Origin of the sequence: Kribbella rubisoli (genome assembly GCF_004217145.1) — a bacterium.
Lineage (GTDB): Bacteria > Actinomycetota > Actinomycetes > Propionibacteriales > Kribbellaceae > Kribbella > Kribbella rubisoli.
This window is the reverse complement of sequence record NZ_SHKR01000015.1, coordinates 171881-228861: the sequence shown is the minus strand read 5'-3', so window position 1 is coordinate 228861 and position 56981 is coordinate 171881. Positions and strand designations below refer to the sequence as shown.

Here is a 56981-nt window from a genome sequence, read left to right as displayed (position 1 = left end):
AGCTCCTGCACGCGATGAAGCGCTGACTGTCGCTCTGATGAGGTACTTCGGTTCGGGTCGCACGGTCGGTGGACCGTGGATGTGCGTCACACCGAGAGGTGACTGACCCGCCGGCCGGATTCGGGCTGCCATGGAAGCGCAAGCTGTCCCGGCCGAGCGAGGAGGGCCACCATGGCGCGTCAGACCACGGATTTCGAGGACGAGTACGAATCCGAGTGGGAGGACGAGTACGAGTCCGAGGACGAAGCCGAGTGGGAGGACGAGCTCGAGGGCGAGTCCGAGCTCGAGGAAGAGTACGAGGACGAGGACTTCTTCCCCGGCCTCGGCGGAGTGGTCAACGCCATCGGCGGACTGCTCGGCGAGGAGGAGTACGAGTGGGAAGAGGAGGGCGAGGAAGAGTACGAGGACGAGGCCTTCCTCGGTCTGCTCGGCCCGATCGCCAAGATCGCCGGCGGACTGCTCGGCGGCGGTGGCGGGGGCGGCGACGGTGAGTACGAGGACGAAGGCGAGGAGGAGCTCGAGGCCGAGGAAGAGGCCGAGGAGTTCTTCAAGCGGCTGAAGGGCGTGTTCCGCAAGGCCGCGCCGTTCCTCAAGACACTGGCCAAGACCGCCGGTCCTCTCGTCGCCACCGCCATCGGCGGGCCGGCCGCGGGTGCCGTCGCGCGAGCCGTCACCTCGCAGCTCGAAGGTGAGTACGAGGAAGAGTTCGAGGCCGAGTTCGAAGAGATGGCCGCCGCGCCTCTCGCGCCCTCGCAGGCCTTCGCCGAGTACCTCGCCGCGCAGGCCGCGGCCACCGAGTCCGAGTCCGAGGCGGAGGCGCTCGGCGGCGCTGCGGCGTACTCCGCGATCGACCCGCAGGACCGGCGTGACCTTGAGCGCCTGCTGCCGCACCTGTTGCGCGGCGCGGCCACGATCACGCGGATGCTGCACGGCAACCGCAGCACGCGTCCCGCCGTACGGATGGTTCCCGGTATCGCCGATGGCGCCGCCCGGACGATCGCCCGGCGGATCGCCGCCGGTGAGCCGGTCGGTCCGGTCGAGCTCGGTCAGGTGATGGGCGCCGCGACCACGAAGGCCTTGATGCCCGGTCGCGTCCGCCAGGCAGTCATGCGGCGTCACGCCCGCGGGCTCAGTCGCAGCCGCCGGCGCTACCACGGTCGCCGTGGCTCGATGCGTCGTACCGGGTCTCGTCGCGGGCGTACCGGCTACCGCAGCGGGCGGGGCCGAGGCCTGACCGTACGTCGTCAGCCGGTGCGCAGCAGGGCCGTCGGCTCCGGACGGGTTCCGCGGCCGCGTCCCGGCATGGTGCGGATCACCACACCGGTGCGCATCCCGCCGAAGGGCGGACGTCCCGCACGGGTGGTCCGGGTCGTCAGCGACGTCCGCGTGCCGCGCGGCGCCGTACCCGCTGGACGGCCGACCAGCACCGCCGGGCGCCGGCCGCGCCGCTGATCGCACACCCGACTTGGAGGGGCAAGGACCATGGCATCCGCGTTGAACCGTAGCTATCCCGAGATCCAGGGCGAGTTCGAGCTGGAGGACGAGTTCGAACAAGAGGTTGAAGTCGAGGCCGAGGGCGAGGACGAACTCGAGTTCGAGGCCGAGGATGAGGACGAGGACTTCCTCGGGGCGATCGGCGGGATCGGCAAGGCCCTCGGCGGGCTGCTGAGCGGCGGCGGCGACGGCGAGTACGAAGCCGAGTTCGAGTTCGAAGCCGAGGCGGAGACGGAGGACGAAGCCGAGGAGGAGTACGAGGACGAGGACTTCGTGAACCCGATCCGCCGGATCTACCCGGACGCCGAGCTGATGGCACACCTGTCGGCGAAGGCAGCGCAGACCTCCAGCGAGTCCGAGGCGGAGGCGTTCCTCGGGGCGCTCGTCCCGATCGCGTCCAAGCTGATCCCACGCGCCGCGGGCGTCCTCGCCCGCAACGCGCCGGCCCTGATCCGCGGTACGTCGGCACTCGGTCGACGGCTGCGCCGGAACCCGGCCACACGCAAGTACGTGATGGCGATGCCGGTGATCCTGCAACGCACCGCGCAGAGTCTCGCGGACCAGGCCGCGGCCGGGCGCAGCGTCTCTCCGGAGACCGCGATCTCGACGATGACGCGGATCGCCGGGCGGATGTTCCGCCAGGCGCCCGAACGCAATCGCGCGATGCGTGCCGTCAGCACGTTCGACCGCCGCTACCGCCGCCGCAGCCGCACGCAGGCGACCTCTGGCGTACGTCGGACGCGCCGGCCGCAGCCCACCCGGCGCCGCCGGGGCCGACGCTGACCTGTGGTGGGGAGGGACGATGCCGTACCTGACGGACCTCGCGGGCGTCGCCCGTAAGACCAGCCTCGAGGTCATCGAGGTGCCCGGCTGGCAGACCCGCGGCCGGGACGAGATGAGCGACGTCCGCGCGGTCGTGTGTCATCACACCGCGACGCTGAACAAGACGGCCGATATGCCGTCGCTCGACACGTTGATCAACGGACGACCGGACTTGAGCGGTCCGTTGTCGCACTTCGGGTTGTCTCGCTCCGGCAAGGTGTACGTGATCGCGGCCGGGCGCTGCAACCACGCGGGAACGGTGCGGGATCCGTCGTGGGGCAACAGCCACTCGATCGGGATCGAGGCCGAGGCGACAGGTACGGACGCGACCTGGCCCGAGGTGCAGATGGCGGCGTTCGCGCAGCTGTGTCGAGTGTTGATCGACCACTTCGGGCTGAGCGTCAACGTGGTGCTCGGGCACAAGGAGGTCGCTGATCCGCCCGGACGGAAGATCGACCCGAACTTCGACATGAACGCCTTCCGCGGCCGGATCAGCGCGCTCAGCGGCATCACTCCCCCGGCCGTCCCAGCCACGCCGACTGCACCGGCGGCGCCTGCCGCCCCGCCCGCTGCCACCAGTTCCTGGTTGTCGTGGCTGCCTTCCCTGCCTTGGTTCGAGGGCGAGGCGGCGGCCGCCACGCCCATCGCTTCAGCGCGGCCGGGGCGCGACGTGCTTCCGGCGTACCTGTCCGGTCAGGCGCTGAACGTCCGCCGGCACCTGACCGCTCTCCGTGACTTCCGCCGCGACGAGTTCGGTGGCCAGCCCGCTCGTCCCAGCGAGGGACATGTGCAGGCGGTCAACGCTCTGCTGGCGACGTTGCGCGGACCGCTGAACACGATCGTCGAGCGATTGGATCGCGCGACCGACGCCGCGCAGACCAACCCGTCGCCGCACCGGGTCAGCCTGGCGCTGGATCTGAAGACGCAGGCGCACGACCTGGTCCGGGCCACGGAACGAGTCTGGGACTTCTATTTCGAATTGTTCGGCCAACGGCAAGGCGCATTCGGGGAATGGCTGGACGCATGCGACCGGATCACACTCGATTGCTATCAGCACGTATTCATGCATCTGGGAAATGATCGAAGCATTCCGGCACCGCCTCCATTCTGTTATATGCGGACGGGCTTTTCTCCCGCGACATTTAGGCGGGGAATTCCGTTGCGTCGGCTCGGGCGGCAACTGAACCCGTTCCCCCTTGTACAGTTGCCGTATCACCGACTCGTGAATCCGTGGACCATCGGCGCGATCCTGCACGAGGTGTCACACAATCTGCAGAACGAATTGCAGCTCGAGCAGGCCGTTCCGTCGTCGATCGAACGCCGTTTGCGCGAGGCCGGCATACCTGTTGCCATCGGCAATATTTGGGTTCGCTGGAATCGCGAGATATTCGGCGATATGGTTGGCGGTCTTCTGGGCGGCGAGGCATTCGTCTCGTCGTTGATGGACGTGATCGGGCGCGGCCCGGCGCAGAGCTTCGGCTATACGCCGCGGTCGGTGCATCCCACGCCGTACCTGCGGACATTCCTGTCCTGCGAGCTGTTGCGGCGGATGGGGTTCCCGGAGCGGGCCGGCGAGTTCCGGCGCGCGTGGTCGCAGCTGTACCCGGCGCCGCGCGAGTCGACGATGCCGCCGAAGCTGCTGGCAACCGCTCGTACGGCGATCCCGGCCGTCGTCGAGGCTGTCTGCTACACGCCGTTCCAGGGGCTCGGCGGGAAGTCGTTGCGGGACGTCATCTTCTTCGAGCCGCGGCATCAGGCGATGATCGACGAGGCCGGCGTACGGCTCGCCAAGGGTGTCGATCCCGGCGTCGTCCCGGAGCGATTCCTGATCGGCGCCGTACGCTCTGCGCTCGACCACCATCGCGCCGAGCCGGATCGCCTGATGCGCAACTTCTACGCGCAGCTGGCGAGGCGGTGACCGCGATGACGATCGAAGACCGCCGTACGGCGTTGCACCAAGCGCTCCGCGCCCTCTGGCTCGCCGTCGCCGAACTGGTCCTGACCGCGAACGACGACCAGCCGGACGAGAGCGACCTGGCCTCGGCCGAACACGTCGCCCAGCTGACCGTCGAGATCCAGGCCCGGCTGGCCGAGGCGATCGCCGCTCAGAAGGAGTCGGCCGCGGTCGAACTGGGTCAGGTCGAGCGGCTTGTGCGGGAAGCAAGTCTCATCTACTGGCGCGATCTGCGCGCCCACGAGGCGGTCTCGCGACTGCGCGGCTCCACGCGACGCCGGGGTGGTCCCTGGCCGTCGTGGTGGTCGGGCGTCGAGCAGAGCCTCGAACGCTGTGAAGAACCGCTCGTCGCCGCCGGTCTCGCGATCGGCGACGCGTGGCATGAGCTCGTCACCGGATCGTCCCTCACGGGGACCGGGACGAATACCTCCAGGAGGTCGTCGTGACCAATGACAAGTTGCAGCCAGGACTCCCGGTCGTCGAGGTCGACCAGGCTTTCCCGCTGATGACCACGGACTCGGTCGCCCGCCCGACGACCAGCTCCGGCACCGGCGACCAGAGCCCGGTGGTGAGCGCAGCCATCCGCGACGTCCTGGGCTGGCGCCCCCGCGTCCAGGACCCGAAAGCCTTCACCGCGGCTTTGTCGGCCTCCTTCGAGCTGTCCACCTTCGAGGACCACGTAGTCACCAAGTACGTCCCCCGCGGCGTAGCGGTCCAAGCCGACCTGGGCGGCGTAACCGGCGGCCAGGCGTCCTTGTACCTACGCGCCAAAGCCGCCCACGAACAAATCACCCGGATGCTCGACAGCCTGCAACCCCTCCGAACCGACGCGGACCCCCAGGACTGCGAGGCCTACCGAACCCTCGTCCGAGACTCGGTCCGCCGAATCGTCCTGGAATTCGGCCGCGAAGGCGGCCCCCGCGTCGCCCTCGTGGACTCGGCGTTCGGAGTGCTGACCGGGTTCAGTCCGACCACGATCGCGGGATCCGTCGGCGCTGTACCAAGCTCGGGCGCCAGAGGTGTCGTGGTGCAGCCTCGGGCCGCCGCCTTCGGCGGCTTGCCGCCCGCCCCGCCGCCGGTTGTGCCGGCCGCTGTGGCCGAGATCGATCCGGACAGCGTGCCTGGTCAGCTCGGTGCACTGCGCGACCGGTTCGGTCTCGACGACGATCACGTCAACACGGTCGACGAGGAGAAGCAGCGGACGAGCTTCTGGACCCTGGTCGAGCTGGTCACCGATCTCCAGCGCTCCTGGGCGTTGCGTCGTACGGACTTCACGCTCGGCCAGGGCAGCGGGTTCCTCGGTACGGATCTCGTACAGATCAGCAGGTTGCTCGCAGCGGCCTCCGAACAGGTCGACGAGTTCGAGGCGGTGCTCGACTCGGTGCTCGTGTCGGGCGCCGAGCGGCAGACCGTGATCCTGGACCGCGGCACCGGCCTCACGCTCGACGACCTCACCCAGTGGCTGCGGGTGTTCGTCACCGAGGACGGTCCGAACATCATCCGCGACACCGGCCGCGACGGCCTGGTCTCGAGCTTCACCCCGACGGTCATCGACCTGCTCACCACCCTCCGCGACAAGCTCGTCCGCCGGCTCATCCCCTGCGGCGGCTCGGGATGCGCGGGCGGTTGCCACTGCGGCTCCCGCGGCAAGGTCACCTGCATCCCGCTCGGTTGCTGCACGCCGTTGCCGCCCGGGATGTACTCCGGACGCGTCAAGATCGCGGTGTCGACACTGTGCGGCCTGATCGAACGCCTGACCGCGAAGGCGATCCGCATCGGCCGCTTCTCCGGCGTCGTACTGCTCGACCTCGCGGTGATGCCGTTCGAGGACGACACCCAGGCGCTGGGCCAGGACTTCGTCCGGGTCGAGGTCAGAGGCCTGCATCTGCGTGCCACGTACGTCCCGGCATTCGTTACCGGCGGCGACCAACCGGTCGATCTCTCGACACTCGTTCTTCCCTTGCAAGGCAGCGCAAGCGGCGACGACGACCACCTCGGCGGAATCTTCCAGCGCGGCGCGTTGCCGGCCTCTCTGCAGACACTGCTCACCGCTGCCGGCGGCCGAGGCCTTCTGCTGGCTGCCAGCGAGGTGCCGCTGGCAATCGTCGACGGCGAACTCGGCCGGCTCGTCCAGGGCCCCAGCGTCACCACCTGGCCACGACTGCGCCCGGCGTACGACGTGGATCCCGACGGCGCACCGGACGCCTGGAGCGACATCCCGCCGAACCAGCGGTTCGTCCCGCAATCCCCCGTCGATCCGATCGAGCCCGAGCCGGCCGACGACGATTGCTTGGACGACTGCAGCGACGACTGTGAGGAGTGCGGTTGCGGCTGCCACTACCTCAAGGTCGCCCACTCGGCGCTGGCCCGCTTCCGCGCAATCGTCGCCGACGAGGACGTTCAGAACCGGGCCGGGAAACTCGCGGACGGATGGCCGGAACTCAAAGGCCTCATGCAGACCAAGCTCGTGAAAACGCTCAGGAGTGACGAGCTCTCCGATCTTCTGACAGCGGTCGACGCCGCGAACGAGCGGCGTACCGCGGACGAGGCTGTCGAGGAGCGCGCGGAACGTGCCGAGGAACGTGCCGAGGCCAAGGTCGAGCAGCGGATCAAGGACCTGGAGACCCGCGCCGAGGCCGCCCGCGGCGCCGCAATTCAGGCGTTCAGGGAGCTCGAACGCGCGAAGGAGCTGGCGAAACCCCGCGAACCTGAACCCGAACCGCTGTCCGGCGCGCAGCCGGTCCCGCAGCAGCCGGCGCCGTTCCTCGCCGTCTCCAACCAACTGAAGGCGCCGCCGGCACAGAAGACCGCTGCCAAGAAGACAGTCGCCAGGAAGGCAGTCGCCAAGAAGGCGGTCGCGAAGAAGACAGCAGCCACGAAGACAGTTGCCAAGAAGACTGCAGGTTCGCGCGGGAGGAGGAGCTGACATGCTTTCCGAGCGGGATTATCAGGACTTGCTGGATCGGATGCAGGCGCTGCGGAGTCAGGTGGCGGAGCGGTTGTCGGGGAGTTTGGTTTCCAATCCGGCATTGGCGGAGGAGATCAACAAGCAGCTCGATGATCTGGTCACGGCGGCTCGGGAGGCGGATGCGGCGGGGCCGCGGCCGCCGGACCGCGGGTTGGCCGAACTGGTCGGCGTCGGGCCGGACGCGGCGCAGGACTTCGGCGACGTCAAGATTCCGCAGGGCGTCGCGGAGTACGACGAGAACGTCAACTCCGAACGCGTCGTCGCGGTCGGCGATCTGTACTACATCTATCAGCACGAGAAGATCGGCGTCTTCAAGGTTGTGCAGCGCCTGAAGCAGCTGTTCGAGGGCGGCGCGATCCGCCTGTCGGGCGGCGAGGGCGCGTACCGGCTCTACCAGTTCGACCGTCGCGACGTACTGCGCTACACGGCGAAGGACCGGCTGGCGGCGTACCGGCGGGTGCTCGGCTACGGCCGCGGACTCGGCGCCGGGCAGAGCCGGCCGAACACCGACTTCCACATGTTGTTCTCGCACTTCATCAACCAGGTCACGCTGTTCTGGCGCGACAAGCGGATCAGCGACGTGATCCGGGAGCGGGCGCTGGACCCGAGCTTCGGGTCGATCGCGGTCGTCCGCCGGGCCGGGCTCGATCTGCGCAACAACCTGAAGTTCACGTCGTACGGTCACCTCAACGTACTGCGCGTCGAAGTCATGCAGCTGCTCGAGGAATGCTTCGCGATCCTCGGCTCCGAGGACGTCAAGGACCTGTTCGGTGCGGCCAACGCGTGGGACGTTGTCGACGAGGTGCTGATCAGGTACTTCGACGTACGCCTGCAGAGCAGTCCGCGGCAACGGATGGCGGTCAACGGCCGCGACGTACTGCGGTGGCTGTCCGGCAACCACGTGATGGAGACCGGGCGCGGTCAGTTCGAGGCGCTGCTGATGGAGATCGCCGAGCCGTCCGAGGAATGGCTGACGTCCGCGCAGGCGATGAGCCTCGCCAAGCGTTCCGGGACCGACCGGGTCATGCCGTGGGAGCAGATGGGACAGTCCGGCATCGCCGCGCGGTACAGCGAACGTACGCCGGCGCAGATGCCACCGAGCGCCCGCGGTCCCATGTACCCGCGACGCGGCGGCACCGGCACCTATCGCGGCGGCCAGGGCGGCGTACCCGTCCGGACGCGCCAGTGATGACAGTGATTGAACGATGATCCCGCCGCAAGTGCTTGCCGCTGCCAAGCAGCGGCAAGCACGACGCCTGACCGAGCTCCTGGACTGGCTTGCCATCCCCTCGGTCAGTGCGGACCCGCGCCACGCCGACGACGTACGCCGGGCCGCCCGCTGGCTCGCGTCCTGGCAGCGTGCGCGCGGCGCGACGGTGGACCTTCGGCCGACGCGCAACGGACGCGATGTCGTCGTCGCGCGCTGGCCGGCGGCGCCGGGCGCGAGGCAGGTGGTGATCTACGGGCATTACGACGTACAGCCGGCCGGGCCTGGCTGGTCGTCGCATCCGTTCCGTCCGGTGATTCGTGATGGCGTGATCTATGCCCGCGGCGCGAACGACGACAAAGGCCAACTGTTCGCGCATTTGTGCGCCCTGGACGCGTGGCCCGGCCTGCTGCCCGCCGAGATCGTCGTGATCGCGGAGGGGGCCGAAGAGGTCGGCAGTCCCGGATTCGCGCAGGTCCTCGGCGAACTGCGGGGACTCCGACCGGCGGCCGTGATCGTGTCCGACACCGAGCGGTACGACGACCGCACGCCGACCGTGACGATCAGCCAGCGCGGCCGCCTCGCCGCTTCGCTGACCGTCGACACCGGCGGTACGGCGGTGCACGCCGGGCGACTCGGCGGCGCCGTCGTCGACCCGAGCCTTGTCCTCGCCGATGCGCTCCGTCTGCTGCGGGCCGAGCTCTTCGCTGATGCCACCGCCGTCCGATCGACCGCGACTTCGAGGACCGACGACTCGATCAAACGAGCCGCACCGGGACGGGCCATGATCGATCGCGGCCTCGACAAGCGCGTGACGCTGCGCGGATCGGTCGGGGTGACGCGGCTCGTCGCCGGCACCGGCGGTGCGTCGCTGCCGTCGCGCGCGGCCGCGACGCTCGACGTCCGGCTGCCGCCGCGATCCGATCCGGCGGACGTCGTACGGCGGGCTCGTCATCTGCTCAAGCGCTTCGCGCCGCATGTCCGGCTGCACTTCACCGGCGGCGTGCCGGCCATCGAGACGGTGCCGGACGATTTTGTCCGGCACGCAGTAGATCAAGCGTGTGTTGCGATCGTCGGCCGGCCGCCGGTCGACGTACGGTCCGGTGGCACGATCCCGGCCGTCGGCATCCTGGCGCGAGCGTTGCGGGTTCGCCCGCTATTGCTGGGTTTCGGGCCACCGGCAGGGAATGCGCACGGGCCTGATGAGGCGATGGACATCGCCGGATGGGCGACCGGAGTACAGCTGTCCGCGGCACTGCTGTGGGCATTGACCCGGCCGATTAGAGCCCAGTCGGTACCGGTATTGCGGCGAAAGGATCACCATGGTGTGATCCGGCAGTTTCGTTGCGGCGAATTGCCGGTGCAGCTCGAGGGGGAGGGACGATGACCGCTACCGCTACGCCTGCGTCGATCCGGGGGTCCGCGACCTTGGCACACTCGCCTCCCCCACCCCGTACCGGTTCGGGGGAGACAGCGGACGCGGCGCTGCAGCAGTGCATCGTGGCCGCGCTACGAGCGATGATCGATCACGTCGAGCTGTACGTCGTGGAGACCACGACCAGCGACAGCGGCGTATCGGTGATGCTCGAGCACGACAACGTACGCTGCGTCCTGGTCGTCTCGGCCCAGGTTCCGCGTCACACCCTCAGCCCCCGAGAACTCCAGATCGCCCGCCTGGTAGCCGACGGCGCCACCAACCGCGCCATCGCCAGCTCCCTGGACATCAGCCCCTGGACCGTCTCCACCCACATGCGCCGAATCTTCGCCAAACTAGACGTCTCCAGCCGAGCCGAAATGGTCGCCCAATTCTTCGGCGCCTGACCCGGGGTCAGCGCAGCAGGTTGAGGACGAGGGACAGTGGGGACCAGTTGGTGCGGCCTCGGCGGGTTAGGGCGTAGGCGCGCATTTGGGGTTGGGGGGTGCGGAGGGGGCGGAGGGAGATGCCGGTGGTTTTGGGGTAGGCGGCGGGCATGAGGGCTACGCCCAGGCCGGCGGTGATCATTTCCTGGACGAGTTGGAGGGTGTCGGCTCGCTGGGTGATGTGGGGTTCGAAGCCGGAGAGGGCGGCCAGGGTGCGGATGACTTGTTCGTCGGCGGTGTGGCGGGAGTTGACGATCCAGTCGCTGTCGGCGAAGGCGGCTATTACCTCTGCCGCCGGACCGGTCGTCCGCCGCGAGTGCGACGGGACGGCGAGGCCCCAGGCGGACTCCCAGAGGGGGATGGATTCGAGCGCCGGGTCGACCGCGGCGGGTGCGAGGTTGTAGTCGTAGCTCAGTGCGAGGTCGACCTGGTCGCGCTCCAACAGGGCGAGCGCCTCGGGTGGCTCCTGCTCCTGGATCTCCAGTCGCACGGCCGGAGGCAGTTGGGCTACGACGGGCAGCAAGGTGTCCCGGATGACGGTATGAAAGGCCGCCACGCGCACCGTCCCCGCGGGCTCGGCCGACGGATCGAGGTCGGCGCGCGCGGCCTCGTGTGCGGCGAGGATGTCGACCGCATGAGCGGCCAGCCGCCGGCCCGCCGGAGTGAGCCGCACGCGGCGACCGTCGGGCTCGACGAGCGGCGTACCGACTTCCTTGGCCAGCGCCGCGATCTGCTGCGAGACCGTCGACGTGGTGACGCCGAGCGCCGCCGAGACCGCATGCATCGACCCCTGCCGGGACAGGGCGAGAAGCAGCTCGAGGCGTCGTACATCCATTCATAAATCATGAACGGTCTGTCCAGGATTATCACGTGGACGCGAAGAAATTCGCGAGCTTCACTGGACATATGCGCACACGAGACAGGCAGACCGGCGTAGCGTTCGCCGTCCTGTCGATGACGTTGGTCCAGCTCGGACTGGCCGCCTCCGTCGGACTCTTCGACCGGGTCGGCCCGGAGGGCGCGGCCTGGCTGCGGCTGGTCTGTGCCGGCTTGATCGTGCTCGTGCTGTTCCGCCCGCGCCCCAGCTCGTTCGACCGCAACTCGTTCCTGGCCGCGGTCGGTCTCGGCATCGCCACCGCCGGTGTGACGCTCCTGTTCATGGCCGCTGCGGCCCGGCTCCCACTCGGGACGGCGAGCGCGCTCGAGTTCCTCGGTCCGCTCTCGGTCGCCGTACTGCGAAGTCGCGGCCGGCTGATCTGGCCGGCGCTGGCGTTCGTCGGGGTAATGCTCCTGACCCAGCCATGGCACGGTTCGGTCGACGGGCTGGGCGTTTTGTTCGCGCTGGGCGCGGCCGCCTGCTGGGCGGCGTACATCATCCTCACGCAGCGGGTCGGCGGGAGCGTGACCGGTCTCCAGGGCATGGGCGTCTCGCTCCCGGTGGCCGCCGTCGTCGCCACCGCGGTCGCCGGGCCGAGCACGATCCCGGTCATGACGTGGCAGCTGGTCATCATCGGTTTCGGGCTAGCGCTGCTCCTCCCGGTGATCCCGTTCAGCCTCGAGTATCTGGCTCTCCGCAGGCTCGACGCGGGCGTGTTCGGCACCCTGATGAGCCTCGAGCCGGCGCTGGCCCTACTGGTCGGCTGGATCTTCCTGAGCCAGTCCCCCGGCCTCCTCCAGGCCGTCGGCATCGCGAGCGTGATCGCCGCCGGCATCGGCGCCGAGCGAGCCGCGCGCCCGCAGGTGAAGGAGCTCGCTGGCGTAGTCGCCGGTCAATGACAGGTGTACGCCGCTCGACATCAACGCCGCGCCGGACAGGTCGCCGTACACAGCCTGAGGATCAAGGCCGCGAAACCTGACCGGCCGAGCCGGGCTGTCGAACTGCTGAGCCTCCTGATAAACGATCACGACCGACTCCTGCCGATCGTCGGTCACGTACTGAACAGCCGACACCCCGCGCCCCGGTTCACCCAGGCGGTACTGCGCGCCGTGCTGGATCACGTGCCGGACCGACTTGTACTCCGCGATCAGATCCCGCGCCGACGACAGCTCCTCAGCCGACCACTCGGTCAGATCACCGCCGATCCCCAGGACCCCCGCCATCGCGACGTGGAAGCGATACCGCAACGGCACGGTCCGCTTGTTGATGAACGTCGGTACGTCGGTCACCCAGCACGACATCGTCCGCGCCGGATAGACCTGACTGAACCCGTGCTGGATGTACCGCCGATCCAGAGCATCGGTGTTGTCCGACGTCCAGAACTGATCCGTCCGCGCCATCATCCCGAGATCGACCCGCCCGCCCCCGCCCGAGCACGCCTCGACCGCAACCCCGGGATGCTTCGACCGCAGCGTATCGATGATCTCGTACACCGCGGTCACATGATCGAACCAGATCCGCCCCTGCCGCGACGGCTCGGCCGGCCAACCGGTGTCCGCGAACGGCCGGTTCATGTCCCATTTCACGAACTGCAGATCGTTTGCTGACAGCAACGAATCCAGCTGCTCGAACGCCCAGGCGGCGACATCCGGCCGGGCAAGATTCAGCACCAGCTGGTTACGTCGCAAGGACGGCGACCGGCCCTCGAAGTGGTAGACCCAGTCCGGATGCGCCCGGTAGAGCTCGGAGTCCGGGTTCACCATCTCCGGCTCGACCCACAGCCCGAACCCCATCCCGAGCGCCTGCACCTTCGCGATCAACGGCTGCAACCCGTTCGGGAACCGCTCCCGGTTCACCCACCAGTCGCCCAGCCCGGTCCGATCGTCGACGCGACCGCCGAACCACCCGTCGTCGAGCACGAACAACTCGCACCCGAGGTCCGCGGCCCGCGTCGCCAACTCGACCTGCCCGGCCTCGTCGACGTCGAAGCCCGTCGCCTCCCATGAGTTGAACAAGACCGGCCGTACGTCGCCAGCACCCGGCAGCACGTGCTTCAACGCGTACGCGTGCCACGCACGACTCGTCGTACCGAAGCCGCCCGCACTGAACAGCCCGGACGACACCGGCGTCTCGAGCTCCTCCCCCGGCTCCAACGCCCGCGGCCCGAAGTCCTCGTGGCCCCAACCGAACAACGCCTGCACCGGCTCGTCGATCTCGTACTGCGCGAGCATCCGCCACGACCCGCTCCAATGCAGCGCCGCGCTGTAAACCTCGCCGTACTCCTCCGTCGCCGCCCGGTCATCGATCGCGAACCACGGATTCACGTGATGACTCGTGATCCCGCGCCGACTCTCGAGCACGAACCGCCCTTCGCCGAGCGTGTGCCGACTCAGTCGCGATTCCGCCGCCCATCGTCCGGTCAACGTCGATATCCGGTACGCCGCCTGCTCGGGCAGCACCCACGCCGCCGAGTCCAACCGATGTACGTCGACGGTCGAAGCGGAGTCGTTCCGCAAGGTCACCCACCGATCGATTACATCGCTGTCGTCGTACACCCGGTAATGCAGGCCGATCCGCACCTCTCCCGCCGCGAACTGCAGCTCCACCTGACGATCGCCGTGCACAGCCCCCACGAAGGACCACGCAACGCCACGATCCCCGAGCGACAACGCGGCCCGTCCGAACTGCAGTCCCCCGTCGAGCGGATACTCCTCGTGCCCGTTCGCGGCGGACCGGAAGCTCGTCCACTCGGCTTCCAGCCGCGCTGCCGTCGACCGCGCGAGGTACTCCGCATCGGGCACCGTGATCCGCGCGCCCCAATGCGTGTGGATCGGGATGTCGTCATCACCGAGGTACGCCGAGTACGACGTCCCCGGCGTGCTGATCAGCAGGACCCGATGGGCGAAAGAGATGCTCATTTGACCGCCCCCGCGGTGAGACCGGCGACGAACTGCTTCTGCAGCGCGACGAAGAACAACAGGACAGGCAGCGACGCGAGGAACGAGAACGCGTACAACGTGCCGAAGTTGGTCGAGTACTCCCCGACCGAGCGATAGACGCCGACCGTCACGGTGGTCCCCGACTCGGGACCGAGAACGATCAGCGGGGTCAGGAAGTCGTTCCAGACCCAGACCCCGAGGAAGATCATCACGCTCGCCGCCGCCGGCCGCAGCGTCGGGAAGACCACCTGCCAGAACAGCCGGAACCGGCTCGCACCGTCGATGCTCGCCGCCTCCTCCATCTCGACCGGTACGCCGCCGATGAACCCGGCGAACACGAACACGCCGAACGGCAGGTAGTACGCGACGTTCGCGCAGACCACGCCGACCACCGAGTTCATCAGCCCGACCGCGCCGAGCACCTGCGTGATCGGCTGCAGGATCACCGCCGGCGGAATCATCAGCCCGGACAGCAACATCAGCAGCGCCGGCCGCGTCCAGCGCGCGGTCGACCGGACCAGGTAGTGCGCCAACATTGCCGAAAGCAACGTCAATGCGACCACCGAGAGCACGGTGATCTGGACGCTGTTCAGCAAGGCCGACCAGTACAGCCCGTCCTCGCGGCCGAGGACCGCACCCAGGTTGGCGGTGGTCGGCGGCATCGGCAGCCCGAGCGGCGACGACTGGATGTCCTTGACCGGCTTCAGCATGCCGGTCACGACGACGTACACCGGGAAGAAGAACAGGGCGGCCAACGCGACAGCGCCGATCGGTCGCAGTGCCTTCACAGGTGCACCTCCCGACGACGGAGCACCCGCAGTACGACGCCGCTCAGCGCGACGATGATCGCGAGCATCACGGTCGCCTCCGCCGCGGCGAACCCGATCCGGTCACCGCGGACCCCCTTCTCGATGACGTCGAACGCGATCGACGCCGTGGTGTTGCGGCCCGGTCCGCCGTTGGTCAGCACGAGGATGTGCTCGTACACCTTGAAGCCGCTGATCAGCAGCATCACCGTGTTGATCGTCACCGCCGACGCGATCATCGGCCAGGTGATCGACCCGAACCGCCGCCACCAGCCGGCCCCGTCGACGATCGCCGCCTCGTACAGCTCCCGCGGTACGCCGTTCAGCCCCGCGAGGTAGACGACGACGCAGAAGCCGAGCATCTGCCAGCAGATGATCCCGGAGATCGAGTACAACGCGATGCTCGGATCCGACAGCCAACCGACCTGGTCGAGCACGCCACCCGGCCTGAGCATGCTCTGCCAGATGACGCTGACCACGATCCCGCTGAGGATCACCGGCGTGAAGAACACCGAGCGCAGCAACCGGTACAGCAGCGTGTTGCTGTTCAGCAGCAGTGCGATCGCGAGCCCGAGGGCATTCGGTACGACGACAACGATTGCCGTCACCACGAACGTGTTCTTCAGCACCAGCCAGAACTGGTCATCGGCGAACAACCGCTGGAACTGGTCGAACCCGACCCAGTGCGTGGCGGCGGCGAACCGGTTCCGATCGGTGAACCCCAGCACCACGGTCCAGCCGATCGGAACCAGCACCAGCAATCCGTACAGGAACAGCCCGGGCAGGGCGAAGCCGGCGAACTCACGGACCGACCGGCTACTTGAGCGACGCATATTCCTTGTTCAGTTTCGTCACCGCTGCCTTGGCGTCGGACTTCCCGTTCAGCACCTCGACCGCGATCTGCTGCACCGGCACCGTCATGTCCGCGGGCAGCCCGTTGTCGCCCTGCTCGATCGACAGCGCGGGCGTCACCGTCTGGTCCTTCACAGCCTGGTTGTAGATCGCGAGCGTCTCCTTGAACAGCGGCCCCATGTCGGCCGGCGGCTGGTAGCCCTTGATCGTGTTGAACGTCCCGTCCGCCTTGGTGAACGCGTCGGACGTCTCCTTGTCCTTCGTCCACTCCAGCGCGAACTTCTTCGCCAGGTCGACGTTCTCGGCCTTGGCGCTCACGCTCAGCCCGCCACCGGTCAGATTCGGTACGACGGCCTTCCCGTCGTCGGACGGCCACGCGAACACGCCGACCCCGAACTTCGGCTTGTCGTTGTCGGCCGACGTCGCGAACCACGAGCCCATCGGGTACATCGCCGCGGACCCGGCGCGGAACGCCTTCTCGTGATCGGCGTACGAGCGGCTCGTGCCCTGCTTGTCGAGGTACCCGAGCTTGGCCAGCTGCGCGACCTTGTCGGTGGCCTTCACGAACGCCGGGTCGTCGAACGTCTTCGAGCCGTCGGTGATCTGCTTGGAGAAGTCCGGGTCGCTCAGGTAGACGTCGGTGCCGACCGTGCCGACCCAGGTGTACATGCTGGCGAACGTGTCCTGGCCGCCACCACCGACCGCAATCGGCGTGATGCCGGCAGCCTTCAGCTTCCCGCAGTCGGCGAGGAACTCGGCCCAGGTCTTCGGCGGGGCGGTGATCTTCGCCTTCGCGAAGTCGTCCTTGTTGTAGTAGAGCAGCGACTGCGGCTGAGCGTTCGTCGGCAGCTGGTAGATCTTGCCTTTGATCGCGCCCGAGGTCGGGTCGGCGAAGTCCTTCAGATCGTCCTGGGTGAACTCGGCCAACTGACCGCCCTCGGCGAAGCCCTGCGGGTTCACCGCGATCATGATGTCCGGCAGCTGTCCCGAACTCGCCAACTGCTTGGCGTACGTCGTGCGGTCGACGTTCGGCGTGACCAGCTTCTTGATCTTCACGCCCGGGACCTTCTGTTCGACCCGGGCGATCGCCGAGTCCCACAGCGAGGCCGGCAGGTTCGGCGTCTCGAACGTGAGCATCGTCAGCTCGACGGTGCCGCCTCCGCTCTTCGCGCTGTCGGCGGGTTTGCCGCCTTGCGTACAGCCGGCAAGCGCTACCGTCAGAAGGGCCGCCAGGGTGACCGTCAACCGCGATCTCATCAGTGTTCCTCTCGACGGCGCATAATATGCAATCTAGTTAGCAATATCGGCGCGAGCATAAGGACGATTCATCCGATGAGTCAAGATCGAGCCCACGACGGGCGCACCGGCGATTCGTCGCTGCTGCGCAGGCTCAACCTGTCCGCGGCGCTCGGCGCTTTCCTCGCGGCCGAGTCGCTGACGTTGCGCGAGCTGCGCGCGGTCGTCGGCGTCTCCAGACCGACCGCCGAGGACCTGCTCTCCGAGCTGCTCACCGAGGGCCGTGTCGAGGAGACCTCCGCCCCGCGGACGCCGTCTTCCACCCGCGCGGCCGGTCGGCCGGCCCGGCACTTCCGGTTCCGCGCCGAGTCGGGGTACGTCGCCGGCCTGGACATCGGCGCGCACAAGGCGCTCGCCGTGATCACCGACCTTCGCGGCAACCTCCTCGCGACCGAGCGGGTCGAGCTCGATCCGGACCTCGATGCACGCGGACGGATCCGGGCCGGGATCGAGGTCGTCCGGAGCAGCTGGGCGCGAGCGAAGGTCGACGCCGCCGACATCAGTGGGATCGCGTGCGGGGTGACCGGTGCGCTGCGCGCCGCCGAGGGCGTGCACGACGTTCGCGAGGGCCCGGTCGGGTCGGCACTCGCGCCGTACTCGCTGCCCGGGTTCACCGAGATCGACGTGGCCGGCGACCTGTCGGCGGGACTGGGCAAGCCGGTCGCGGTGGCGAATGACGTGAAGCTCGCCGCGCTTGCCGAGCACTGGAAGGGTGCGGCGCGGGAGCACCGCGACATCGTCTACATGTTCGCCGGCCACCGAGCGGGTGCCGGCGTCCTGATCGACGGCCAGGTCCACCAAGGCCGGCACGGCGCGGCGGGCGAGATCGGCGTCTTCCCAGCGCTGGGCTGGGCCCCGGCGATGGAGCGACTGCACGCCCGAGGCGCCGAGCTGGCAGCGGCCGACGCCGCGAGCCAAGGCGGCGCGGCCGGCCGGCCCCACGCGGGGCCACCCGGCGCGGGGCGCGAGGGCGAGCTGGTGATCGCGTCTGCGGCGCGGCAGGACCCGGAGAGCCTCGAGGTACTGATCGAGTTCGCCGAGGTGCTGGCCCGCGGCGCGGCGGTGCTCGCGCTGGCGGTCGACCCCGAGGTGATCGTCCTCGGCGGCGGTATGTCCCGCGGCGGGGCGATCATCGCCGAGCCGTTCCGGCGCGAGCTGGCCAAGCTCACGCTGGTCCCGATCGAGGTGATCAGCTCGGCGATGGGCGCCGACTCGGTCGCTCTCGGCGCGGCCCGGATGGCGCTCGACACCGTGGTCGCGGAGCTGTTGGCGGTGCCGGGGTCTTGACCGGGCCGGGTCGGGCGATGAAAGATCGGATCTCTGAATAGGCAATCTGGTTTCCCTAATCCTTCAGCAATTCTTCCGCCCAGCTGGAAGTGAGAGATCACCGATGGCCCTGCGACTCCCTCGCATCATCCTGCTCGTCCTCGCCCTCCTCGCCACCCTTCTGTCCGTGACGCCCACCGCCCGGGCCGAAGTGGAGAACCCGCGCCAGCAGTGGCTGCGCGACTCCACCGCCGGCCTGTTCCTGCACTGGGGCATGTTCACCGCGCCCCGCCACACCGACTGCGCCGCGTGGGAGCGCGACGTCACCGCCGGTGGCTGGAGCGCGGACTACTGGGTGGACGAGGCGCTCAAGCTGCACGCGTCGTACATCGTGCTCGCGACCTTCCACAGCCGGCTCGGGTATGCCCGGCCGTGGCCGTCGAAGATCCCCGGTAGTTGCTCCACGCAACGGGACTTCCTCGGTGAACTGGTTGCCGCGGGCAAGGCCAAGGGCGTGCACGTGCTGCTCTACATGACCGACGACCCGCAGTGGCACAACGAGGTGCCCGGTGTCGAGACGCTCGACTCGGCCGCGTACTCGGCGTACAAGGGTCAGCAGGTCGACCTGACCACGCGGCAAGGGTTCGGGATGTACAGCTACGACCTGTTCCACGAGGTCATGGACGACTACCCCGACCTGTCCGGGTTCTGGATCGACAACGACAACGAATACTGGGAACAGCACGGACTGTACGAACAGATCCGGCAGCAACGACCCTCGTGGTTGCTCAGCAACAACAACGAGGACACGCCGATCATGGACACGGTCAGCAACGAGCAGAAGACCGGCATGACCCCGGCGTACGACTATCCGCAGGCGACGTTCACGCCGATGCCACGGCTGACCGAGGCCGACTACAAGCTGCCGACCAGCGGCCAGTGGTGGTACGACGGTAGTGACAGCAAGGTCGACTACGGGCTGAGCGTCGGCCGGTACGTCGCGAACGCCGGCTCGTCGATCAAGTCGCTGATGGCCGAGACCGCGATGGTCAACGGGAAGTTCCCGCCGCAACAGGTCGCCTTCAACAACTTCATGGCGGACTGGCTGCCGCCGATCGCGTCCTCGCTCGAGAAGACCCAGGGCGGCGGCTACATGTACGGCGGGATGCAGCCCGGCTTCTGGAACGACGGGTCCCACGGCGTGATCACGCTCGCCGGTAACACACAGTACGTCCACGTGCTGACGAAGCCGGTGTCACAGGATCTGATCAGGCTGCGTGACAACGGCTATCGAGTCACGTCAGTCACCGATGAGCGCACCGGGAAGCAGTTCCGGTTCAACCAGTCCGGCGGGTATCTGAGCATCCTCGGTGTCACGTCGTGGGACACGTACGACACCGTCTTCAAGGTGACCACCGCGGGCCAGACCGGTGTTTATCCGAACAGCATGCTCGAGGCAACTGCTTCGTCCTCGGCCGCAGGGCATCCCGCCTCTGCGTTGGTGGACGGCAGCTACCCGTCGTACTGGGATGCCGACGGCAAGTTCCCGGTCTCGATGACCCTCGATCTGAAGCACCCGCGGCCTGCGACCTACCTGGCCGTCAACCAGACCGAGTGGTCCCCGACGCACGCCCGAGAGTCCTTCGGTCGCCCCGAGGACTCGGCCCGGATCAAGGATTACAAGGTCTCGGTCAGCATCGACGGCCGGCACTGGAAACAGGTCAGCGCCGCCACCATGCCCAGCCGGCGTGGCGTCCAGTTCATTGACATCGGCAACCAGCTCGCGCGTTACATCAAGATCGACGTGCTCAACACGTGGGCGGGAGCGCAGTCCCCGACGTACTTCGGGAAGCTGAAGATCGACGAGATCCGCGTCGGCTACACGTACCCGCAGGCGCTCCACAATCCGGTCCCGTTGGAGGCCGAGTCGGAGCGCGGCACGCACGTACTGAAGTGCGCGGCCTGCTCGGGATCCGCCGCAGTGGTCGGCGGGGTCACCTACCGGAACGTCCAAGCGTCATCCGCCGGATCCTACAAACTAGAGCTCACTGCCCTACCAACCCACGACCGGACCCTGAGCGTGCGCACCAACGGCGGTGCTCCCGTGCAAGTCACGCTCGACCCGGGAAACGCCGACGTACCGACGACCATTGCTCTTCCTGTGCAACTCCAGGCCGGCGCCAACGTCGTTCAAATCAAGAGTGATTCGCCCGTTGACCGCATCACGGTCGGCCCGCTCCCACCCGCGTCATACGTGCCGAAGACGACCATGACAGTCCAACCCTCCGGCATCGTCTGGGTCGGACCAGGCCAGCAGTCGGTAACCGTCTCCGCAAACCTCCGCTTGGACGAGGACGCGGTCGACAACGTGACGCTGGCACCCACCGCCCCGGCCGGCTGGACCGTCACCGGCGCACCGGTCACGGCATCCCGCCTCCGCCTCGGTCAAGTCATCTCCGGCACCTGGACCCTCACGGGCTCCACGGCAGCGCAGGTCCCGATCGACGTCACCTTCGATACCGTTGGTCTGCCCCACAAGATCTCGAAGACCGTCCCGATCCAGATCCGCCCGGCTGACCGCATCTTCATGCGCGAAGCCGAAAGCTCCCTCAACCAGATCGGCTCGGCCGGCATCACCAGCTGCGGCCCCTGCTCAGGAGCCCAGAAGGTCCGCAATCTCGGCGGCTCCGACGACGCCCACGTCGTCTTCCCCGACGTAACGGCCCCCACCGAAGGCGACTACACCCTCTACCTCGACTACACAGTCAACGGAACTAAGTCGTACTTCGTCTCCGTCAACAACGGCTCCCCCACCGAGGTCTCCGTCACCGACGTAGGCAACACCACTGTCCGCACAACCCAGCTCCCCATCCACCTAGCCGCGGGCGCAAACACGATCCGCATCTACAACACCACCGACTCCGCCCCCGACCTGGACCGAATCTCCATCGGCTAGCCCGGACATGAGTGAGGGGCGGGACCTCCTGGTCCCGCCCCTCAGGCTATGCGGCGTTGGCTCGGGCTTGGGCTGCCTCTTGACCTTTGACGGTTTCGGGGAACCGGGCGAGCATCTCGCGCAGTTCGGCCGCGGCGACGTTCGCGCCGAAGGGTTCAGTGCCAGGCTCGAGGCGCTTGCCCTCGGCAAGCGAGTCGGTGAGGACCGGATCGAAACCGAACGCGTCGACAATCGCGGCGACCTCGGCCGCGTCGGCGGGCTCGCCGGCCACGGCGATCGCCTTGCGGTCTGGAGATCCTGCGGGACGAGGACCTTCGTCGAGGTCGTGGTAGCCCATGTGGTTGAAGGCCTTGACCACGCGCGACTCGGGCAGGAAGTCCTGGACCAGCTCCGAGGACGACGTCCGCGGATCGGTCAGGTCGTCGCGGATGCCGTCGACCTCCCACCAGTAGTTCATGGCGTCGATGACGAGCTTTCCGCGCAGTGCGTCGACCGGGATCGTCTGGTACTTCCCGAGCGGCAGCGCCAGGATCACCACATCGGCCTCCGCCGCCGCCTCGGCAGCAGTCGTGGCCACGGCGCCCGGCGTGACGACCTCGACGATCAGCGCGATCTTGGAAACCTCACCCGAGCCGGCGATCAGCACGCGATACCCGGCGGCGATCGCGAGCCGGGCAAGGACGGTCCCGACCTTGCCGGCCCCTAGGATGCCGATCGTCGTCACTTGGACTCCGCGAGCATGTCGCGCACCAGCGGGATGACCTTCGTGCCGTACAGCTCAACTGCCTTGAGCCGAGCGCTCACCGGCAACGGACCTCCCGAGTAGATCAGGTCGAACCGCGAAACCCCGAGCGTCCCGACCGCATCGGCGATCCGGCGAGCGACGGTCTCCGGCGACCCGACGTACATCGATCCGTGCAGTACTTCGGACTCGAACTCCTCGCGCTTCAACGGCGGCCAGCCGCGCAGCGCGCCGATCCGGTCCCGCATCACCTTGTACGGCGCGTAGAAGATCTCCTTCGCCTGCTCGTCCGTCTCCGCGACGAACCCCGGCGAGTGCATCCCGACCGGATGCGCGACGGTCCCGAACTGCTCCGCGGCCCGCTTGTAGAGATCCAGGTACGGCGCGAACCGGTCCGGCGCCCCACCGATGATCGCGAGCATCAACGGCAGCCCGTAGTACGCCGTACGGACGACGGACTGCGGCGAACCGCCGACCCCGACCCAGGTGTGCAGCCGTCCGGACTCGGTCTTCGGATAGACGTCGGCGTTGTCGAGCGCGGCGCGAACCGTGCCCTCCCAGGTGACCGGCTTCTCGTCGAGCAGCTGGACGAACAACTGCAGCTTCTCCTCGAAGAGCTTGTCGTAGTCGGCGAGGTCGTACCCGAACAGCGGGAACGACTCCGTGAACGACCCACGCCCGAGGATGACCTCGGCCCGCCCGTTCGACAGCGCGTCGACGGTGGAGAACCGCTGGAAAACCCGCACCGGGTCGTCCGAGCTCAGCACGGTGACACCGGAGCCGAGCTTGAGGTTCGACGTCTTGGTCGCGATACCGGCCAGCACCGTCTCCGGCGAGGAGATCGAGTACTCCGGCCGGTGGTGCTCACCGAGGGCGATCGCGTTCACGCCGATCTGGTCGGCCAGGACCGCCTCCTCGACGACCTGCCGGATCGCCGCCGCGTCCGTGATCGGCGCGCCGCTGTCATCCACGGGGATGTCCCCGAAGCTGTCCAACCCGAAATCCAGCGTGGCCAACTCGGCCATGTCTGCACTCTCCTGTCCGCTCACCCGATAAGTCTAGGTTGACATGTCAACACCAGACCAGGGGGCGTTCATTCCCCGGAGAGCGTCACACCCAGTGCCGGAGCTTGTCCGGGTTCAGCACGATCCAGACCGCGGCGACCTTCGCGCCGGTCACCTTCAGGCTGACGACGGCGACGACGCGGCCGGCGCCACGCAGTACGACGCCCGGCTGGCCGTTGACCGCCTCGACGGTCAGAGCCATCTCCGGATGTACGCCGAGCACCGTGCACACGCACTCCGCGACCTGCGCGATCCCCCGGACCGGGCCTGGCGCTGCGAACACCTGCCCGCCGCCGTCGCTGACCGCGATCACCTCAGGCGCCAGCAGGCTCCGGATCGCACCCGCACTACCGGCCCGGCAGGCTGTCGCGAATCTGTGTACGACGGCATGATCACCTCGCTTGAACACATCTCCTCCAGCTCAAGCGACGGCGGTGATCTTCGCCGGGTTCATCATCCACAGCACCTCGTCGATGCCGTCGTCCGACGCGATCACCGTGCACACCGCGAACACCACGCCGTCGCGCTCGAGCATCGCGACCGCACGGCCGTTCGCCCGGCCGAACTCCACCGTGACGCCGACCCAGAACCGCGAGTGGAAGGCCCGGTGGTACTTCGCCACCCGCTCGCGCCCGACGACCGGGAACCTCGACGCGCGCGCCGCCCCGCCGCCGTCGGAGTAGCTGATCGCGTCTTTGGCCAGCAACTGCTCCAGCTCGGCGAGATCGCCCGACCGCGCCGCCTCGACGAAGGCCGAGAGCAACTTCTTCTGCTGGCTCCCGCTGACCTCGGTCCGCCGTTCTGCGCGGATCCGCTTCCGCGCCCGGCTGACCAGCTGCCGGACCGCGGGCTCGGTCGACTGCAGCATCGTCGCCAGCTCGTCGTACGGATAGTCGAACGCCTCGCGCAGGATGTACGCCGCCCGCTCGGTGGGTGACAGCCGCTCGAGCACGAGGAGGACCGCGAAACTCAAGGCCTCCCCGCGCTCGGCACCGAGGTACGGATCAGCGCTCGTGTCGACCGGCTCCGGCAGCCACGGCCCGATGTAGGTCTCCCGCCGGGCGCGCGCGGACTGGCTCGCGTTGATCGCGAGCCTGGTCACCGCCGTCGACAGGTACGCCACCGGGCTCTGGACCGTACTGCGGTCCGCGGCCTGCCAGCGCAGCCACACCTCCTGGACCAGGTCCTCGGCCTCGGTGTGGCTGCCCAGCATCCGGTACGCGATCCCCATCAGGCGCGGTCGCACCTCGTTGAAGACCGCGACCGCGTCGTCGAGCTCGGTCGGCTGATCCGCCATCCGTACCCCTCTTTCGTCAGCTCGAGGATATTGCCGGGCCGGCGTCGGGTTCGTCGTCGCCCTCGAGCACTGCGATGGCGTCGTGCAGGCTGTGCAGCTCGACGGCCTCCTCCTGCGCCTCGACCGGGTCGAGCAGCCAATCCGCGGGTGATCCCAGGTCGTCCTCGGCCGGGGTGTTCGCAGCGTTCAGCTCGATGTCGGCGTCGACCTCGACCTCGAGCGCCTGCAGGTACTGCTCATCCGCGTCGTTGAGGCCCATCGTCATCGACCGGCCTGCGCGGCGTACCACTCGTCGTAGTGCAGCTCGCCCAGAGTGGCGGGGCCGACCGGGACCAGACTGCGCTCCTTCAGCTCGGCGCCGAAGTACAGCGCGTGCGGGTCGGAGACGACCTCGCGGGCGTCGCCGCGCTGCGCCAGCGCCTTGCGGAAGAACTCGTCCATCCGATACTCGTCCGGGCCGGCGATGTCGATCCGCGCGTTCAGCGGCTCGCCCACCGCGACCTTCGCGAGGTTCTTCGCCACGTCGTCACCGGCGATCGGCGCCCACGCGACCGGTGCGATGTGCACCTTGCCGTCGTCGCCGGTGCCCGAGTCCGCGGTCGGGCCGACGAACTCGAAGAACTGCGTCGCGTGCACCAGCGAATACGGCAGACCGGAGGCCTTGATCAGCTCCTCCTGGGCGATCTTCGCCGCGAAGTAGGCGTTCTCAGGCATCCGCTCGGTGCCGACGATCGAGATCCCGACGTGGTGCCGGACGCCGGCCGCGTCCTCGGCCTGCAGCACGTTGCTCGTCGAGGTCTTGAAGAACTCCATCACCGGCCCGGCCTCGAACGACGGCGAGTTGGCCACGTCGATCACCACGTCGGCGCCCTTCAGCACGTCGGCCAGACCCTCTCCGGTGATCGTGTTGACACCGGTGCTCGGCGCGGCCGGCACCGCCTCGTGGCCGTGCTCGGTGAGCTTCGCCACCAGCTTCGTGCCGATCAGACCGGTGCCGCCGATGATGACGATCTTCATCGCAGATCCCCTTCGATTGTCTTTGGTGTCTTTGCGCTGTCATCAGGTAAGACAGGGCACCCCTCGGGCTTGTGACAGTCACACCTGAGGCTTGTGTCCTGTCTCACTGATGACGACGTCTGACGAAGGGACACACCGTGCCGAACGCCACGGTCCGGATCCGCGTGCGGATGACCGCACGGCCGATCGACGAGCCGAACCGGGTTTCCAGCCAGCTGGAGCTGCTGTTCGACCTGACCTTCGTGATCGCGATCGCCGCGGTGACGGAGCAGTTCGCGCACACGATCGTCGACGGCCACGGCGGCGACGGCCTGCTGCCGTTCCTGCAGGTGTTCTTCGCGATCTGGTGGGCCTGGATGAACTTCACCTGGTTCGCCTCGTCGTACGACACCGACGACGTCACGTACCGGATCCTGACCATGGTGCAGATGGCCGGCGTGCTGCTGCTCGCGGCCGGCGTCCCGGCGGCCGCGGACCACGGCGACTATCTGATGGTCACGACCGGCTACCTCGTGATGCGGCTCGGCCTGATCTCGCTCTGGCTGCGCGCAGGCATCGAGGACCCGGACTCACGCCGTACTGCGTTCCGCTACGCGATCGGCATCGGGGCGTTGCAGCTGGGCTGGTTCGGGCGGCTGTATCTGGCCGACACCGGCGCGTCCGACGCCGTGCTGCTCATCGCGTTCATCGTCCTCGCGATCCTCGAGCTGTCGGTGCCGCTGTGGGCGGAGCGGCCGCGCGCGACGCATTGGCACCCACACCACATCGCCGAGCGGTACGGGCTGTTCACGATCATCCTGCTCGGCGAAGCGGTCCTCGCCTCCTCCAACGCAGTACGGCGTGCCGTCGAGGAGACCGAGGTGAGCGCCGAGCTGATCGCGGTCGCCGCGTGCGGTCTGGTGATCCTGTTCGCGTTGTGGTGGCTGTACTTCCTGCACCCGGCTGGTCCGCGGCTCGAGGAACGCCGGGATCGCTCGTACCGCTGGGGCTACGGCCACTACGGCATCTTCGCGTCGCTCGCCGCGCTCGGTGCTGGCCTGGAGGTTGTGGTCGAGCAGACCAGCCACGACCTGCACATCTCCCCGACCGCCGCCAGTTACTCGGTCGCCGTGCCGGCCGCCTGCTTCGTAGCGCTCCTGTGGGGTGTGCACCGGATCATCTCGGAGCCGTCCCGCATCCACCTCGGTACGTCGTTCGCCGGCGTGGTGATCCTCTTGCTCCTGCCGCTCGCGACCCCTCAGCTCGGCTCGGTGGCCGACCTTGTCCTCATCGCGGCCACCTGTGTCGCGCTGGTAGCCGTCGCGTCCTGGGACGAGAGCGTCAAGCAGTCAGGCCGGACAGAGCCTTCAGGGTCTTCAGCGTCGAACGGATGATGTCGACGATCGGCTCGCCGTCCGGGTCGGAGATCCATCGCTCGAACGACACCCGGAAGACCGCGACCCCGGTCTCGGCCGCGAGCGGCGCGACGTCGGGAGCGACCCCGCGCTCGAGCAAGCCCTTGGTGAGCGCCGACGTCAGCGCGGCCATCTTGATCAGCTCGCGCTCGCGCAGCTCGGGGGTCGCGTTGATGACGCCCTGACGGCGGCGTGAGTACTCCCGGCGGATGTCGTCGAAGAACTCGGCCGACGCCAGCACGGCGGCCGCGACCGCCTCCATCGGCGTCGCGTCCGCCGGAGCATCGGCCAGCGCCTTCACCATCAGCTGCTCGAGCAGCTCGGATCCGGCGAACAGCACCTCGCGCTTGTCCGCGAAGTGCCGGAAGAACGTGCGCGCGGTGACACCGGCCCGGTCGGCGATCTCGGCGACGGTCGTGCCGTCGTACCCGTGCTCGGCGTACAGCGCCATCGCCGCCTCACGCAGTCGCCCGGCCGCGTCCGGTTCCCACCGTCCCATGGGTCGATCCTAGCTGATGTCATTGACTGACATCAGCATGTGTAGCATTGTGATGTCAGTCAATGACATCACTCGAAGGGAACTTCCATGCGCGTGTTCATCACCGGAGCCTCCGGCCACGTCGGTTCGGGCCTCGTCCCGGAACTCCTGCAACACGGCCACTCGGTCACAGGCCTGGCCCGCTCCGACGCCTCCGCGGCCAAGCTCACCGAATGGGGCGCCGACGTGGTGCGCGGCGACCTGGACGACCTCGACGCTCTACGAGCGGCGGCCGACGCCTCCGACGGCGTCGTACACCTCGCGTTCCGGCATGACTGGATGATGACCGGCGACCGCGCCGGCGCAGCCGAGACCGACCTCGCCGCCATCCGCGCGATGGCCGAGGTCCTGGCGGGAACGGACAAGCCGCTCGTCGGTACGTCGGGCACCGGCCTGCTCAGCTACGCCGGCCTCGACCGCCCGGGCACCGAGGACGACACGATGCCCAGCGGATACCGCATCGACGCGGAGAACTTCCTCGTCGACGCGGCCGCCAAGGGCATCCGCACGTCGGTCGTCCGGCTGCCACCGATCACCCACAGCGAACTCGACACCAGCGGCTTCGCGCCGTCGATGATCACCTTCGCCCGCAAGAACGGCTTCGCGGCGTACGTCGGCGACGGCGCCAACCGCTGGCCGTCCGTACACACGCTCGACGCCGCCTGGCTGTACCGGCTTGCCCTCGAGTCGGCCCCTGCGGGCAGCCGCCTGCACGCCGTCCAGGACGAAGGCATCACGGTACGCCGAATCTCCGAGGCAATCGGCCAGGGGGTGAACCTCCCCGCTCGCTCAATCACCCTCGAGCAGGCGCCGGAGTACCTCGGCTTCCTGGCCCACTTCGCCACCCTCGACAACCCGACCACCGCGACCCGGACAACCGAGTTGCTCGACTGGCACCCGACCCACCCCGCCCTCCTCGACGACCTGTCGAAGCCCTTCTACTTCCACCAGGCCTGACGTCCGAAGAAGCGTGGGCTATAGACCACACTTCTTCGGACGCAACGATCAGACCTTCAGGACCGGCGCGATCGTCTTCGACCGTGAGCCTTCGTACGCCGCGAGCAGGATGCCGAGGACGGCGATCCCTTCCTCCTCGGTGTGCAGCGGACGGGTCTTGCCGAGCAGGGAATCGGCGAAGTGGCCGATCTCGGCGACGAACGTGTCCACCGGCTCGAAGTCGAAGGTCTCGGTCTCGCCGGACCGCAGGCGGTAGGACAGCGTCGTACCGTCACTGGTCAGTGAGCCGAGCTCGCCGACGGCGGAGAAGCGTTCGGTGGAGGCGGCCGGCTGGTAGGCCCAGCTGGTCACGAGCTGACCGACGACTCCGTTGTCGAACTTGATCAGGACCTGCGCGGAGTCCTCGCCCTCCATGAACTTCAACCGGTGCGTGGACAGCATCGCGGTCGCCTCGACCGGCAGCCCGCCGGCGAGGTGCAGCATCAGATAGGTGGGGTGGTACCCGGTGTCAATGAGCTCGCCGCCGCCACTCGTCTTGCTGCTCGCCCGCCAGCCCATCGAACTCGGGTCGAAGTCGTTGTAGAAGCTGTCGGTGGTCCGCACCTCGTAAACGGTGCCGATCGTGCCCGCCTGCAGCAGCTCGCGCGCCTTGGCGACAGCCGGCATGAACAACTGGTTGTGCGCACACATCAGCGTCACACCGCTTTTGACAACCGCCTTGCGCACATCGGCTGCTTCCTCGGCCGACAGACACAGCGGCTTCTCGCACAGGATGTGCTTGCCCGCCTCGGCGGCCGCGACGATCGCGTCGCGGTGCAGGTGATGCGGCAGGCAGATGTCGACCGCGTCCAGGTCCTCGTTGGCGAGCATCTCCCGATACGCCTGGTCTCCGGCGTACGGCGTCGCGCCGAGCTCCTCGCCGCGCTTGGTCGCCGTCTCCTCGACCGCGTCCGCAACCGCCGTCACGCCGATCTTGTCGGCGTGCTGCCGGTAGCCCTTGATGTGCGCCGACGCGATCCCGCCGGCCCCAATGAGCCCAACCTTGATCATCGGAAGTCTCCTCAGTTGTAGGCGATGGCGTTACCGGTCTTGGCGGCCTCGTTCGCAGCTACCACCAAACGCGTCAGCTCGACTGCGCGCGCGATGTTGTCGTCCGCGCGGGTCCCGTTGCTGATGTGGTCGACCCATTGCGCGAACGCATCGGTCGAGTGCTCAGGCACGTCCACCTGCTCGCCGTTCACCAGCAGCACATTGCCCGCGTCCGTGTAGGTGAGCGTTCCATCGGTGCCGAACAGCTCGATCGTGAACGGGTTGTTGCTCGCGAACCCGGCCTCGATCACGCCGATCTTCTGGTCCGGGTACCCGACGACCACGACAGCGTTGTCTTCCAGGCCGCGCTCGGCGATAGAACGGTACGTCGCACTGACCGTGTCGGGCTGCGCGCCGAGGAACGACTGGGTCAGGTACACCGGGTGGCAGCCGAGGTCGGTGAGCGCCCCGCCGATGGCGGTCGACGGCTCGAAGAACCGCTGCGGCAACCAGCCCTCGACGCCGTCGCGCGGGATGGCGCCGTCGTGCGACAGCCGGACCCGGCCGTAGGTGATCGTGCCCAGCGTGCCGTCGTCGATGACCTCGCTGATCGCCTGCGTGTAGCCGTGATAGAGCCGCGGGAGCGAGACAACCAGCTTCACACCGGCCTCGTCGGTCGCGGCCACGATCTCCTCGGCCTCGGCGACCGTCGGCGCGAGCACCTTCTCGGTGAAGATGTGCTTGCCGGCCTGGGCCGCCTTCACCATCACGTCGCGGTGGACGTCGGTCGGCGTTGTGATCACCACGCCGTCGAGGTCCTCGCGCGCAAGCAGTGCGTCGAGGTCGTCGGTGAACTCGACCCCGAACTGTTCGGCGGCGGACTTGCCGCGGTCCGGGTCGTCGTCCCAGACGGCCACCAATTCCGTCCCCGGGTGCGCCTTGGCCTGCCTCGAATAGTCGCCGGCGTGCACGTGCCAGAAGCTGAGGGTCGCGATCTTCAGTGGGTTGGACACCTGGTCCTCCTGATGCGGAAACGTTTCGGATCGACCGTCGGCAGATCACGGTACAACGTTGTCAGGAGGTCTGGACAGGGGTGCGGCGCGCCCTTTCACACGGTGAGATCCGCGCGCAGTCGGAGTGCTTATAGTTATCCAGGAGTCCTGGATAACGTGAGGAGCGACGATGAGCGAGGAGCCGGTCGGCGGGGATCTCTCGCGGTTGCGCCAGCTCAACGCGTCCGCCGTACTGCGGGAGTTGCGGGGCGATCAGCCCCTCACACTCACCGAATTGTCCAAACGGACGGGACTGTCGCGCGCTTCGACCGAAGATGTTGCACGCGACCTGCTCGGACGCGGCTGGCTGGCCGAGGTCGCGCCGGCGTCGGGGTCGGTCGGCCGGCCGGCGCGGCGGTACCGGTTCAACGCCGGAGCCGGGCGGTTGCTCGGGGTGGACATCGGCGGACACAAGGCGCTCGCGCTCGTCACCGACCTCGACGGCAAGGTGCTGAACCAGACGCGCATCACCGTCGATCCCGAGGCGGGCCGACGCGAGCGACTCGCGGCGATGGATCGCTGCGTCGCGAAGGCGCTGGCCGGCGCGGGCGTCGAGGCCGGTCAGATCTGGTCCACAGGCGTCGCGACCACCGGCCTCGTCGACGGCTCCGGCAAGGTGATGCTGTCCGACTCCCTCCCGGAGTGGAGCGGGGTCGACCTGGCCGCCCACGTACGCCGCCTTGTACCCGGGCCCGTCCGAGTGGAGAACGACTGCAAGCTGGCGGCGCTTGCGGAGACCTGGCACGGAGTCGCCCGCTATGCAAAAGACGTTGTGTTCCTGCTGGCCGGCCTCCGCACCGGCGCCGGCCTGATCATCGACGGCAAACTCCACCGAGGCTTCGCCAACTGGTCAGGCGAAATAGGCGCCCTGCCGGCCGCCGGCTGGCTACGCGCCCCGGAACACCTCACCAGTTGGCTCGAGGGGACCGCAGCCTCTCCCTCCGCTCCGGTTGAGTTCGAGAGCGTGTTCATCGCCGCCCGGGCGGGTGATCAGAGTGCCGTCCAGGCCATCCGTGACTATGTGCAGGATCTTGCGGTCGGGGCCTCGGCGCTCGTGCTGACGTTGGACCCGCAGCTGGTGGTGATCGGGGGCGGGTTCTCGCGGTCGGCCGACGTGATGGTGGAGCCGCTGCGGCGGGAGCTGGATCGTTGGTGTTTGCGGACACCGGAGATCCGCGTCTCGGCGTTTGCCGACGAAGGGGTCGCGCTCGGCGCCGTACGACTCGCGCTCGATGAGGTCGAGGCGACGATCAGGACCGGCCTGAGACCTTGACATAATTTTCCTGGACTCCATGATTATTCCCATCGCCCCGCCCAGCGAGAGGAAGCATCATGATGCGTCCGTTCCGCCTGCTCAACGCACTCCTCACCGGTGCACTGCTCTGCGCCCTGCTGGTCTCCCCCGCCCAGGCGACGATCAGCGGCACCTCCGCGACCAACACCGCCACGACCGTCACCTACCGCTTCTCCTACACCGGCACCCCGCAGTTCCTCCGCGCGTACGTCGACACCGACCGCAGCGCGTCGACCGGGTTCGCGCAGGCAGGCACCGGCGCCGACTACCTGCTCGAGAACGGCAGCCTGTACCAGCACACGGGCACCGGCTGGAGCTGGACGCTCATCCGCACAGTCACGTTCTCCAGCTCAGGCGGAGTCGCACAGTGGACCGTCAACCGCTCGGACCTCGGCGAGACCGCCACCCCGAACGACGCCGATCTGATCTTCCAGGTGGAAGCACCACTCGAGACGTCAACGAAGTACACCCACGTGTACTCCGGCGGCACCAGCGGCGGAGTGACCTACACACCGTCGACCGACAACTTCGCCAATCCGGAGCGCGGGTTCTACCACCACACCGGTGACTGCGACAAAGCCGACTTCTCCCAGAGCACTCTGCAGAGCTACCGCACCAGTCAGGGCATCTCGCTGGTGATGTGCGTCTTCTACTTGTCGGAGTACAAGAACGGGCCGATCGCACAAGCGGCTCTCGATCAGCTCCAGCAGCAGATCGACACCGTCCGGGCAGCCGGTCTGAAGATGGTCCTCCGCTTCGCATACACGACCTCGACCGCCGGCGACGACACGACGAAGGACAGGATCCTCGCCCACCTCGACCAACTGGCGCCGTACCTCAGCTCCGGCAAGGACGTCATCGCGGTTGTCCAAGCAGGTCTCATCGGGGCCTGGGGTGAGTGGTACTACACGCAGAACTTCGGCAACGCCGGCACAGTCACGTCGACCGACTGGGCCAACCGCAAGGCCGTCACCGACAAGCTGCTGAGCGTCGTCCCGTCGACCCGGATGATCCAGCTCCGTACGCCGAAGTTCAAGCGCACCATGTACTCGACGACCGCCGTACAACCAGGTGCCGCCTACAACGGCTCGGCGCTGTCTCGCATCGGTCACCACAACGACTGCTTCCTCGCCAGCCCCGACGACTTCGGCACCTATGAGAACCCGTCCGTCGAGTATCCGTACCTCCAGGCCGACACGACGTACGTCCCGATGGGCGGCGAGACCTGCGGCTCGAACCCGCCGCGCTCGAGCTGCCCGACCGCGACCAGCGAGCTCGCGCAGTTCCACTGGTCGTTCATCAACACCGACTACGAGCCGACCGTCCTCAACTCGTGGAACACCGGCGGCTGCCTCGCCGACATCAGCAAGAACCTCGGCTACCGCTTCCGCCTGGAGTCCGGCACCTACCCGACCACCGCGGTCCACGGTGGCAGCCTGCCCGTGAGCTTCACCGTCCACAACGACGGCTACGCGACGCCCTTCAACCCCCGCAACCTCGAGCTCGTACTGCGGAACACGTCGACCGGCTCGACCTACAAGCTCGCGATGAGCGCCGACTCGCGCCGCTGGACGGCTGGTACGTCGACCACGGTGTCGCAGACGCTCACGCTGCCCACAAATCTTCCGGCAGGTTCGTACTCCCTGCTGCTGAACCTGCCGGATCCGCTCCTGTCCACCCGCCCCGAGTACTCCATCCACCTCGCGAACCAGGGCACCTGGGACGCGACGACCGGGATGAACTCGCTCCTGCACACGCTCACCGTCAGCTAGGCCGAGGAGACACACGCATGAGACGACGGCTTGCCGCTAGCCTCGCGGTGGTTGGGTTGTTGCTACCGACCCAGACCGCGATGGCACACCACGCTCCGCCGAGCACCACCGTCACGTACACCACCTCCGACGAGAACATCTCCAACCAGGAGCGCGGTTTCTACCACCACGCCGAGACGCACTACTACGCCGACAACACCGGCTACGTCCCGCTCGACGTCACCAAGCTGCGCAACTTCCGCACCCAGGAACACATCACCCAGATCCTTCGCCTGTTCTACCTGGAGAAGTTCTCCAAGCAGGACGTGATCGACAAGCACTACCTCGACCTGATGCAGGCCGACTTCAACACGGCACGAGCGGCCGGTGTGAAGATGATCGTCCGGTTCGCCTACGCACTGCCCGGTGACGGCTGGCCGCCGCCGACGCCGTACGGCGATGCGCCGGTCGCCCGGGTCGTCAAGCAGATCAAGCAGCTGACGCCGATCCTGCGGAAGAACGCCGACATGATCGCGGTCGTCCAGTCCGGCTTCGTCGGGCTCTGGGGTGAGGGCTACTACACCGACTACTTCTCGAACCCGGCCGACCCGAGCCAGGTCTCGGACCAGAACTGGGCCGACCGCAAGGCAGTCATCGACGCGCTGCTCCAGGCGTTGCCGAAGGACAAGATGGTCCAGGTGCGTACGCCGTACATGAAGCAACGGATGTACAACGTGCCGACGGGTACCGCGGGCGGGCTGACCGCGGGGCAGGCGTACGACGGGTCCGCGGTCGCACGGATCGGGCAGCACAACGACTGTTTCCTGGCCAGCCCGGACGACTTCGGGACCTACCTGAGCGATCCGATCCAGCTGGACAAGGATTTCGTTGCCCAGGACACCAACTACGTGCCGGAGGGCGGCGAGACCTGCGGCGTGGACGCGCCGCGCTCGGAGTGGCCGTCGGCGTCGGCCGAGATGGCCGCGCTGCACTTCTCGTTCCTGAACATCGAGTACCACCCGGACGTGCTGGCGAGCTGGGGAGACAACATCAACATCGCGAAGCAGAAGCTCGGCTACCGGTTCGCGCTGACCCAGTCCACAGTCTCGCAGTCGCATGGCAAGGTCGACGTCGGCGTGAAGATCCGGAACGACGGGTGGGCGGCGCCGTACAACCCGCGGCAGGTGCAACTGGTGTTCCAGAACTCCAAGCACACCTACCGCGTCAACGTGCCGGCCGATCCGCGTCGCTGGGGCGCCGGCCAGACCGTGAGCCTGAACTGGAGCGTCAAGCTGCCCGCAGGCAAGTACAAGGTCCTGCTCAACATCGCGGACCCGAAGCTACAGTCCCAGGCCCACCTGCCAGGCTCCACCGAGACCTACAACGCCGTCTATGCGGTGCAGTTGGCCAACAACGGAACCTGGCAGTCGAGCACTGGCTACAACGATCTACAGCAAACGGTCACCATCGGATAGGCGCCCACGGGCCGTACTGGTCGCCGGGAGCCTGGTTCCGGGTCCACCAGTTCCACGCCGGCGCAGGTTCACGGGCACCGCGACCGTGGCCCGCGCCGGCTTGGAAGTGTCCGTAGCCGTCTTCCTCGGCGCGGCCGACAGCGTCGAAGGCGCTGCCGGCCGCATTCAACCGGTACAGCCCGAACCCTGCACCGAGCTCGGGGCCGGCGCCGACCATCTCAGGGGTTGACCCCTGAGGTTGTCGGTTGGCCTCTCGCGTGCCGGGGGTGCAACCGACCATCTCAGGGGTCAACCCCTGAGATGGTCAGCTGCTTGTCGTGCCTCGTGGGGGATGCCGGCGGCGGCGTAGGCGTCGGCTTCGTCGAGGGTTTCGTGGAGGAGGAGTTGTTCGGCGATGGAGTCAAGGCGGGGGCGGTTGTCGCGGAGGAGGCGGCGGGCCTCGGCGTAGCACTGTTCGATCAGGCTGCGGACCTCTGAGTCGACGGTGTTGAGGAGCTCGTCGGACACGCCCGCCGTCCGGGCGTCGCCCTCGGACGGAAGGATGGAGACCGGGCCGATCGCGTCGGACATGCCCCACCGCCCGACCATGGAGCGGGCTATCCGCGTAGCCGTTTCCAGGTCGCTCTCGGCTCCCGTGGTCACGACGCCGAGCACCTCCTGCTCGGCCGCCATCCCGCCGAGCGCGCCGATGATCCGGCCGCGCAGGTACTCCACGTCGTACCCGTAGCGGTCGGCATCCGGCGTCGACAGCGTGACGCCCAGCGCACGACCGCGCGGGATGATCGACACCTTGCGAACGGGGTCCGCGCCCTTCTGGATCATGCCGAGCAGCGCGTGGCCACCTTCGTGGTACGCCGTACGACGCCGCTCCTCCTCCGGCATGACGACGTTCCGCGCCGCACCGAGCTGGATCTTCTCCAGCGCGTCGGTGAGATCGCGTTGGGTGATCTGCGACTCGCCCTGCCGCGCCGCCGCGAGCGCTGCCTCGTTCAGCAGGTTCGCGAGATCGGCGCCGGTCATGCCCGGTGTGGACTTGGACAGCGCGTTCAGGTCGGCGTCCGGCGCGAGCGGCTTGCCGCGGGCATGCACCTTGAGGATCGCCTCGCGGCCCGGCTGGTCCGGTGCGTTCACGGTGATCGTGCGGTCGAACCGCCCGGGCCGCAGCAGCGCGGGGTCGAGGACGTCGGCGCGGTTCGTGGCCGCGAGCGTGACGACGCCCTCCGTACCGGAGAAGCCGTCCATCTCGGTGAGGATCTGGTTCAGCGTCTGCTCGCCCTCATCGTGGCCGCCGATCGAACGGGCACCGCCGCGAGCGCGGCCGATGGTGTCGATCTCGTCGATGAAGATGATCGCCGGCGCCACCTTGCGCGCCTCACCGAACAGCTCGCGGACCCGGCTCGCACCGACACCCACGATCATCTCGATGAACTCCGACGCGCTCGCGGAGAAGAACGGTACGCCGGCCTCACCCGCAGTCGCCCGCGCCAGCAACGTCTTACCGGTACCGGGCGCGCCCTCCAGCAGCACGCCCTTCGGCGCCCGCGCCCCGAGCCGCCGGTACTTGTCCGGATCTTTGAGGTAGTCGACGACCTCCTCGATCTCGGCCTCGACCTCGTCGATCCCCGCCACGTCGGCGAACGTCACCCGCACCGTGCTCGGGTCGACCGGCTTCTTCTGCTGACCGCCACCGCCGAACAGTCCACCGACACCACCGAGACCGCCCGCGGCCCGCTGCCGCCGGAACAGCCACCAGTAGAAGGCCGCGATCAGGATGAACGGGCCGAGCGAGATCAGCAGGTTCACCAGCACGCCACGCTGCGCGACCACCGGCGTCGCCCGGACGGTGGCGCCGCCCTTCTGCAGGTCGCCGTACAGGTTGTCGTTCGCGAACGTCGGCCGCTCGGTGGTGAACTTCGTGTAGTTCTGGTCGGTCTTACCCGGCACCGGAGCGGCCGCCTTCAGCCGGCCCTGGATCGTGTCACCCCGGGCGAAGATCTCGGCGACGTTCTGCTTCTGCACCTGTGCGGTGAAGTCGGTGTAGGCGATGGTCTGCTCGCCGCCGGACATCTGGTCCTGCATCGTCGTGAGCAGGAACAGCACGAGATACCCGCCGACGATCCACGCGGCCCACTTCCACCACTTCGGGCGTCGCGGCTTGTCGCCGTCGCCGTGACCGGGCGGCAGTCCCTCGGTCCGCCACGGCTTGTGCGGAGGCCGTTGCGATCCGTCGCTACGATCGCCCTGCCCAGAACCTTGACCGGAGCCCTGACCCGAGTCTCGGCCCGGGCCCTGGCCGCGGTCGGCCGTGGACTGGTCCTGCGGCGGCGGCTGATCCTTGTCGCTCATGGAGCCAACATAGGTCCTGAACCGTCCCCGAAACAGCAACAACTCCGGCGTCGTACCCTGGCGCATGGCTGCGTCTACTCCCGTACCTCTCGTCCTCGACTGCGATCCCGGCCACGACGACGCGATGGCGATCCTCCTCGCGGTGGCCGATCCGGCCGTGGACCTGCTCGCGGTGACGACCGTGGCCGGCAACCAGACCGTCGACAAGTGCACGGTGAACGCGCGCCGGGTCCTGTCGCTCGCGGGCGCGTCCGGCATCCCGGTCGCGCGTGGCGCGGATCGGCCGCTGGTACGGCGGTTGCGCATCGCGGACGACGTCCACGGCAAGACCGGTCTCGACGGGCCGCTCTTCGACGACGAGCCGTCCGTGCCGGAGTCGCCGTACTCCGCGCAGGAACTGCTGGTCGACGTACTGCGGACGACGCCGGCGACGATCGTGGCGACCGGGGCGCTGACGAACATCGCGCGACTGCTCTCCGACGAGCCGGGTCTGGCCGCGAACATCACCGAGATCGTCTGGATGGGCGGATCGACCGACCGCGGCAACATCGCACCCCTCGCCGAGGCCAACGCGTACGTCGACCCCGAGGCGGCGGACCTCGTCGTACAGTCCGGGGTGCCGTTCACGATGTGCGGGCTGAACGTGACGCATCGGGCGCTGGTCACGGCCGACGTACTCGCGCGCTTCGAGCAGCTCGGGACACCGCTGGCGCGGGTCTGCATCGAGTGGATGACGTTCTTCGCGTCGACGTACCGGGAGCTGTTCGGCTTCGAGTCACCGCCGCTCCACGATCCGGTCGCGGTCGCGCGCGTCATCGACCCGGCGATCGTCGGCTGTGTCGACGCAAACCTGGTCATCGAGACCCAAGGTGAGTGGACTACCGGCGCAACGGTCGTTGACCTCGACGGATACACCGGCCGCCCACCCAACGCGCAGGTCGCAGTCGCCCTCGACCAAGCCGCCTTCTGGGACCGGATCGTCGCCGCCGTGTCTGCCCTGAGCTGACTCGTCTGCTGACAGCGGAACACCCTTCTCCCCGGCAGACGTGTGTCGCAGGGTGGACAGGACGACGTAACCAGGAGGAAGCATGCACCTCGAGAAACCAGCCGCGACCTGGCCACCGGGCCCGGAGATCCCGAGCCCGGGACCCGCGATCCCACCGAGGCCGGGGGTGCCTCCGCAGCCGGGAGTCGCGCCGCAGCCGATCCTGCCTTCTTGGTACGAGCCGATGTCGATCAGTCTCGAGCGGGAGCTTGCCGATCGGCTGCTGGCGGAGCGGACGATCCTGGTCGACGGACGGCTGGACGAAGCGTTGGCCAGTCACGTGGCGGCGCAGCTGTTACTACTTGATGCTCGTAGCAACGAGCCGATCATCCTGCACCTGTCCTCGACGGACTCCGAGCTGGACGCCGCGCTCGCACTCACGGGCGCGATCGACCTGATCAGCGCGCCGGTCCACATCGTTGCCCGTGGCACCGTTCGCGGCCCGGCGATCGCCGTACTCGCTGCCGCTGCGCAGCGCGAAGCCCACCGCCACACGGTGTTCGTCCTCTCGACGCCCAAGGTCACGGCGGACGGCACGGCCGACCAGCTCGCGGCGTTCGCCGGCGAACACACGCGGCAACTCGGACGTCTCCGGGACCTCATCGCCAACGCAACCGGCCGCTCACCCGACGAGGTGACGAACGACCTCGACCCGGGCCGCATCCTCACCGCCGACGAAGCGAAGGACTACGGCCTGATCACTCGGCTGCTGTGATCGTCAGCACGAGGCGGCCGTCGGTTTCGCCGGCCGCCTGACGTTTCCACGCGGTCGCGACCTCGTCGAGCGTGACGGTCTCGTGAGCCACCGCGATGGCCCCGAATGCCGCGTGATGGAGTACGGCGGTCAACGCCTCCCGCCGCTGATCCGCCGTCAACGCGTTGTTCGTGTACCCGAGCACGCTCGCCGTCCGGCCCCGCAGTACGGCCGACGAGAACACCGCCTCGTCTCCCGACGATCCACCGAGGTTGACGAGCCGGCCGCCCGGAGCGAGCACCCGCGCCGCGGCCGTCGCGGCGGTGCCGAAGACCGGGTCGATCACCACGTCGTACGACGGGGCGCCGAGCCGGCTCGTCAGCTCGTCGACATCGGTGCTCGCGGCAACCACCTCGTCCGCACCGGCGGCGAGCGCCCGCTGTTTCGACGCGTCCGACCGGGCGACGGCGACGACTCGCGACGCACCGAGCACCCGGGCCGCGCCGATCGCGACCTGACCCACAGCACCGCCGCCACCGAGCACGAGCACCTGCTCCCCCGGCTGTAGCTGTGCCCGCCAGGTCAACGTCATCCACCCGGCCACCCCGGACAGCCCGATCGCCGCCACCGCCGGGTCCGCGACCGGAGTCTCCAACGCGATCAGGTCCGCATCGGGCACGGCGGCCCGCTCCGCGAAGCTCCCGTCCCCCGCGGCCATGCCGGCCGAGGTCGCGAAGAACACCCGCGTCCCTGGCGCCAGCGCGGAGGACTGCTCGACCACGCCGACGCCTTGCACGCCAGGCACGTACGGCAGCTCCGGCGGGCCGAAGTACGACGTACCGGTAGCGCACAACAAGTCCAGCGGAACGACCGGAGCGGCCGTCACGCGCACAATCGACACGCCCTCCCCGGCGACGGGATCCGGGTGCTCGACGTGTTTTGGCGGTTCGCCGTGAGTGTGCAGTATTGCGGCTCGCACGCGTCCTCCTCAGGTAGCGATGTCCGGATACGGCAACGAGTGCTGATGCAACGCCCGCCCGTACGCCTTCTGGTACTCGAGCGGCCCGTGATCCCGCTCGAACATCGCGATGAACAACGTCAGCGTCAGGAACGGATGCGCGCCCAAACCGAACAGTGCCACATGATCGTGCTCGCGCAGCGCACGCCGCTCCTCGTCGGTGAACTCGAGCCAGGTCGACTTCTCCGCCACCGCACAGTTCAGCAACTGGTTCGCCATCTCCTGCTCCCACCAGCTGACCGTCCCGGCGGCGTCCTGGCGGTACCGCTCGACCAAATCAGGATCCCGGTCGACGGTGTAGAGGAACTTGTTCAGCAAGTACTTACTCATGCCGGCACTCCGTTCGGGTACCAGGTGAAGTACGCCTCCATCGTGTGGAACAGGTCGAGCGAGTCGACGTGATCCGCCTTCGCACCGGCACCCGCGACGCCCATCATCAGCATGAAGTCCATGAACCCGTGCGTCGCGTTGCCCGGCTGATGCAGGCTGTCCAGCGTCACCTCGGACAAGCACCCGTCGACATCACCGCTCGCGATCCAGTCCACGGCCTTGCGGTCGAACTCCGGATCGGGCCCGTGCTCGCCGAACTGCCGCGGCCCGCCGAGCTCCAGCGACAGGTGCCCGGTGCCGATGATCGCCACCCGCTTGTCGATCGGCCACGATTCGACCAGCTCCCGGATCGTCCGTCCCAGCTCCACGAACCGGCCCGGACGGGGCAGCGGCGGCGCGAAGATGTTCGTGTAGATCGGCACGATCGGCAGGTCCGCTTCCGGGCGCAGCGTGATGATCGGGCAGGTGATGCTGTGGTCGATCCGCAGTTCGTTGCTGAAGGCAAGATCGAAGCCGGCGTCCAGCCCGTTACGCAGGATGTGTGACGCCAGCTGCTCGTCCCCGGCCAGCCGCATCCGCGGCAGCCCGAACTCGCGTTCCTCGTTGTACCAGTTCGCGTCGAAGTACGGCGCTTTGCCGACCAGGAACTGCGGCATGTTGTCGAGCCACAGCTGGTGGAAGTGATCGCTGCCGACCATCACCAGGATGTCCGGCCGGGCCTTCGTCAGCGTCTCGCGGAACGCCTCGATCTTCGCCACCCACTCGTCGGCGAACGGCGGCCGGTCCGCGCCCGTCGCGGTGCTGGCGCGGTAGTAGAACGGATGATGGGTGGAAGCGATCACGGCGGCGACAGTGGCCATACGATGCTCCTTCAGGATTCCGGATCGACGTACACGGCGTTGCGGTCGACGGTGGAGTAGATATCCATCCCGATCGGCCGGCGACGCTCCTCGGCGAGCTGACCGAGCAGCCCGGCAGCCCTTGCCAGCAAGGCGAATCCGCGCAGCAGCTCGACCGGCAACCCGAGGTCGGCGAGCGCGGCGCCGCAGACTCCGGCGCCGTTCAACGGCAGTTTGCGGCCGAGCACCTGCTCGTGCACGCGGCCGATCGCCTGGAACAGTTTGAGGTGCGGACCTTCGAGGCCTTCTTCGCGGACGAGGTCGATCAGCACCGGCGTGCGCGGGTCCTGGACCTTGTGGACCGGATGTCCCAGGCCGGGGATGAAGGTTCCGTTGGCCCGGGACTGTTCGACGAGCTCCAGCGCGAGGTCGTCCCAGCCGGTCTCGTCTGTCGGCGGCTCGCCGCCGGCCAGCGCTTGATGGAGGAACATCCCGCAGTCCTCGGTCACGCCGAGGAAGCGGGATCCACCACCGAGCAGGCCGGCGGCGAGCGCCCCCTGCAGGGAATCCGGAGCGGACAGGTAGGTGACCCGCGCGGCGATCGCGGTTGGCGTGAACCCGTGGTCTGCCAGCGCGACCAGGACCGCCTCGAACACGCGAGTCTCCGACGGTGTCGGCCGACGCAGTGCAACCAGCCAGAACGCCAGCTCGCCGAACCCCACCTTGCCCATCAAGTCCGCGGTGAGATCCTGCCCGAGCAGACGGATCTCATCAGCGGTCGACGTACCGAGCGAGGTCGGGAACGCCGGCGGTGCCACCTGTTCGTCGCTCATCCCTCGCCCTCCAGCCACTTCCTCAGCTCGGCGCCGTGTTCGTTCAGCGACGGCGGCGGGAGCCGGTACGACGCAGCGTCCGTTCTGTCGCTGGTGTCGCCGGTGAACGTGATCGGATTGCGCACGCCGGGGATCCCGCCGATGGTGACCACCGGATCCAGCCCGAGGTCCTCGGCGAACGCGATGCCGCCGTCGACGGTGTTGATCGGCCCGCACGGCACCCCGGCCGCGATGATGTCCCTGAACCACTCCAGCTTGGTTCTCGTCGACAATCGCTCGATCAGCAACGGCCGCAGTTCCTCGCGGTTCACGGTCCGCTTCTCGTTCCGGTCGAACCGCGGATCCTCGGCCAGCTCCGGTACGCCGAGAACCTCGACCAGCTTGCGGAACTGCCCGTTGTTCCCGGCCGTGATGATCAGTTCCCCGTCCGCACACGGCAGCGGCTCGTACGGGAACAGGCTCGGATGGCTGTTCCCCATCCGCAGCGGTACGACGCCGCCCGCGACGTACGCGCTCGACTGGTTGACCAGGCCGGACAGCGCCGACGACATCAGGTTGACCTCGACGTGCTGACCGCGACCGGTCTCGTGGCGTGCGTTGAGCGCGGACAGTACGCCGATCGTGGCATGCAGTCCGGCCATCACGTCGAAGACCGAGATGCCGGCCCGGAACGGCTCGCCCTTCGGGTCACCGGTCAGGCTCATCAATCCGGAGATCGCCTGCACGATCAGGTCGTACCCGGGCAACGCGGCGCCCTTCGGCCCCGACCCGAACCCGCTGATCGAGGCGTAGATCAGCTTCGGGTTGCCCTTAGCAACAGTCTCGTAGTCCAGCCCGAACCGGGCCAGTCCACCGGGCCGGAAGTTCTCCACCAGCACGTCCGCGCGCCGCGCCAGCTCGTGCGCGGCCGCGAGGTCCTCGGCGTCCTTCAGGTCGAGCGCGATCGACCGCTTGTTCCGGTTCACCGCGAGGTAGTACGTCGAGATGCCGTCGCGGACCGGCGGCTGCCAGGACCGGGTGTCGTCACCGCCGGGCGCCTCGACCTTGACCACGTCGGCCCCGAGGTCGGCCAGCAGCATGGTCGCGTACGGGCCGGCCAGGATCCGGGAGAAGTCGGCCACCAACAGTCCCGAGAGCGGACCCGTCACACGACCTCCCAGCAAGATTTGCGGACAGCTGTCCGCGCGGCTAGATCGCTTCAGTCTCAGCCGCTCGACGCTCGGCTGTCAACCACCCTCTCAACCACCCGCCCGAACCCTTGACACCTCGGCACCGGCGCTCAGATAGTGAGTCTCATCGCCCCGATGACCGCCATACGGACGTATGTCCGGACACTTGCTGGAGGGGAATCATGACCACTGCCGAGACGCCACTGGCGGGCCGGCCGATCCTGCTGCGCGGCGGGACCGTGCTGACCATGGACGATCAGCACACGATTGTCGACAACGGTGATGTGCTGATTGTTGACAATCAGATTGCTGCCGTCGGCCAGGCGCTCGAAGTCCCCGAGAACACCCAGGTGATCGACGCGACCGGCGGCATCGTGATGCCGGGCATGATCGACACCCATCGGCACATGTGGCAGACCGCGATGCGCGCGTACGGTGCCGACTGGACGCTGACGCAGTACTTCGTCTGGTACTACCTCGAGCACGGCAAGACGTTCCGGCCGGAAGACATCCACGCCGGCAACCTGACCTCGGCATGGGAGTCGCTCGAGGCCGGTGTCACCACAACTGTCGACTGGTCGCACGGCCTGCAGAGCGTCGACCACGCCGAGGCGGCCGCGGACGCGCTGCGCGCCGTACCCGGGCGGTTTGTTCTTGCCTACGGCAACATTCAGGCCGGACCGTGGGAGTGGACCGCGGACCCGGCGGTGCGTTCGTTCCTGGAGCGGATGCGCGACGACTCGAAGCTCGGGCTGCAGTTGGCCTTCGACGTGACCGGCGACCCGGCCTTCCCGGAGAAGGCTGCCTTCGAGGTTGCCCGGGAGCTCGGGCTCGGTGTGACCACGCACGCGGGTGTGTGGGGTGCGACGAACGACAACGGCATCAAGCTGATGCACGAGAACGAGTTCATGACGCCGCAGAACATCTACGTCCACGCGGCCACCCTCACCACCGACTCGTACCAGCGGATCGCCGCGACCGGCGGCTCGATCTCCGTCTCCACCGAGTCCGAGCAGAGCGCCGGGCAGGGCTACCCGCCCACCTGGCAGGTACGCCGGCACAACATCCCGGTGTCGCTGTCGATGGACACCAGCGTCTGGTGGAGCGGCGACCTGTTCAGCTCGATGCGGAGCACGCTCGGCGCCGACCGGGCGCGCGAGCACCTCGAGGCGCACATGAAGGGCGCCACCGTGACGCACAGCCATCTGCGCGCCGAGCATGTCGTCGACTGGGCGACCCGAGGCGGCGCGAAGGCACTCGGCCGCGACGACCTCGGCAGCCTCGAACCGGGTAAGACGGCCGACGTCATCCTGATCAAGAACGACTCGTCCCCGGTCTCGTTCCCGCTGATCAACCCGTACGGTCAGGTGGCGTTCCAGTCCCAGCGCGGCGACGTCCACACCGTGATCGTCGACGGCCGCGTCGTGAAGCATGACCATCAGCTGGTCGGCTGCGACCTCACCGCCGTACGCCGGGAAGTCGAGTCAACCGTCGACTATCTGCGCTCGACGCTCGGCGAGGAGGCATGGCGGAGCGGGATGAACCCGGAGCTGCCGAAGGGCGAGGTGCTCGACAACCCGTACCAGTACACCGACTACAAGTCCGACTCGACGCGCGAAGCCCGTGGCACCATCTTCGGTGAGCCGTAGTCGATCGAGGAGGAGCAACCAGATGGCAGGGCGTGGCGCAGGTCCGGATTTCGTCGAGTCGCTGGCTCGCGGGCTGGATGTGCTTGCCTGCTTCGACGCCGATCACCGGACCATGTCCCTCAGCGAGGTGGCAACCGCGGCCGGCCTGGCCCGGCCGACCGCGCGCCGCCTCCTGCTCACCCTCGAGGAGCTGGGATTCGTCCGCACCAGCGACGGTGCCTTCCAGCTCACCCCGAAGGTCCTCACCCTCGGGATGGCGTACGTCGGTTCGCTCGGACTGTGGGACATCGCGAAACCGCACCTCGAATCACTCGTCACCCGGACCGGCGAGTCGTCGTCGATGGCACAGCTCGACGGCTCGGACATCGTGTACGTCGCTCGCGTATCGGTGCCGAAGCTGATCGCGCTGCGCGTAGACATCGGCACCAGGTTCCCGGCCGCTCAGACCTCGCAAGGCAAGGTGCTGCTCTCCGCGCTCTCCCCCGCCCAGCTGGCCGACGTACTCGCGTTGCCGAGTCGCGCGGGCCTCCCGCCGTACATCGGGCGAACGGCTGACCAGTTGCGCGACGAACTCACCGAGATCCGCGCGCGCGGATGGTCGCTGGCCGACGAAGAGCTCGCGCCGGGAGTGCGCTCCGTCGCGGCGCCGGTCCGCGACGGCACCGGCACGGTCCGGGCTGCGATGAACGTGACGGTCCACGCCGCCGAGACGACGGTCGACACGCTGTTGCACGACCATCTGCCGCAGCTGCTGCGTACGGCGGGCGACGTCAGTGCGGAGTGGGCCCTGTGGCAATCTCGGCCCCACGTCGAGATCGAGCAGCGGCACGAGACGACTGCTTGAATGACTGCATGACCGTTCTCGACTCCCCCATCCCCCGGTTCCATCTCGCGATGCCGGTCGACGACCTCGACGCGGCGCGCCACTTCTACGGCGAGGTCCTCGGCCTCGAACAGGGCCGCAGCTCCGAGACCTGGATCGACTGGAACCTGCGCGGCCACCAGTTCGTCACCCACGTCGCGCCGGAACGGCAGCAGCGGATCCACAACCCGGTCGACGGTCACGACGTACCCGTGCCGCACTTCGGGCTGATCCTGACCGTCGAGCAGTTCCAGACCTTCGCGGAGCGGTTGAAGGCGGCCGGCACCGAGTTCGTGATCGAGCCCTACGTCCGCTTCCAGGGCCAGACCGGCGAACAGTGGACCATGTTCTTCCTCGACCCGGCCGGGAATGCCCTTGAATTCAAGGCGTTCGCCGACGACTCGCAGGTATTTATGGCGTGATCCAGCCGGTGAGGATCGTGGTTCCCGACGTGGTCGTGCATACCAAACGGTATGGTACGTTCGGCGGCGGGTGGAGGACGAAGAAGCCGAGGTCGTCGATGTCCGTGGTGGCCAGCTTGCCGCTCTCGCCGCGGGCGCTGACCGCTCCGGCTTCGGGCGGATCCAGCTGACCGAGGACGGCGTCGGGTGTCAGCTCGAGCTCGACCGTCCAGCCGTCCGAGGCGAAGGTGAGCGACCGCAGGATCGCGCTCTCGGACCGGATCGCCAGTGCATCCAGCGAATCCCAGGCCGAGTCGTAGGTGAGCGCCGCCAGTTCGGCGTCGATGGTCCGCCACGCGAACGCGGCCTTACCGGCGTCGACGAACGCGGCCGGCACCTCGTCGGAAGACGCCAGCGCGTCCCGCAGGGCATCGATCAACTTCTCGTCGTCGTTCCAGTCCGGATTCATCACGGTTCTCACCCCCTCGTCCCTTGATCAAAACCATCAGGTCCGTCCGCCGCCAGCAACACCAGCGCGGGCGTCTGCCGCAGCTTGGTCAGGCAGCGGGCCCGGTTCGGCCCGATGCTGCCGATCGGCACCTGCAGTCGCCGGCTGATCTCGCCGTACGGCGCCGGCGGATCCTGGATCAGCAACGCCAGCAAGAGCTGGCATTGCCGCGACAACTCGGCGAACGCGGTCCGCAGGATCGTCCGGCGTTCGTGCCGCAGCACTTCCTCTTCGGCGATCGCCTGCTCGGGTACGTCGGGCGACTCCGCCAGGTCGACCGGCTCGACCCGGCTGGTCGAACGGATCAGCCGAAAGCACTCCCGCTGCGTCGTCGTCGCGATCCAGCCCGGCAACGCGGCCGGCTCGCGCAGGCCGGGCAGATGCTCGACCAGCCGCAACCACACGCTCTGCCCGACATCGTCGATATCAGGCTGTGCCAACCGATACCGCCGGCACACTGAGAAGACCAGTGGCGCGTATCGCTCCACCAGCTCGTCCCAGGCACTCTTCTCGCCGTCCCTGGCCCGGGTGACCAGGTCGACGACTGTCGGGTCGTCCCGCATGCCGCCCCCCTTCTCTCACCGGACCGCTTCACTAGTACAGAGTCGGTCCGGACCACTGCTGATACATCTGGTAGCTAGGCGCCGAGAGCGATAAAGGATCGCGCTGCGGCGATCGTGACCGGATCGCCGCGCGCCTCGGTCCGGGCGCCGGCGAACGCGGTCGCCAGCGACTGACCGGACTGCAGGTTGTCGTGCAACGCAAGCATCAACGGAGCGGTCGCCGGATCGTTCACCGGCACGACGCTCGCCAGGATCCCCGCCGCTCCCAACGGAATCAGGCTGCTGCTCAACCCCAACAACTCATCCGCACCGACGGGCTTCGCCAGCCCGGAGTCGCAACTCGACAACACCATCCGGTACGGCGCTCTGCGCAGCCGCTCGAAGTCGTACACAGTCAGCGGCCCGTCGTCGAGCCGCAACGACGAGAACAGCGGACTGTCCGCGCGGAACGTCCCATGCGCCGCGATGTGTGCGATCCATGCGCCGTCGAGCTCCCGCAGTACCTTCTCCGCGGTCGCGTCACCGTCGGCCAGCACGGTCGCGTCCGGATACTTCTCGGCCAGCCGCATGACCTCCGCCCGGCCCGCCGACAACCCCGGCCCGAGCACCAGCACGACCCGCCGATCAGCCGGCGGCCGCAACCGCCGCGCCCGCATCCAAGTAGCCGCCGACGGCACCACGTTCACCGGCCGCTCAGCCAACCCCGGCACCAACCCCCAAGGCAACGCGTGCAACCGACTAGGCGGCACCATCACCACCGCCCGATCCCCCAGCAGCTCCTGCGCGGGCCCGAGAATCGCATCCCCCAACCGCTGCCCGAGCACGTCGAGCGAAGGCCCCCGATACTCCCGCCCCCGCGCACCACCCGCCGCACCACCCGGCGGGCGCGCTTGTGGGCGGGCGTGGGCGAGCCAGCGTAAGCGGAAGCGAGAGCGTTCGACCTCGACGGCCGCGGCAGCGAGCGGGCCGACCTCGTGGCGGGTGATGCGTCCGTCCCGGACCACCACCGCGTGCAGTACGCCGTCGACCTCGATCAACTCGACGAGCACCGTCTCGCCCAGCGCATCAACCAGAGCATCAACGTCGAACCGCGACGCCGCACCACTCAACGCCCCGCCCTGCGCCCGCAACGCCCGATCCCGAACAGCCTTCTCCAGCCGACGACGTTCCTTCTCCAACGAAGGATCAGGCGACGCATCCGACCGCCGTACGACGTCGCGCAAAGCTGCCAGATCAGCGCCCAACTGCTCGTCGTCCGACGGCCGAACCGGCGGAACCCCCAACGCCGTCGCCCGCCACCGCTCTCCCCAGACCAGCAAGCGCCGCGGATCATCCCGCCGCAACGCATCCCGCAGCGCCAACTCCGCCAACTCAGCGCCCTGCCCAGTTGCCAACGCCCGCAACTCGGTAGCACCCATCGTCAGCCGATGCTCGTCCAACGCATCGAGCCCGCGCCCACACGCCGACAACATCGCGCGCACATCGTCCCGAGCCTCAGCCCGCAACGCCTTCCCCAACCACGCCGCGCTCCGAGCCATCGGCGGCGTGTCCTTGCTGTGCTGCCCGGCCAACTCGAGTTCACGATCCGCAGTACGCGATCGCCCGCCGGCCAACGCGAGCCGACCGGCCAGCAAATGCGCCGCCGACGCGTCGGACGCACCCAGCGCGTCGAGCCGTCGAGCCGCCGCACTCACCCGCCGCAACAACGACTCTCCCCGCTCACCGGCCTGATAGCGAGCCTCCAGCTGCACCATGGACGACCGCACCGACCACCACTCACGGCGCTGTGCGGAGAACAACCGCCGGGCCCGATCCGCCCGGTCCTGCGCGGCCTGCGGATCACCCGCCGCGAGCGCCGCAGTCGCCGCCGCGAACCACAGCTCGCCCCGCTTGGTCGCCGTACCGCCCTCGGCTTCCATCTGGGCGATCGCCTGATCCATCTCGGCCAGCGCCTCGGCACTCAGCCCGGCAGCAAGCAGTACGCCGCAGCGGTCGATCGCGAGGTCCGGCCAGACAACCCCGACCGCCGCGAACCGTCGTCCCGCTTCGTCGAGGTAGCGCAGCGCCGACGGCAGATCGCCGCGCGAGTACGCGACCAATCCGCGATTCTGTCGCGCTTCGGCGTACTCGAACTCCTGGCCCGTCGCGGCGTACAACTTCTCGGCGACGGCGAAATCCGCATCCGCCCGCTTCGTGGCGCCCAACGCGAGCTGGATGAAACCGCGATAGTTCCGCGACCGCGCCTCCCAGACCTGATCGCCCGAACGCCGCAACCGCGCGATCGCCAACCGCAGATCGTCGAGCGCTTCGCGATGCCGCCCGAGCACCAGCAGTACGTCGGCACGCCGCACCAGCACGCGGCCCGTCAGCGCACCGCGACTCAGTTCGACGGCACGATCGAGGCGCGCCAATCCCTCGCGACTCCGGCCCGCCCGACCGAGCGTTGCGCCCAATGTGGCAAGGACATCCGCCTCGCGCTCCGAACGCCCGGACTGCTCGGCGAGCCGCAGCGCGGTACGCAACTCGCGGACCGCCGCCGGGATGTCGCCGAGCTGCCGCAGACTGATGCCCCACGCCTGATGCGCGAACGAGGCCTCGATCGCGAGCGGATCGCTCGCCAGCAGGCTGCGCGCGGACGCGATCGCGTCGTGCGGGCGCGACAACGCGAGCGGCAGCAGATTTTCTGCTGCCTCGGAACTCCCCCCGGCCGTCGGCATTCTGAAATGATAACGGCCGTTGCATTCATCGAGGGGGAAAGGAAGGAAATGGCGGATCAAACGGGCGACCGAAAATACATCGCTCAGATCGAACTGATTCTGGCCGCGTTCGGACGCGAGGTCGAGGTCTATCCCGAGGACTGGGAGAAGCGACCCGAAGGCGCCGACTATCTGTACCGCACAGGGGTCGTCCTGGTCCGGGACGAGGACGTCACCCGGGTGATCGAGCTCTTCCAGGGCGGACGCCCGGCCGAGGGTGGGATCGGCGGCGTGACCCGGTTGCTGCTTCCGGAGAAGGTTCCCGGCGACGCGCCGGAGGACCGTTCTGTCACCCAGCGGTTCCTGATGTACGCCGACCTGCGGCTCGGACGCGGCGTGGTCACGCCCGAGCATTTGTTCTATGTGACGCCCAGCGTCAGCCCTTGTCCGGCGACCGAGCCGGAGGAGGTGCCGCCCGGGATCGCGCCGGACCCGATGGTGCCGGCGCCGTTCCCGTCCGCGGGCAACGCCGACGGGAGCGGCGTGAAGGTCGTCGTACTCGACGTCGGCTGGTCGGACGCGCCCGCGGCGTACTGGCTGAACGGCGTGACCGGTGACCCGGAGAACGCGTTCGACGGTTCGGGGCGGATCCGGCCGTACGCCGGCCACGGCACGTTCATCGCCGGGGTGATGCGGGCGATCGCACGCAACGTCGAGATCGTGGTGAAAAGCTACTTCACCTCGGCCGGGGCGATGTGGGAGTTCGACCTCGCCGCGGCGCTGGACGAAGTACTCGATCTCGCACCGGACATCATCAGTCTGTCGGCGGGAACCCGGACGCGGTTCGACCTGCCGGCGCTCGGTCTGGACGTGTTCATCCAGACACGGCTGAACCGGGTCAACGGCCTCACGCTGGTCGCCGCGGCCGGCAACGAGTCGAGCCGGGACTTCTTCTGGCCGGCCGCGTTCCCGGAGGCCGTCGGCGTCGGAGCCCTCGCGGAGAACGGGCGGGACCGGGCGTCGTTCAGCAACTTCGGCGGCTGGGTCGACGTCTACGCGCCGGGCGAGAACCTGGTGAACGCGTTCCTCACCGGCGACTACGAGTGCACCGAACCGCCGAACACCGGCCAGTTGCGCTCGTTCGCCGGGATGGCTCGATGGAGCGGTACGTCGTTCGCGACGCCGCTCGTAGCGGGTCTGATCGCCGGGCGAATGTCATTGACCGGCGAGAACGCGAAGCAGGCGGCCGACGCGTTGCTCGCCTTCGCGCTGACCCAGCCGGAGCCGGGTGTCGGTCCGGTCCTGCGGGCCGGCGACGCGATCACGTCAGTCAGCTGACCTGCAGCTGACATGACGCGCTGACGCGGTGCGGGACCAACCGGCCTGACCGCCGGACCTCCCGCACCACGTCAGCCACCCCCTCTGCGCGCCCCCGCGTTGTCCTCCCCCCTGCAACAACTCGAAGGCATCCCCCCACACTGGTGCGGAGTCACCCTCGGTGCCGGTTGATACACCCGGTCATCAGGAAAGTTTCCAACGTGACTGCTACTTCGGATGCTCACAGAGGAACGGAGCACGGTTGGCGCCGGAGTGATAGTTGTACTGCGTACCGTCGACGTCGAGGATGATCCGCGTCCCCGGCACCAGCGCCTGGGTGTACATCATCCCCGGCTCCGGACAGCCGAGGCTGCCGTCCGACCAGGTGACCTCCTCCGAACTCACCACCGTCACCCGGGCCGCATCGACACTCAGCCGCTTGGCAAGGTCAGCCTTGGCTTGCTCGACCTGCCCGCCGGCCGGCGGAGTACTGCTGCTGCTCGTGGGGCTGGGTGTCATCGAAGGAGTCTCTCCCGTTCCGGTGTCATTGCCGGTGTCAGTTCCGGTGTTATTGCCGCAAGCAACCAAAAGGCAGGCTGTCGCGAGTACGACGCTCACTGTCCGCATCACCATCACCTCCCACAGTAGACGGCGGAACAGCTGTATTCGTTGCAGATGTATCGCACGAATGTTGTTCAGATTCCGTTTGCCACATGTCAGCCGGCGACCTGAAGGATCGTGGAAACTCGGGAAACCGCCTGTCAAGGAGCATTGCATGTCTGTCGATCGTCGTTCCGTCCTCCGCGGAGCCGCCGTAGGTGCGGCCGGAGTCGGTTTCACCGCAGTCGGCGCCGTGCCGACGCTGGCCGAGGCTGCGCCCGCTTCGCGCGGCGGCCACCCGCCGTTCCCGCAGCACCGGCCCTTCCCGCCGCTGCTCGACGACCCGAAGGGCCTGCTCGCGCTGCCGGCCGGGTTCAAGTACCGGGTCGTCACCCACGCCGGTGAGACCAAGCTGAAGAGCGGTCAGCCCACGCCGGCCCTGCACGACGGCACCGCCGTCTTCGACGGCAGCCGGCACGGCACCTACACGCTGATCCAGAACCACGAGATCGGCGCCGCCGACCCGCTCGGCGTACCGGCGATCGAGGGCACCGTGTACGACAGCGGTGTCGGTGCCGCCGGCGGCTGCACGGTCATCTCCGTCGACCGCGACGGCAAGAACCTCGGCGAGTGGGTCGGCATCTCCGGCACGATCACCAACTGCGCCGGCGGCCCGACGCCGTGGGGCACCTGGATGACGTGCGAGGAGACCGAGAACAAGGCCAACGGCACCACCCGGCTGAAGGACCACGGCTACGTCTTCGAGGTCTGGGCCGACGGCAAGACCGCGCACCCGGTGCCGCTGAAGGCCCTCGGTCGCTACGCGCACGAGGCGCTCGCGATCGACGAGGACCGCACCCACATCTACCTGTCCGAGGACGCGTCGGGCCCGAACGGCACCTTCTACCGCTGGTCGGCGCCGCGCGGCTACCGGCTCAGCTCGCGCAGCTGGCAGGACCTGCAGAACAAGGACTTCGGCACGCTCGAGGCGCTGGCGATCCTCGGTGACGACGGCAAGCCGATCCCGGACGTCGCGTACCTGACCTCGGCCCAGCTGCTCCGTCCGTTCCGCACCACCTGGGTGCCGGTGCCGGACCGCGACGGCGCGACGACGTCGGTCCGCAAGCAGTTCACCGACGGCCAGATCACCCGCGGCAAGAAGTTCGAGGGCGTCTACGGCACCAAGCAGGGCGTGTACGTCGTGAACTCGTACGCCGAGTCCGGCACCGCCGACCTGCCCGCCGACGCCGTACCGCACGACGGCATGGTGTGGTTCTACAACTACGACGCGAAGACCATCCAGCTGGTCACGTACTTCCCCGAGAACGCTGCCGCGAACAAGGGCCCCGAGGCGAAGTACGACGACCTCAACTTCGACAGCCCGGACAACGTCACCGTGACGCCGTGGGGCTCGCTGATCCTGGCCGAGGACGGTCAGGCCAGCAGCCACGTGCTGAGCGCGACGCCGGGCGGCCCGACGTACGCGATCGCCCGGAACATGCTGAACGACTCGGAGTTCACCGGGCCGACGTTCTCCGCGGACGGCAAGGTGCTGTTCGTCAACATCCAGACGCCGGGGATCACGCTGGCCATCACCGGCCCGTGGCGCGACTACCTCGGCTGAGCGCCTCCAGAAGGGTGAGCGAGCGTTCGTCTGGTCCGACGCGTACCTCGTTCATCAGGTAAGAGAAGGCGGTCTCGCGGCCCGGCCATGCGCCGTGCCGCGAGCCGCCGGCTCCCGGGTGACCGAAGGCGTCGGCCGGGCCGTCGCCGGTCTGCAGCTCGAACCCGGCGCCGTAAGCCATTGGGCTCCCCCACGTCGGCTCGATGCCACGCCGGATCTCCCGGCGACCGAGCTCGACGATCTCCGGCGACAGGACGCCGTCTCCTAGGAGCGAGGCGTAGAACTTCGCCATCCCTCGCGCCGTCGCGTAGCCACCGACCGCCGCGAGCCCGGCACTGCGGTACTCCTCGCTGTTCCAGATCTTCTCCGAACCTGGAACCCACAGCGGGTTGGGCCGGTTCAACTCCGACCACGGTCCGTCGACGAGTACACCTTCCGGCGCGACCATCGTCGCCGCTCGCCAGTGCAGCTCCTCGGGCAAGCCGATCCAGACGTCAAGTTCCAGCGGTACGGCGAACTCGTCCGCGAAGAACTGCCCGACCGTGCGGCCGTCAATGCGCCGTACCAGCTCGTCGAGAAGCCAACCCCAGGTCACCGGGTGGTACATGAACGCGGCGCGCGGATCGGACGCCGGCGCCTGCGCGGCGAGGTGTGCCGCCATCACGTCGTGGTCGAGCAGGTCGGCGTACCCAGTCTCGACCCACGGCAGGCGGGCCTGGTGGGACAGCACCTCCGCGACCGTGATCCGATCCTTGCCCTCGGCACCGAACTCGGGCCAGTAGCGACTCAGCGGATCATCCAATGACACCTGTCCGCGTTGTACCAGCAACAGCACGCACGCGCTGGTGAGGCCCTTGGTGCCGGAGAACATCAGGTGGATCGTGTCGCGATCCCACGCTCGGCCCGTCTCCGCGTCCGCAATCCCGCCCCACAGGTCGACGACCAACTCGCCGCGGTGGTACGCCGCGAACGCCGCGCCGAGCTCACCGCGTTCGGTGAAGTTCCGGTCGAAGGCCTCGGCCACGTGCTCGAATCCTGCTGCTGTCCACATGATCTTGATAGTACCGATCGTTCTCATCTTGGTCCAGCTCGGTAGGCTGGGGTCCGGAGGTGGTTGGACGATGCCGGTCAAGGCTGGGGAACGGTTGGATCCGGAGGCGACGAAGGCCCGGATCCTCAAGGCGGCGGCGGACGTGTTCGGCCGGCGCGGGATCCACGCGACCGGGATCAACGAGATCGTCGAGGTCGCCGGCGCGTCCAAGCTGACCATCTACAAGAATTTCGGGTCGAAGGACGGCCTGGTCGAAGCAGTGCTCGCCGATCGCACCCGACGGGTCCGCGCCTGGCACAACGCAGCGGTCGAGGAGGCACCGCCCGGCCGCGACCAGATCCTCGCCGTCTTCGACCTGGTCGCAAGCTGGTACGCCGAAGCCGGGTTCCGTGGCTGCGCGATGATGAATGCCGCCACCGAGGACCGTGGTCAGGACGGCGCACCGCGGCGGCTCGCACGAGAGCATCTCGCCTTCTACCGCGAGCTTTTCGAGCGATTGCTGACGAATGCCGGGGCTCGTGATCCGGAGCGGACGGCGAGGCAGCTGGTCGTCGTACTGGAAGGTGCGACGCTGATCAGCGCGGTCGACCAGGATCCGGGGCTCGGCGCGGAGGCGCGGGTCATCGTGGAGACACTCCTCGACTCGGCACTCTGAGGGCGACCAGGACACACGCCAGGCCGGCTCCGGCCGCGACGAGGAACGCTTGCTGGTAGCCGGCCCATTCGGCAATCAGACCGCCGAGCGGGCCTGCAGCCATGACGCCGAGATCCCAGAACGAAGTCATCACACCCATCGACACGCCCGGACGTAGTCCGCGCACGCGGTCCAGCGTCATCGAGACGCACGCCGGGTAGATCAAAGCCAGCCCGACGCCGGCCAGCGCCGTGAAAGTGATCGCCGTACCGCTGTCAATTGCCAGGGCGAGTCCCACGAGGGCAACGATCTCGAGGGTCACGGTTGTCGCCGCGACACTTCGGCCGCCGAACCGATCGACCAGCGGGCTGCCGGCAAATCTCGTGACCAGGAAGCCTGCCGCGAACACCGCCAGCGCGATGTTGTCCACATCGAGGTTGTCGGCACGCAGTCGCAGTACGAGCAAGGCGGCCACCGTTCCGTAGCAGTAGGCGGCCAGGCCGATGGTTGCTCCGGGCAACGGAACGCCTGCCGGCACGAGATCTCTTGGGTGACGGATCCTCGCCAGTGGTTCGAGCCGACCTGGATCAGAGGGAGTCGTCAGTACCAGCGCGGCCGACGCGAGCGACAGTCCGACGACGGCCCACCAGACCTTGGCGCCGACCAGTGTCGCGATCACCGGCCCCGCGGCCAGCCCACCCCACATCGACAGGCCGAACCAGCCGGCCAACCGCCCGCGCTGCGCCACCCGCGCACCCGACAGCACCCACGGCAGTGCCGCGGAGAACAGCGCCGCCTCACCCGCGCCCATCACCAGCCGCGCGACCAGCAGCAGACCCAGGTCCGGCGCAAGCAGTTGCCCGAGGCCCCCAATCGCCGCCAGCACTCCCCCGGTCAGGACGACCGGGCGCGACCGGCCCGCATCCGCCAGCCGGCCCGCGAACGGCCGCCCGCACGCTGTCGCCAGGAACGCGATCCCGACCGCGGTCCCGCTTGCGAGCGCGCCGCCGCCGAACTTCTCCGGCACGTACGACGGCAACGCCTGCAGCGTGGCTCCGAACGCGAGGTACCCGAACAGGACCGCCACCCACAACCGCCGTACCGGAACAGTCATGGATGAGATGGTACCGCTTGTTATTATGTCTGTCGCGGGCGATCCAGGAGGACGACCTCACACGCATAGTGCTGCGAGGCCGTCATCTCGCCGCGGAACCAGAGCAGCGGGACGCGAGCCGGATCGCCGGGCGCGACGATCGGCCGGAGATTGTCGACGGTGGAGCCCTCGGTGACCGGCGTCCACGTTGTCCCGGCGTCGTTCATGCGGGCGTGGAAGATCTCGTGATGCTTCAGTGCGGCGCCGTCGCGCGGGTCGATCGGCGTCGAGACATAGAGCGAGTCAAGGTCGTACGGGTCGATCGCGACCAGGCCGGTGTAGTCGTTCTCATGCACCAGCAGACCGTGGCCGGCCTTCGCCAGTTGCCGCACCTGCCACGTGCCGCCCGGCGCCAGACGTGCGTAGAAGAAGCGGTGATCCGGCACCGGATGCTGCCGAGCGAACGCATCCTCCGGCCTCTCCGGTACGTCGTGGCGAGCGAGCATCACCGCAGCGAGCGAGCCGTCATCGCCGCGGCGGATGTCCACGGTCCAGCAGTGCGTCATCGGCTCGCCGTCCCAGACCGAGTCCGCGGCGAGGACCTTGGTCAGCTCCACCTGCGACGGCGCGTCGGCGTCGAGCGCTTTGGCATCCACCACAGCGCCGTCGGTCCGGTGCAGAGCGCCGCCCTCGAGATAGCCGTGGTAGATCGAGTTGTTGTAGTCGCGCGGGTGGTGGTCGGTCGTGATGAGGTCGACGCGCGTCGGCGTCGAGACGTAGCGCGTGTAGCCGTTGACGTACC

At 68.2% G+C, this 56981-nt stretch carries 51 protein-coding genes and 1 pseudogene (2 of these 52 running past the window's edge); 25 read left to right on the top strand and 27 right to left on the bottom strand.

Features of this window, described 5'->3' with window-relative positions; all coding sequences use genetic code 11:
• The 9 genes from EV645_RS30570 to EV645_RS30530 all read left to right on the top strand — a co-directional run.
• On the top strand, window positions 1-26 hold the 3' end of the coding sequence (locus EV645_RS30570; protein WP_130447520.1) for a class I SAM-dependent methyltransferase. 724 nt of this gene lie to the left of the window's left edge; only the last 26 of its 750 coding nucleotides appear in the window; its start codon lies off the left edge, out of view; the stop codon is at window positions 24-26.
• A 145-nt stretch (window positions 27-171) separates the two neighbouring features.
• A complete protein-coding gene (locus EV645_RS30565; RefSeq protein ID WP_130447519.1) occupies window positions 172-1452 on the top strand; it encodes a hypothetical protein in 1281 nt (426 codons plus the stop codon).
• A 30-nt stretch (window positions 1453-1482) separates the two neighbouring features.
• A complete protein-coding gene (locus tag EV645_RS30560; protein WP_130447518.1) occupies window positions 1483-2277 on the top strand; it encodes a hypothetical protein in 795 nt (264 codons plus the stop codon).
• A gap of 19 nt (window positions 2278-2296) precedes the next feature.
• Window positions 2297-4234: a peptidoglycan recognition protein family protein gene (locus EV645_RS30555; protein WP_130447517.1), complete on the top strand. Its 1938-nt coding sequence runs from the start codon at window positions 2297-2299 to the stop codon at window positions 4232-4234.
• Window positions 4235-4239: 5 nt separating this feature from the next.
• A complete protein-coding gene (locus EV645_RS30550) occupies window positions 4240-4716 on the top strand; it encodes a hypothetical protein (RefSeq protein WP_130447516.1) in 477 nt (158 codons plus the stop codon).
• Window positions 4713-7196, top strand: coding sequence for a hypothetical protein (locus tag EV645_RS30545; RefSeq protein ID WP_130447515.1), 2484 nt, complete (start codon window positions 4713-4715; stop codon window positions 7194-7196). The genes EV645_RS30550 and EV645_RS30545 overlap by 4 nt, the downstream gene beginning before the upstream one ends.
• A gap of 1 nt (window position 7197) precedes the next feature.
• A complete protein-coding gene (locus EV645_RS30540) occupies window positions 7198-8427 on the top strand; it encodes a hypothetical protein (protein WP_130447514.1) in 1230 nt (409 codons plus the stop codon).
• 16 nt (window positions 8428-8443) lie between these two features.
• Window positions 8444-9832, top strand: a complete 1389-nt coding sequence (locus tag EV645_RS30535) for a M20/M25/M40 family metallo-hydrolase (RefSeq protein WP_130447513.1) — start codon at window positions 8444-8446, stop codon at window positions 9830-9832.
• Complete coding sequence (locus EV645_RS30530) at window positions 9829-10266, top strand: helix-turn-helix domain-containing protein (RefSeq protein ID WP_198681953.1); 438 nt, start codon at window positions 9829-9831, stop codon at window positions 10264-10266. The genes EV645_RS30535 and EV645_RS30530 overlap by 4 nt, the downstream gene beginning before the upstream one ends.
• A gap of 7 nt (window positions 10267-10273) precedes the next feature.
• Here the strand turns inward: EV645_RS30530 and EV645_RS30525 are convergent, their stop codons facing one another.
• Window positions 10274-11140, bottom strand: a complete 867-nt coding sequence (locus tag EV645_RS30525) for a LysR family transcriptional regulator (protein WP_130447512.1) — start codon at window positions 11138-11140, stop codon at window positions 10274-10276.
• A gap of 71 nt (window positions 11141-11211) precedes the next feature.
• Here EV645_RS30525 and EV645_RS42930 point away from each other — a divergent pair, with 71 nt between their 5' ends.
• Entirely contained in the window at window positions 11212-12081 is an 870-nt protein-coding gene (locus EV645_RS42930) for an EamA family transporter (RefSeq protein ID WP_242000763.1), read from the top strand.
• A 21-nt stretch (window positions 12082-12102) separates the two neighbouring features.
• On the opposite strand, the pseudogene EV645_RS30515 reads toward EV645_RS42930, so the two are convergent.
• The 4 genes and pseudogenes from EV645_RS30515 to EV645_RS30500 all read right to left on the bottom strand — a co-directional run.
• Window positions 12103-14100 (bottom strand): annotated as a pseudogene (locus tag EV645_RS30515) (alpha-galactosidase); the annotation flags it as partial.
• Complete coding sequence (locus EV645_RS30510) at window positions 14097-14909, bottom strand: carbohydrate ABC transporter permease (RefSeq protein ID WP_198681952.1); 813 nt, start codon at window positions 14907-14909, stop codon at window positions 14097-14099. The gene EV645_RS30510 and the pseudogene EV645_RS30515, both read right to left, overlap by 4 nt.
• The gene (locus tag EV645_RS30505; RefSeq protein WP_130447510.1) at window positions 14906-15760 is read right to left on the bottom strand and encodes a carbohydrate ABC transporter permease; all 855 of its coding nucleotides are present in this window, start codon (window positions 15758-15760) and stop codon (window positions 14906-14908) included. The genes EV645_RS30510 and EV645_RS30505 overlap by 4 nt, the downstream gene beginning before the upstream one ends.
• Window positions 15744-17036 carry an ABC transporter substrate-binding protein gene (locus EV645_RS30500; RefSeq protein WP_130447509.1) on the bottom strand — a complete coding sequence of 431 codons (1293 nt, stop codon included), beginning with the start codon at window positions 17034-17036 and terminating at the stop codon, window positions 15744-15746. Before EV645_RS30500 ends, EV645_RS30505 begins: the two co-directional genes overlap by 17 nt.
• Before the next feature lie 75 nt (window positions 17037-17111).
• Here EV645_RS30500 and EV645_RS30495 point away from each other — a divergent pair, with 75 nt between their 5' ends.
• Both EV645_RS30495 and EV645_RS30490 read left to right on the top strand, forming a co-directional pair.
• Window positions 17112-18362 carry an ROK family protein gene (locus EV645_RS30495; protein WP_130447508.1) on the top strand — a complete coding sequence of 417 codons (1251 nt, stop codon included), beginning with the start codon at window positions 17112-17114 and terminating at the stop codon, window positions 18360-18362.
• A 103-nt stretch (window positions 18363-18465) separates the two neighbouring features.
• Complete coding sequence (locus EV645_RS30490; protein ID WP_130447507.1) at window positions 18466-21297, top strand: discoidin domain-containing protein; 2832 nt, start codon at window positions 18466-18468, stop codon at window positions 21295-21297.
• Between the two features lie 46 nt (window positions 21298-21343).
• On the opposite strand, the gene EV645_RS30485 is transcribed toward EV645_RS30490, so the two are convergent.
• The 6 genes from EV645_RS30485 to EV645_RS30460 form a co-directional block, all read right to left on the bottom strand.
• On the bottom strand, window positions 21344-22021 hold the full coding sequence (locus tag EV645_RS30485; protein WP_130447506.1) for an NADPH-dependent F420 reductase: 678 nt from the start codon (window positions 22019-22021) through the stop codon (window positions 21344-21346).
• On the bottom strand, window positions 22018-23088 hold the full coding sequence (locus EV645_RS30480) for an LLM class flavin-dependent oxidoreductase (RefSeq protein WP_242000762.1): 1071 nt from the start codon (window positions 23086-23088) through the stop codon (window positions 22018-22020). The genes EV645_RS30485 and EV645_RS30480 overlap by 4 nt, the downstream gene beginning before the upstream one ends.
• A gap of 61 nt (window positions 23089-23149) precedes the next feature.
• Entirely contained in the window at window positions 23150-23512 is a 363-nt protein-coding gene (locus EV645_RS30475) for a sigma-70 family RNA polymerase sigma factor family protein (RefSeq protein ID WP_130447505.1), read from the bottom strand.
• A gap of 12 nt (window positions 23513-23524) precedes the next feature.
• A complete protein-coding gene (locus EV645_RS30470; protein ID WP_130447504.1) occupies window positions 23525-24400 on the bottom strand; it encodes an RNA polymerase sigma-70 factor in 876 nt (291 codons plus the stop codon).
• A gap of 16 nt (window positions 24401-24416) precedes the next feature.
• A complete protein-coding gene (locus tag EV645_RS30465) occupies window positions 24417-24665 on the bottom strand; it encodes a hypothetical protein (RefSeq protein ID WP_130447503.1) in 249 nt (82 codons plus the stop codon).
• Window positions 24662-25417 (bottom strand): SDR family oxidoreductase, encoded by a 756-nt coding sequence (locus EV645_RS30460; protein WP_130447502.1) that lies wholly within the window; start codon window positions 25415-25417, stop codon window positions 24662-24664. Before EV645_RS30460 ends, EV645_RS30465 begins: the two co-directional genes overlap by 4 nt.
• 137 nt (window positions 25418-25554) lie before the next feature.
• On the opposite strand from EV645_RS30460, the gene EV645_RS30455 reads away from it, so the two are divergent.
• On the top strand, window positions 25555-26790 hold the full coding sequence (locus tag EV645_RS30455) for a low temperature requirement protein A (RefSeq protein WP_198681951.1): 1236 nt from the start codon (window positions 25555-25557) through the stop codon (window positions 26788-26790).
• Here EV645_RS30455 and EV645_RS30450 read toward each other — a convergent pair.
• Window positions 26738-27310 carry a TetR/AcrR family transcriptional regulator gene (locus tag EV645_RS30450; protein ID WP_130447501.1) on the bottom strand — a complete coding sequence of 191 codons (573 nt, stop codon included), beginning with the start codon at window positions 27308-27310 and terminating at the stop codon, window positions 26738-26740. The genes EV645_RS30455 and EV645_RS30450 overlap by 53 nt on opposite strands.
• A gap of 87 nt (window positions 27311-27397) precedes the next feature.
• Here EV645_RS30450 and EV645_RS30445 point away from each other — a divergent pair, with 87 nt between their 5' ends.
• Window positions 27398-28306 (top strand): SDR family oxidoreductase, encoded by a 909-nt coding sequence (locus EV645_RS30445; RefSeq protein ID WP_130447500.1) that lies wholly within the window; start codon window positions 27398-27400, stop codon window positions 28304-28306.
• 48 nt (window positions 28307-28354) lie between these two features.
• Here EV645_RS30445 and EV645_RS30440 read toward each other — a convergent pair whose 3' ends face one another.
• Together EV645_RS30440 and EV645_RS30435 are read right to left on the bottom strand one after the other, a co-directional pair.
• Window positions 28355-29356 (bottom strand): Gfo/Idh/MocA family protein, encoded by a 1002-nt coding sequence (locus tag EV645_RS30440; protein WP_130447499.1) that lies wholly within the window; start codon window positions 29354-29356, stop codon window positions 28355-28357.
• An 11-nt stretch (window positions 29357-29367) separates the two neighbouring features.
• Window positions 29368-30348: a Gfo/Idh/MocA family protein gene (locus EV645_RS30435; RefSeq protein WP_130447498.1), complete on the bottom strand. Its 981-nt coding sequence runs from the start codon at window positions 30346-30348 to the stop codon at window positions 29368-29370.
• A gap of 169 nt (window positions 30349-30517) precedes the next feature.
• Between EV645_RS30435 and EV645_RS30430 the strand changes: the two genes are divergently transcribed.
• From EV645_RS30430 to EV645_RS30420, 3 genes are read left to right on the top strand one after another with little or no spacing between them, the layout of a single operon-like run.
• Window positions 30518-31660, top strand: a complete 1143-nt coding sequence (locus EV645_RS30430) for an ROK family transcriptional regulator (protein ID WP_130447497.1) — start codon at window positions 30518-30520, stop codon at window positions 31658-31660.
• Between the two features lie 59 nt (window positions 31661-31719).
• Window positions 31720-33453 carry a DUF4832 domain-containing protein gene (locus EV645_RS30425; protein WP_242000761.1) on the top strand — a complete coding sequence of 578 codons (1734 nt, stop codon included), beginning with the start codon at window positions 31720-31722 and terminating at the stop codon, window positions 33451-33453.
• A gap of 17 nt (window positions 33454-33470) precedes the next feature.
• A complete protein-coding gene (locus tag EV645_RS30420; protein ID WP_130447496.1) occupies window positions 33471-34907 on the top strand; it encodes a DUF4832 domain-containing protein in 1437 nt (478 codons plus the stop codon).
• A 288-nt stretch (window positions 34908-35195) separates the two neighbouring features.
• Here the strand turns inward: EV645_RS30420 and ftsH are convergent, their stop codons facing one another.
• Complete coding sequence (ftsH, locus tag EV645_RS30415; RefSeq protein WP_130447495.1) at window positions 35196-37253, bottom strand: ATP-dependent zinc metalloprotease FtsH; 2058 nt, start codon at window positions 37251-37253, stop codon at window positions 35196-35198.
• A gap of 64 nt (window positions 37254-37317) precedes the next feature.
• Here ftsH and EV645_RS30410 point away from each other — a divergent pair, with 64 nt between their 5' ends.
• Window positions 37318-38259 (top strand): nucleoside hydrolase, encoded by a 942-nt coding sequence (locus EV645_RS30410; protein WP_130447494.1) that lies wholly within the window; start codon window positions 37318-37320, stop codon window positions 38257-38259.
• 82 nt (window positions 38260-38341) lie between these two features.
• Window positions 38342-39013, top strand: coding sequence for an ATP-dependent Clp protease proteolytic subunit (locus EV645_RS30405; RefSeq protein ID WP_130447493.1), 672 nt, complete (start codon window positions 38342-38344; stop codon window positions 39011-39013).
• Here the strand turns inward: EV645_RS30405 and EV645_RS30400 are convergent.
• From EV645_RS30400 to EV645_RS30380, 5 genes are read right to left on the bottom strand one after another with little or no spacing between them, the layout of a single operon-like run.
• On the bottom strand, window positions 38997-39971 hold the full coding sequence (locus tag EV645_RS30400) for a quinone oxidoreductase family protein (RefSeq protein WP_130447492.1): 975 nt from the start codon (window positions 39969-39971) through the stop codon (window positions 38997-38999). The two genes, EV645_RS30405 and EV645_RS30400, sit on opposite strands and share 17 nt — an antisense overlap.
• A 9-nt stretch (window positions 39972-39980) precedes the next feature.
• Window positions 39981-40340: a hypothetical protein gene (locus EV645_RS30395; RefSeq protein ID WP_130447491.1), complete on the bottom strand. Its 360-nt coding sequence runs from the start codon at window positions 40338-40340 to the stop codon at window positions 39981-39983.
• A complete protein-coding gene (locus tag EV645_RS30390) occupies window positions 40337-41200 on the bottom strand; it encodes a DODA-type extradiol aromatic ring-opening family dioxygenase (protein WP_130447490.1) in 864 nt (287 codons plus the stop codon). Before EV645_RS30390 ends, EV645_RS30395 begins: the two co-directional genes overlap by 4 nt.
• A gap of 11 nt (window positions 41201-41211) precedes the next feature.
• Window positions 41212-42012 (bottom strand): citryl-CoA lyase, encoded by an 801-nt coding sequence (locus EV645_RS30385; RefSeq protein WP_130447489.1) that lies wholly within the window; start codon window positions 42010-42012, stop codon window positions 41212-41214.
• Window positions 42009-43160 (bottom strand): CaiB/BaiF CoA transferase family protein, encoded by a 1152-nt coding sequence (locus EV645_RS30380; RefSeq protein WP_242000760.1) that lies wholly within the window; start codon window positions 43158-43160, stop codon window positions 42009-42011. Before EV645_RS30380 ends, EV645_RS30385 begins: the two co-directional genes overlap by 4 nt.
• A gap of 203 nt (window positions 43161-43363) precedes the next feature.
• Between EV645_RS30380 and EV645_RS30375 the strand changes: the two genes are divergently transcribed.
• Genes EV645_RS30375 through EV645_RS30365 form a run of 3 tightly spaced genes read left to right on the top strand, consistent with a single transcriptional unit; the run spans window position 43364 to window position 46114 of the window.
• On the top strand, window positions 43364-44830 hold the full coding sequence (locus tag EV645_RS30375; protein WP_130447487.1) for an amidohydrolase family protein: 1467 nt from the start codon (window positions 43364-43366) through the stop codon (window positions 44828-44830).
• A 22-nt stretch (window positions 44831-44852) separates the two neighbouring features.
• Window positions 44853-45674 (top strand): IclR family transcriptional regulator domain-containing protein, encoded by an 822-nt coding sequence (locus EV645_RS30370; RefSeq protein ID WP_130447486.1) that lies wholly within the window; start codon window positions 44853-44855, stop codon window positions 45672-45674.
• 8 nt (window positions 45675-45682) lie between these two features.
• Window positions 45683-46114 carry a VOC family protein gene (locus EV645_RS30365; protein WP_130447485.1) on the top strand — a complete coding sequence of 144 codons (432 nt, stop codon included), beginning with the start codon at window positions 45683-45685 and terminating at the stop codon, window positions 46112-46114.
• Here the strand turns inward: EV645_RS30365 and EV645_RS30360 are convergent.
• The 3 genes from EV645_RS30360 to EV645_RS30350 form a co-directional block, all read right to left on the bottom strand.
• Window positions 46104-46574, bottom strand: coding sequence for a hypothetical protein (locus EV645_RS30360; RefSeq protein ID WP_130447484.1), 471 nt, complete (start codon window positions 46572-46574; stop codon window positions 46104-46106). The genes EV645_RS30365 and EV645_RS30360 overlap by 11 nt on opposite strands.
• Window positions 46571-47164 carry an RNA polymerase sigma factor gene (locus EV645_RS30355; RefSeq protein ID WP_130447483.1) on the bottom strand — a complete coding sequence of 198 codons (594 nt, stop codon included), beginning with the start codon at window positions 47162-47164 and terminating at the stop codon, window positions 46571-46573. Before EV645_RS30355 ends, EV645_RS30360 begins: the two co-directional genes overlap by 4 nt.
• Window positions 47165-47238: 74 nt before the next feature.
• A complete protein-coding gene (locus tag EV645_RS30350; RefSeq protein WP_130447482.1) occupies window positions 47239-49881 on the bottom strand; it encodes a CHAT domain-containing protein in 2643 nt (880 codons plus the stop codon).
• 48 nt (window positions 49882-49929) lie between these two features.
• Here EV645_RS30350 and EV645_RS30345 point away from each other — a divergent pair, with 48 nt between their 5' ends.
• Entirely contained in the window at window positions 49930-51198 is a 1269-nt protein-coding gene (locus EV645_RS30345; RefSeq protein WP_130447481.1) for a S8 family peptidase, read from the top strand.
• A 207-nt stretch (window positions 51199-51405) separates the two neighbouring features.
• On the opposite strand, the gene EV645_RS30340 is transcribed toward EV645_RS30345, so the two are convergent.
• Entirely contained in the window at window positions 51406-51696 is a 291-nt protein-coding gene (locus tag EV645_RS30340; protein WP_130447480.1) for a hypothetical protein, read from the bottom strand.
• 256 nt (window positions 51697-51952) lie between these two features.
• Between EV645_RS30340 and EV645_RS30335 the strand changes: the two genes are divergently transcribed.
• Complete coding sequence (locus EV645_RS30335) at window positions 51953-53401, top strand: alkaline phosphatase PhoX (RefSeq protein WP_130447479.1); 1449 nt, start codon at window positions 51953-51955, stop codon at window positions 53399-53401.
• Here EV645_RS30335 and EV645_RS30330 read toward each other — a convergent pair.
• A complete protein-coding gene (locus tag EV645_RS30330; RefSeq protein WP_242000759.1) occupies window positions 53370-54452 on the bottom strand; it encodes a serine hydrolase domain-containing protein in 1083 nt (360 codons plus the stop codon). The genes EV645_RS30335 and EV645_RS30330 overlap by 32 nt on opposite strands.
• A gap of 70 nt (window positions 54453-54522) precedes the next feature.
• On the opposite strand from EV645_RS30330, the gene EV645_RS30325 reads away from it, so the two are divergent.
• Complete coding sequence (locus EV645_RS30325; RefSeq protein ID WP_157997182.1) at window positions 54523-55107, top strand: TetR/AcrR family transcriptional regulator; 585 nt, start codon at window positions 54523-54525, stop codon at window positions 55105-55107.
• On the opposite strand, the gene EV645_RS30320 is transcribed toward EV645_RS30325, so the two are convergent.
• Window positions 55073-56200: an MFS transporter gene (locus EV645_RS30320; protein ID WP_130447477.1), complete on the bottom strand. Its 1128-nt coding sequence runs from the start codon at window positions 56198-56200 to the stop codon at window positions 55073-55075. The two genes, EV645_RS30325 and EV645_RS30320, sit on opposite strands and share 35 nt — an antisense overlap.
• A gap of 23 nt (window positions 56201-56223) precedes the next feature.
• Window positions 56224-56981 carry the 3' portion of a BNR-4 repeat-containing protein gene (locus EV645_RS30315; RefSeq protein WP_130447476.1) on the bottom strand. It continues 538 nt past the right edge of the window, so only the last 758 of its 1296 coding nucleotides appear in the window; its start codon lies beyond the right edge, outside the window; the stop codon is at window positions 56224-56226.

Excerpts from the sequence above, each read along its gene's own strand:
- EV645_RS30565 (WP_130447519.1), top strand. The coding sequence starts at position 172 with ATGGCGCGTCAGACCACGGATTTCGAGGACGAGTACGAATCCGAGTGG.
- EV645_RS30560 (WP_130447518.1), top strand. The coding sequence starts at position 1,483 with ATGGCATCCGCGTTGAACCGTAGCTATCCCGAGATCCAGGGCGAGTTC.
- EV645_RS30555 (WP_130447517.1), top strand. The coding sequence starts at position 2,297 with ATGCCGTACCTGACGGACCTCGCGGGCGTCGCCCGTAAGACCAGCCTC.
- EV645_RS30550 (WP_130447516.1), top strand. The coding sequence starts at position 4,240 with ATGACGATCGAAGACCGCCGTACGGCGTTGCACCAAGCGCTCCGCGCC.
- EV645_RS30540 (WP_130447514.1), top strand. The coding sequence starts at position 7,198 with ATGCTTTCCGAGCGGGATTATCAGGACTTGCTGGATCGGATGCAGGCG.
- EV645_RS30535 (WP_130447513.1), top strand. The coding sequence starts at position 8,444 with ATGATCCCGCCGCAAGTGCTTGCCGCTGCCAAGCAGCGGCAAGCACGA.
- EV645_RS30530 (WP_198681953.1), top strand. The coding sequence starts at position 9,829 with ATGACCGCTACCGCTACGCCTGCGTCGATCCGGGGGTCCGCGACCTTG.
- EV645_RS30525 (WP_130447512.1), bottom strand. The coding sequence starts at position 11,140 with ATGGATGTACGACGCCTCGAGCTGCTTCTCGCCCTGTCCCGGCAGGGG.
- EV645_RS42930 (WP_242000763.1), top strand. The coding sequence starts at position 11,212 with ATGCGCACACGAGACAGGCAGACCGGCGTAGCGTTCGCCGTCCTGTCG.
- EV645_RS30505 (WP_130447510.1), bottom strand. The coding sequence starts at position 15,760 with ATGCGTCGCTCAAGTAGCCGGTCGGTCCGTGAGTTCGCCGGCTTCGCC.
- EV645_RS30500 (WP_130447509.1), bottom strand. The coding sequence starts at position 17,036 with ATGAGATCGCGGTTGACGGTCACCCTGGCGGCCCTTCTGACGGTAGCG.
- EV645_RS30495 (WP_130447508.1), top strand. The coding sequence starts at position 17,112 with ATGAGTCAAGATCGAGCCCACGACGGGCGCACCGGCGATTCGTCGCTG.
- EV645_RS30490 (WP_130447507.1), top strand. The coding sequence starts at position 18,466 with ATGGCCCTGCGACTCCCTCGCATCATCCTGCTCGTCCTCGCCCTCCTC.
- EV645_RS30470 (WP_130447504.1), bottom strand. The coding sequence starts at position 24,400 with ATGGCGGATCAGCCGACCGAGCTCGACGACGCGGTCGCGGTCTTCAAC.
- EV645_RS30465 (WP_130447503.1), bottom strand. The coding sequence starts at position 24,665 with ATGACGATGGGCCTCAACGACGCGGATGAGCAGTACCTGCAGGCGCTC.
- EV645_RS30460 (WP_130447502.1), bottom strand. The coding sequence starts at position 25,417 with ATGAAGATCGTCATCATCGGCGGCACCGGTCTGATCGGCACGAAGCTG.
- EV645_RS30450 (WP_130447501.1), bottom strand. The coding sequence starts at position 27,310 with ATGGGACGGTGGGAACCGGACGCGGCCGGGCGACTGCGTGAGGCGGCG.
- EV645_RS30445 (WP_130447500.1), top strand. The coding sequence starts at position 27,398 with ATGCGCGTGTTCATCACCGGAGCCTCCGGCCACGTCGGTTCGGGCCTC.
- EV645_RS30440 (WP_130447499.1), bottom strand. The coding sequence starts at position 29,356 with ATGATCAAGGTTGGGCTCATTGGGGCCGGCGGGATCGCGTCGGCGCAC.
- EV645_RS30430 (WP_130447497.1), top strand. The coding sequence starts at position 30,518 with ATGAGCGAGGAGCCGGTCGGCGGGGATCTCTCGCGGTTGCGCCAGCTC.
- EV645_RS30425 (WP_242000761.1), top strand. The coding sequence starts at position 31,720 with ATGATGCGTCCGTTCCGCCTGCTCAACGCACTCCTCACCGGTGCACTG.
- EV645_RS30420 (WP_130447496.1), top strand. The coding sequence starts at position 33,471 with ATGAGACGACGGCTTGCCGCTAGCCTCGCGGTGGTTGGGTTGTTGCTA.
- ftsH (WP_130447495.1), bottom strand. The coding sequence starts at position 37,253 with ATGAGCGACAAGGATCAGCCGCCGCCGCAGGACCAGTCCACGGCCGAC.
- EV645_RS30410 (WP_130447494.1), top strand. The coding sequence starts at position 37,318 with ATGGCTGCGTCTACTCCCGTACCTCTCGTCCTCGACTGCGATCCCGGC.
- EV645_RS30405 (WP_130447493.1), top strand. The coding sequence starts at position 38,342 with ATGCACCTCGAGAAACCAGCCGCGACCTGGCCACCGGGCCCGGAGATC.
- EV645_RS30395 (WP_130447491.1), bottom strand. The coding sequence starts at position 40,340 with ATGAGTAAGTACTTGCTGAACAAGTTCCTCTACACCGTCGACCGGGAT.
- EV645_RS30390 (WP_130447490.1), bottom strand. The coding sequence starts at position 41,200 with ATGGCCACTGTCGCCGCCGTGATCGCTTCCACCCATCATCCGTTCTAC.
- EV645_RS30385 (WP_130447489.1), bottom strand. The coding sequence starts at position 42,012 with ATGAGCGACGAACAGGTGGCACCGCCGGCGTTCCCGACCTCGCTCGGT.
- EV645_RS30375 (WP_130447487.1), top strand. The coding sequence starts at position 43,364 with ATGACCACTGCCGAGACGCCACTGGCGGGCCGGCCGATCCTGCTGCGC.
- EV645_RS30370 (WP_130447486.1), top strand. The coding sequence starts at position 44,853 with ATGGCAGGGCGTGGCGCAGGTCCGGATTTCGTCGAGTCGCTGGCTCGC.
- EV645_RS30365 (WP_130447485.1), top strand. The coding sequence starts at position 45,683 with ATGACCGTTCTCGACTCCCCCATCCCCCGGTTCCATCTCGCGATGCCG.
- EV645_RS30355 (WP_130447483.1), bottom strand. The coding sequence starts at position 47,164 with ATGCGGGACGACCCGACAGTCGTCGACCTGGTCACCCGGGCCAGGGAC.
- EV645_RS30350 (WP_130447482.1), bottom strand. The coding sequence starts at position 49,881 with ATGCCGACGGCCGGGGGGAGTTCCGAGGCAGCAGAAAATCTGCTGCCG.
- EV645_RS30345 (WP_130447481.1), top strand. The coding sequence starts at position 49,930 with ATGGCGGATCAAACGGGCGACCGAAAATACATCGCTCAGATCGAACTG.
- EV645_RS30340 (WP_130447480.1), bottom strand. The coding sequence starts at position 51,696 with ATGACACCCAGCCCCACGAGCAGCAGCAGTACTCCGCCGGCCGGCGGG.
- EV645_RS30335 (WP_130447479.1), top strand. The coding sequence starts at position 51,953 with ATGTCTGTCGATCGTCGTTCCGTCCTCCGCGGAGCCGCCGTAGGTGCG.
- EV645_RS30330 (WP_242000759.1), bottom strand. The coding sequence starts at position 54,452 with ATGTGGACAGCAGCAGGATTCGAGCACGTGGCCGAGGCCTTCGACCGG.
- EV645_RS30325 (WP_157997182.1), top strand. The coding sequence starts at position 54,523 with ATGCCGGTCAAGGCTGGGGAACGGTTGGATCCGGAGGCGACGAAGGCC.
- EV645_RS30320 (WP_130447477.1), bottom strand. The coding sequence starts at position 56,200 with ATGACTGTTCCGGTACGGCGGTTGTGGGTGGCGGTCCTGTTCGGGTAC.